Source organism: Fictibacillus phosphorivorans (assembly GCF_007673525.1).
Taxonomy (GTDB): Bacteria; Bacillota; Bacilli; order Bacillales; family Fictibacillaceae; genus Fictibacillus; species Fictibacillus phosphorivorans_C.
On record NZ_VDZU01000001.1, the window covers coordinates 1,324,880 to 1,374,079 of the forward strand.

At 40.5% G+C, this 49,200-nt stretch carries 48 protein-coding genes, 1 other RNA gene, 1 pseudogene and 2 other annotated features (1 of these 52 running past the window's edge); of the genes and pseudogenes, 44 read left to right on the top strand and 6 right to left on the bottom strand.

What is annotated here, in order from left to right; genetic code table 11:
* From FS458_RS06305 to FS458_RS06380, 16 genes are all read left to right on the top strand, one after another.
* Positions 1 to 524: the 3' portion of a Maf family protein gene (locus FS458_RS06305; protein ID WP_144698798.1), read on the top strand. 67 nt of this gene lie to the left of the window's left edge; the window shows 524 of its 591 coding nt (coding positions 68-591); its start codon lies off the left edge, out of view; it ends in the stop codon at positions 522 to 524.
* Positions 525 to 556: 32 nt separating this feature from the next.
* Entirely contained in the window at positions 557 to 1,228 is a 672-nt protein-coding gene (radC, locus tag FS458_RS06310) for a RadC family protein (protein WP_144703339.1), read from the top strand.
* A gap of 72 nt (positions 1,229 to 1,300) precedes the next feature.
* The gene (locus FS458_RS06315; protein WP_137788747.1) at positions 1,301 to 2,338 is read left to right on the top strand and encodes a rod shape-determining protein; all 1,038 of its coding nucleotides are present in this window, start codon (positions 1,301 to 1,303) and stop codon (positions 2,336 to 2,338) included.
* 14 nt (positions 2,339 to 2,352) lie between these two features.
* A complete protein-coding gene (mreC, locus tag FS458_RS06320) occupies positions 2,353 to 3,225 on the top strand; it encodes a rod shape-determining protein MreC (protein ID WP_066396538.1) in 873 nt (290 codons plus the stop codon).
* The gene (gene mreD / locus FS458_RS06325) at positions 3,222 to 3,743 is read left to right on the top strand and encodes a rod shape-determining protein MreD (RefSeq protein WP_144698800.1); all 522 of its coding nucleotides are present in this window, start codon (positions 3,222 to 3,224) and stop codon (positions 3,741 to 3,743) included. The genes mreC and mreD overlap by 4 nt, the downstream gene beginning before the upstream one ends.
* Before the next feature lie 63 nt (positions 3,744 to 3,806).
* Positions 3,807 to 4,484, top strand: a complete 678-nt coding sequence (gene minC, locus FS458_RS06330; RefSeq protein ID WP_144698802.1) for a septum site-determining protein MinC — start codon at positions 3,807 to 3,809, stop codon at positions 4,482 to 4,484.
* Positions 4,485 to 4,499: 15 nt separating this feature from the next.
* Positions 4,500 to 5,294, top strand: a complete 795-nt coding sequence (gene minD / locus FS458_RS06335; protein WP_066396533.1) for a septum site-determining protein MinD — start codon at positions 4,500 to 4,502, stop codon at positions 5,292 to 5,294.
* Positions 5,295 to 5,978: 684 nt separating this feature from the next.
* Complete coding sequence (locus FS458_RS06340; RefSeq protein ID WP_186320468.1) at positions 5,979 to 6,710, top strand: M23 family metallopeptidase; 732 nt, start codon at positions 5,979 to 5,981, stop codon at positions 6,708 to 6,710.
* Positions 6,703 to 7,554, top strand: coding sequence for a site-2 protease family protein (locus FS458_RS06345; protein ID WP_144698806.1), 852 nt, complete (start codon positions 6,703 to 6,705; stop codon positions 7,552 to 7,554). Before FS458_RS06340 ends, FS458_RS06345 begins: the two co-directional genes overlap by 8 nt.
* Before the next feature lie 42 nt (positions 7,555 to 7,596).
* Positions 7,597 to 9,072 carry an Rne/Rng family ribonuclease gene (locus FS458_RS06350; RefSeq protein WP_144698808.1) on the top strand — a complete coding sequence of 492 codons (1,476 nt, stop codon included), beginning with the start codon at positions 7,597 to 7,599 and terminating at the stop codon, positions 9,070 to 9,072.
* A gap of 46 nt (positions 9,073 to 9,118) precedes the next feature.
* Positions 9,119 to 9,191, top strand: a sequence feature (ribosomal protein L21 leader region).
* A gap of 14 nt (positions 9,192 to 9,205) precedes the next feature.
* Positions 9,206 to 9,514 carry a 50S ribosomal protein L21 gene (gene rplU / locus FS458_RS06355; protein ID WP_066396525.1) on the top strand — a complete coding sequence of 103 codons (309 nt, stop codon included), beginning with the start codon at positions 9,206 to 9,208 and terminating at the stop codon, positions 9,512 to 9,514.
* A 5-nt stretch (positions 9,515 to 9,519) separates the two neighbouring features.
* A complete protein-coding gene (locus FS458_RS06360) occupies positions 9,520 to 9,873 on the top strand; it encodes a ribosomal-processing cysteine protease Prp (RefSeq protein ID WP_144698810.1) in 354 nt (117 codons plus the stop codon).
* Positions 9,866 to 10,156 carry a 50S ribosomal protein L27 gene (rpmA, locus tag FS458_RS06365; protein WP_066239506.1) on the top strand — a complete coding sequence of 97 codons (291 nt, stop codon included), beginning with the start codon at positions 9,866 to 9,868 and terminating at the stop codon, positions 10,154 to 10,156. Before FS458_RS06360 ends, rpmA begins: the two co-directional genes overlap by 8 nt.
* A gap of 128 nt (positions 10,157 to 10,284) precedes the next feature.
* On the top strand, positions 10,285 to 10,821 hold the full coding sequence (locus FS458_RS06370) for a Spo0B domain-containing protein (RefSeq protein WP_171005400.1): 537 nt from the start codon (positions 10,285 to 10,287) through the stop codon (positions 10,819 to 10,821).
* Between the two features lie 18 nt (positions 10,822 to 10,839).
* Positions 10,840 to 12,126, top strand: a complete 1,287-nt coding sequence (gene obgE, locus FS458_RS06375) for a GTPase ObgE (protein WP_144698812.1) — start codon at positions 10,840 to 10,842, stop codon at positions 12,124 to 12,126.
* Between the two features lie 116 nt (positions 12,127 to 12,242).
* Entirely contained in the window at positions 12,243 to 12,689 is a 447-nt protein-coding gene (locus FS458_RS06380) for an ACT domain-containing protein (RefSeq protein ID WP_144698814.1), read from the top strand.
* Between the two features lie 40 nt (positions 12,690 to 12,729).
* Here the strand turns inward: FS458_RS06380 and FS458_RS06385 are convergent, their stop codons facing one another.
* Both FS458_RS06385 and FS458_RS06390 read right to left on the bottom strand, forming a co-directional pair.
* Positions 12,730 to 13,257: a transcription repressor NadR gene (locus FS458_RS06385; protein ID WP_144698816.1), complete on the bottom strand. Its 528-nt coding sequence runs from the start codon at positions 13,255 to 13,257 to the stop codon at positions 12,730 to 12,732.
* The gene (locus tag FS458_RS06390) at positions 13,254 to 14,405 is read right to left on the bottom strand and encodes an IscS subfamily cysteine desulfurase (protein WP_186320469.1); all 1,152 of its coding nucleotides are present in this window, start codon (positions 14,403 to 14,405) and stop codon (positions 13,254 to 13,256) included. The genes FS458_RS06385 and FS458_RS06390 overlap by 4 nt, the downstream gene beginning before the upstream one ends.
* 97 nt (positions 14,406 to 14,502) lie before the next feature.
* Here FS458_RS06390 and nadB point away from each other — a divergent pair, with 97 nt between their 5' ends.
* From nadB to yajC, 12 genes are all read left to right on the top strand, one after another.
* A complete protein-coding gene (nadB, locus tag FS458_RS06395; RefSeq protein WP_144698820.1) occupies positions 14,503 to 16,083 on the top strand; it encodes an L-aspartate oxidase in 1,581 nt (526 codons plus the stop codon).
* Entirely contained in the window at positions 16,037 to 16,897 is an 861-nt protein-coding gene (gene nadC / locus FS458_RS06400) for a carboxylating nicotinate-nucleotide diphosphorylase (protein WP_144703342.1), read from the top strand. The genes nadB and nadC overlap by 47 nt, the downstream gene beginning before the upstream one ends.
* Positions 16,872 to 17,969: a quinolinate synthase NadA gene (gene nadA, locus FS458_RS06405; protein WP_144698822.1), complete on the top strand. Its 1,098-nt coding sequence runs from the start codon at positions 16,872 to 16,874 to the stop codon at positions 17,967 to 17,969. The genes nadC and nadA overlap by 26 nt, the downstream gene beginning before the upstream one ends.
* Before the next feature lie 136 nt (positions 17,970 to 18,105).
* Positions 18,106 to 19,683, top strand: a complete 1,578-nt coding sequence (locus tag FS458_RS20605) for a LysM peptidoglycan-binding domain-containing protein (RefSeq protein ID WP_186320470.1) — start codon at positions 18,106 to 18,108, stop codon at positions 19,681 to 19,683.
* On the top strand, positions 19,676 to 20,656 hold the full coding sequence (locus FS458_RS06415; RefSeq protein ID WP_186320471.1) for a phosphotransferase: 981 nt from the start codon (positions 19,676 to 19,678) through the stop codon (positions 20,654 to 20,656). Before FS458_RS20605 ends, FS458_RS06415 begins: the two co-directional genes overlap by 8 nt.
* A 72-nt stretch (positions 20,657 to 20,728) precedes the next feature.
* Complete coding sequence (locus FS458_RS06420; protein ID WP_144698826.1) at positions 20,729 to 21,316, top strand: YhcN/YlaJ family sporulation lipoprotein; 588 nt, start codon at positions 20,729 to 20,731, stop codon at positions 21,314 to 21,316.
* A gap of 253 nt (positions 21,317 to 21,569) precedes the next feature.
* Positions 21,570 to 22,163 (top strand): Holliday junction branch migration protein RuvA, encoded by a 594-nt coding sequence (gene ruvA, locus FS458_RS06425; RefSeq protein ID WP_144698828.1) that lies wholly within the window; start codon positions 21,570 to 21,572, stop codon positions 22,161 to 22,163.
* Positions 22,164 to 22,177: 14 nt separating this feature from the next.
* The gene (gene ruvB / locus FS458_RS06430; RefSeq protein ID WP_144698830.1) at positions 22,178 to 23,179 is read left to right on the top strand and encodes a Holliday junction branch migration DNA helicase RuvB; all 1,002 of its coding nucleotides are present in this window, start codon (positions 22,178 to 22,180) and stop codon (positions 23,177 to 23,179) included.
* Entirely contained in the window at positions 23,176 to 23,367 is a 192-nt protein-coding gene (locus FS458_RS06435) for a DUF2905 domain-containing protein (RefSeq protein ID WP_144698832.1), read from the top strand. The genes ruvB and FS458_RS06435 overlap by 4 nt, the downstream gene beginning before the upstream one ends.
* A gap of 345 nt (positions 23,368 to 23,712) precedes the next feature.
* Entirely contained in the window at positions 23,713 to 24,741 is a 1,029-nt protein-coding gene (gene queA / locus FS458_RS06440) for a tRNA preQ1(34) S-adenosylmethionine ribosyltransferase-isomerase QueA (RefSeq protein ID WP_144698834.1), read from the top strand.
* A 17-nt stretch (positions 24,742 to 24,758) separates the two neighbouring features.
* On the top strand, positions 24,759 to 25,901 hold the full coding sequence (gene tgt / locus FS458_RS06445; RefSeq protein ID WP_144698836.1) for a tRNA guanosine(34) transglycosylase Tgt: 1,143 nt from the start codon (positions 24,759 to 24,761) through the stop codon (positions 25,899 to 25,901).
* Positions 25,902 to 25,942: 41 nt separating this feature from the next.
* On the top strand, positions 25,943 to 26,212 hold the full coding sequence (gene yajC, locus FS458_RS06450; RefSeq protein WP_144698838.1) for a preprotein translocase subunit YajC: 270 nt from the start codon (positions 25,943 to 25,945) through the stop codon (positions 26,210 to 26,212).
* A gap of 24 nt (positions 26,213 to 26,236) precedes the next feature.
* Here the strand turns inward: yajC and FS458_RS06455 are convergent, their stop codons facing one another.
* Positions 26,237 to 26,626, bottom strand: a complete 390-nt coding sequence (locus FS458_RS06455; protein ID WP_225218661.1) for a TIGR04086 family membrane protein — start codon at positions 26,624 to 26,626, stop codon at positions 26,237 to 26,239.
* 196 nt (positions 26,627 to 26,822) lie between these two features.
* Here FS458_RS06455 and FS458_RS06460 point away from each other — a divergent pair, with 196 nt between their 5' ends.
* Positions 26,823 to 27,482: a DUF421 domain-containing protein gene (locus FS458_RS06460; RefSeq protein WP_144698840.1), complete on the top strand. Its 660-nt coding sequence runs from the start codon at positions 26,823 to 26,825 to the stop codon at positions 27,480 to 27,482.
* 19 nt (positions 27,483 to 27,501) lie between these two features.
* On the opposite strand, the gene spoVB is transcribed toward FS458_RS06460, so the two are convergent.
* Positions 27,502 to 29,052, bottom strand: coding sequence for a stage V sporulation protein B (spoVB, locus tag FS458_RS06465; RefSeq protein WP_186320472.1), 1,551 nt, complete (start codon positions 29,050 to 29,052; stop codon positions 27,502 to 27,504).
* A gap of 99 nt (positions 29,053 to 29,151) precedes the next feature.
* On the opposite strand from spoVB, the gene FS458_RS06470 reads away from it, so the two are divergent.
* The 11 genes and pseudogenes from FS458_RS06470 (at position 29,152) to FS458_RS06515 (ending at position 42,845) form a co-directional block, all read left to right on the top strand.
* Positions 29,152 to 29,412, top strand: a complete 261-nt coding sequence (locus FS458_RS06470) for a post-transcriptional regulator (protein WP_144698842.1) — start codon at positions 29,152 to 29,154, stop codon at positions 29,410 to 29,412.
* A gap of 176 nt (positions 29,413 to 29,588) precedes the next feature.
* Positions 29,589 to 31,803: pseudogene (gene secDF, locus FS458_RS06475) on the top strand (protein translocase subunit SecDF).
* Between the two features lie 71 nt (positions 31,804 to 31,874).
* Positions 31,875 to 34,226 (top strand): single-stranded-DNA-specific exonuclease RecJ, encoded by a 2,352-nt coding sequence (gene recJ / locus FS458_RS06480; protein WP_144698844.1) that lies wholly within the window; start codon positions 31,875 to 31,877, stop codon positions 34,224 to 34,226.
* 20 nt (positions 34,227 to 34,246) lie between these two features.
* Positions 34,247 to 34,759 (top strand): adenine phosphoribosyltransferase, encoded by a 513-nt coding sequence (locus tag FS458_RS06485; protein WP_144698846.1) that lies wholly within the window; start codon positions 34,247 to 34,249, stop codon positions 34,757 to 34,759.
* 404 nt (positions 34,760 to 35,163) lie between these two features.
* Positions 35,164 to 37,347, top strand: coding sequence for a RelA/SpoT family protein (locus tag FS458_RS06490; protein ID WP_144698849.1), 2,184 nt, complete (start codon positions 35,164 to 35,166; stop codon positions 37,345 to 37,347).
* Between the two features lie 22 nt (positions 37,348 to 37,369).
* Positions 37,370 to 37,813, top strand: a complete 444-nt coding sequence (gene dtd / locus FS458_RS06495; RefSeq protein WP_144698851.1) for a D-aminoacyl-tRNA deacylase — start codon at positions 37,370 to 37,372, stop codon at positions 37,811 to 37,813.
* Between the two features lie 63 nt (positions 37,814 to 37,876).
* Complete coding sequence (locus FS458_RS20610; protein WP_186320473.1) at positions 37,877 to 38,050, top strand: hypothetical protein; 174 nt, start codon at positions 37,877 to 37,879, stop codon at positions 38,048 to 38,050.
* A gap of 43 nt (positions 38,051 to 38,093) precedes the next feature.
* Positions 38,094 to 38,326 (top strand) — a binding site (T-box leader).
* 302 nt (positions 38,327 to 38,628) lie between these two features.
* A complete protein-coding gene (gene hisS / locus FS458_RS06500; RefSeq protein ID WP_144698853.1) occupies positions 38,629 to 39,897 on the top strand; it encodes a histidine--tRNA ligase in 1,269 nt (422 codons plus the stop codon).
* A 14-nt stretch (positions 39,898 to 39,911) separates the two neighbouring features.
* A complete protein-coding gene (gene aspS, locus FS458_RS06505; protein WP_144698855.1) occupies positions 39,912 to 41,690 on the top strand; it encodes an aspartate--tRNA ligase in 1,779 nt (592 codons plus the stop codon).
* 91 nt (positions 41,691 to 41,781) lie between these two features.
* Positions 41,782 to 41,961: non-coding RNA, 6S RNA (ssrS, locus tag FS458_RS06510), on the top strand.
* A gap of 116 nt (positions 41,962 to 42,077) precedes the next feature.
* A complete protein-coding gene (locus FS458_RS06515) occupies positions 42,078 to 42,845 on the top strand; it encodes a tRNA threonylcarbamoyladenosine dehydratase (protein WP_144698857.1) in 768 nt (255 codons plus the stop codon).
* Positions 42,846 to 43,151: 306 nt separating this feature from the next.
* On the opposite strand, the gene FS458_RS06520 is transcribed toward FS458_RS06515, so the two are convergent.
* Both FS458_RS06520 and FS458_RS06525 read right to left on the bottom strand, forming a co-directional pair.
* A complete protein-coding gene (locus tag FS458_RS06520) occupies positions 43,152 to 44,006 on the bottom strand; it encodes an RsfA family transcriptional regulator (RefSeq protein WP_144698859.1) in 855 nt (284 codons plus the stop codon).
* Between the two features lie 124 nt (positions 44,007 to 44,130).
* Entirely contained in the window at positions 44,131 to 45,468 is a 1,338-nt protein-coding gene (locus FS458_RS06525) for an AAA family ATPase (protein WP_144698861.1), read from the bottom strand.
* A gap of 154 nt (positions 45,469 to 45,622) precedes the next feature.
* On the opposite strand from FS458_RS06525, the gene FS458_RS06530 reads away from it, so the two are divergent.
* Genes FS458_RS06530 through mnmA form a run of 4 tightly spaced genes read left to right on the top strand, consistent with a single transcriptional unit; the run spans position 45,623 to position 49,007 of the window.
* Entirely contained in the window at positions 45,623 to 46,333 is a 711-nt protein-coding gene (locus tag FS458_RS06530; RefSeq protein WP_137788778.1) for a YczE/YyaS/YitT family protein, read from the top strand.
* Positions 46,266 to 46,685 (top strand): cysteine metabolism transcriptional regulator CymR, encoded by a 420-nt coding sequence (gene cymR, locus FS458_RS06535; RefSeq protein WP_144698865.1) that lies wholly within the window; start codon positions 46,266 to 46,268, stop codon positions 46,683 to 46,685. Before FS458_RS06530 ends, cymR begins: the two co-directional genes overlap by 68 nt.
* 14 nt (positions 46,686 to 46,699) lie before the next feature.
* Complete coding sequence (locus FS458_RS06540) at positions 46,700 to 47,839, top strand: cysteine desulfurase family protein (RefSeq protein ID WP_144698867.1); 1,140 nt, start codon at positions 46,700 to 46,702, stop codon at positions 47,837 to 47,839.
* A gap of 40 nt (positions 47,840 to 47,879) precedes the next feature.
* Positions 47,880 to 49,007 carry a tRNA 2-thiouridine(34) synthase MnmA gene (gene mnmA, locus FS458_RS06545; RefSeq protein WP_144698869.1) on the top strand — a complete coding sequence of 376 codons (1,128 nt, stop codon included), beginning with the start codon at positions 47,880 to 47,882 and terminating at the stop codon, positions 49,005 to 49,007.
* Positions 49,008 to 49,200: the final 193 nt, after the last annotated feature.

The following is a 49,200-nucleotide window of genomic DNA, read 5'->3' on the forward strand; positions in this document are numbered from 1 at the left end:
CATTTGAAACGTATCCAAGTACACTTGAAGAAAAAATGGATCTTTCCCTTACTCCAAGTCGATTGGTTGAATCACTGGCTGAACAGAAAGCTGCTGACATTTTTACTCAAAAACCAGATTGTGTGGTCTTAGGTGCAGATACAATTGTATCTTATCAGAATAATCGTCTTGGCAAACCGAAGGATCGGATTGAAGCTGCCGAAATGTTAAGGATGCTCTCAGGTCAAACACATGATGTTTACACGGGAGTCTGTTTAATAGATCAAACAAAAAAATTGATTTTCTCTGTTAAGACAAGTGTTACTTTCTACACTTTAGATGAAAATACGATTGATTGGTATTTAAACACCGGTGAACCATTTGATAAAGCTGGCAGTTATGGAATCCAAGGGTCTGGATCGCTATTAGTTGAAAAAATCGATGGTGATTACTTCAATGTTGTAGGTTTACCGATTTCTAAGGTGGTTCGATCACTAAAAGATTTCGGATTTTCATTCACCGAGTCAGTCACGAAGACTGAATAATAGGGGGGACGTAAGTGGTCACAAAGCCGCTTATGATAAAAGATTACCCATTACAGGAGAGGCCGCGAGAAAGACTTTTAAATGATGGTCCTGAAGCGCTCTCCAACTATGAATTGTTAGCTATTCTTTTAAGAACGGGTACGAAGCAAATGTCGGCTATCCAGCTTGCCCATCATATCATTCAGCAATTTGAAGGATTAAGGCAGCTAAAAGAAGCAACAATTGGTGAATTGAAAGAGATCAACGGTATAGGATCTGCAAAAGCAGTGGAACTGATGGCTGCTATCGAGCTTGGAAAACGTATCAGCCGTCTTCAGTTTGAAGAAAGGTACACGATACGTTCACCTGAAGATGGAGCTCGATATCTAATGGATGAACTGCGTTTTTTACAGCAAGAACACTTCGTTTGTTTGTATTTAAACACTAAAAATCAAGTGCTTTATAAAAAAACAGTATTTATAGGAAGTCTGAATACCTCTATTGTACATCCACGAGAAGTATTTAAAGAAGGCTTTAAACGCTCTAGTGCTTCAATCATCTGCTTTCATAATCATCCGAGCGGTGATCCTGCTCCTAGCAGGGAAGATATTGAAGTAACAAAAAGATTAGTAGAGTGCGGAAAGATGTTGGGAATTGAAGTGTTAGATCACATCATAATCGGTGATCAAAGATACGTAAGTTTAAAAGAAAAAGGATATGTTTAACATTGTCTTTTGTTTCTTTTTTAGCGTATAATCAAACTTATGAGTTTTGCTTGATGAAAGGAGTCTACATAAATGTTTGGTGGATTTTCAAGAGATTTAGGAATTGATTTAGGAACTGCAAACACACTTGTTTACGTGAAGGGCAAGGGTGTTGTTGTGCGTGAACCTTCCGTTGTTGCTTTGCGTACTGACACAGGTTCAATTGAAGCAGTAGGTAATGCTGCTAAGAATATGATTGGACGTACTCCTGGTAATATCGTTGCCGTACGACCAATGAAAGATGGAGTTATTGCTGATTTTGAAACAACAGCTACAATGATGAAATATTTTATTCAGCAAGCCCAAAAAAACCGCTCTGTTTTCGCACGTAAACCTTATGTGATGGTCTGCGTACCATCAGGAATTACTGCAGTTGAAAAACGAGCTGTAGAAGATGCGACTAAACAAGCCGGGGCTCGTGAAGCTTATACGATTGAAGAACCTTTTGCTGCAGCAATTGGTGCAGATCTTCCTGTATGGGAGCCAACAGGAAGCATGGTCGTTGATATCGGTGGAGGTACGACTGAAGTTGCAATTATTTCACTAGGTGGAATTGTTACAAGCCAGTCAATCCGAATTGCTGGTGATGAAATGGATGACGCAATCATCGCATATATTAAGAAGACTTATAATCTTATGATTGGTGAAAGAACAGCTGAAACACTTAAACTAGAAGTCGGTTCAGCTGGTGCGCCTGATGGTATCGAGGATATGGACATCCGCGGTAGAGATTTGTTGACAGGTCTTCCAAAAACGATTACGATTACGGCGGAAGAAGTTTCCAGTGCGTTGCGTGATACTGTTAATAGCATCATGGATGCTGTTAAAGTAACTCTTGAGAAAACACCACCTGAACTTGCTGCTGACATTATGGATCGTGGTATTGTTCTAACTGGTGGAGGTGCTTTATTAAGAAACTTGGATAAAGTAATCAGTGAAGAGACGAAGATGCCTGTTATCGTGGCTGAGAACGCGTTGGATTGTGTAGCAGTTGGGACTGGCCGTGCGCTTGAAAACCTGCACCTTTTTAAATCCAAGGCTGGTATAACTTCTAGATCTAAATCCAAGTAAGTAGGTGTATTTTCATGCCACATTTTTTTTCGAATAAACGCCTTATCATTCTATTAGTCAGTATTATTATTCTAGTAGCTCTGATTGGTTTTTCGATGAAAAAAAGGGAAAGCCTAACCTTACCTGAACAGTTTTTAAAAGATTCTGCAGGACTAACACAAACGATTTTCTATAAACCCGCTAATACACTAGCGGGTTTCTTTGAGAATTTAGCTGAAATGAAGCAGCTCTACAAAGAGAATCAAATGTTAAAAGCTAGGTTAGATGAGTACGCAAAACTTTATGTACAGTATGAGGAAGCTAAAAAAACAAACGAAACACTTAAAGCACAATTAGACAAAGAAGAAGATCTCACCGATTTTAAAGTGAGAGAAGCGACTGTGATCGGCCGTTCCCCTGACCAATGGAATCAATTTATTTACATTAATAAAGGGGAAAAAGATGGTATTAAACCAAAGATGGCAGTCATTTCACCGCAAGGATTTATTGGAAAAGTTACAAATGTGTCCTTGTTCCAATCAACGGTTCAGTTGATCAGTGATAATGATCGTACGAATCGTTTCTCTGCCATCGTTCAAGGTGAGAAGAATATCTTTGGAACGATCGAAGGTTATGATGCAAAAAAACAGGCGTTAGTGTTTAAAAAGATACCTGTAGATGCAAAGATCAAGAAAGGCCAAAAGGTCATTACTTCTGGTCTTGGGGATGTCTTTCCGCCCAACCTGCTCATCGGAGAAGTTATTGATATTGAACCAGATGAAGTTGGCCTAACGCAAACGGCTTATTTAAAGCCTTCAGCAGATCTTTATGATATTGATCATGTGATGGTGCTTGAACGTGAAATGCCTGCAGTGGATGAAAGTTTAAGAGAAAAGGAGGAAGAATGATGAAAAAAGTCTTTCTTCCTTTTCTTATCTATTTAGCTTTTATAAGTGAAAGCTCTTTAGTACAAGCTTTCTTGCCTCAGGATAATAGTATGGATTGGCAGCTGGTTCCTCGTTTTTCAATGGTATTAATCTTGTTTGTTGCCATATATGTAAACACGACATACGGACTTTTGTATGGTCTTGCTTTCGGTCTGCTAACTGACCTTTTGTATACAGACATCATTGGTGTGTATTTGTTTTCAATGGCTGCTACAGCATACATTACATCAATTTTTTCAAGATATTTATTTGGGAACTTGATCGTGACTTTGCTTCTGTCCGTAGTAGGGGTTTCCATTTTAGAGTTTTTTGTATACGGTTTGAACAGTCTTATAGGGATCAGTACTCAGATGTTAGATGTATTCCTGTATAAAAGATTGTTGCCTACCCTCATCTTAAACGGTTTCTTTGCGATACTCATTTATTATCCGTTTGTAAAGCAGTTGAACCAAATAAAGGATACTCTAAAAGAAAACTAACTTCTGCAAAGAGGAATTTAGACCTAGCTGTCGAATGTTAGTACGTTGAGGTGAACAATGGCAATGGTACAAAAACTCCAGCACAACGTTACAATTAAAGGAACAAAAGACGGCCTCGTTTTATTGTTGGATGATAAGTGTTCCTTCGATCTATTAGTCGAGGAGCTTAATGATAAATTAACCGCCGGAAGCAGCCAGATGTTAAACGGCCCTGTCATATCCGTTAAAGTAAAAGCAGGGAATCGTTATTTGACAGCTGAACAAAAAGAGAAATTAATAGAAGTTCTTAAACAAAAAGAAAATCTTAACTTAGATCATATTGAATCAGAGGTTATCACGAAAGCTGAAGCCGAAGAGATGAGAAAAGATGCTCAAGTTGTAACTGTTTCAAAAGTCGTCAGATCAGGTCAGGTGCTTGATATTCAAGGAGACCTGCTTCTGATTGGCGACGTTAATCCGGGAGCAACAGTTATGGCAACAGGAAACATTTATATTCTTGGTTCGCTAAAAGGGATCGCTCACTGCGGCACGAAAGGCAACGAAGAAGCGATCATTGCAGCATCCGTAATGAAACCTTCTCAACTCAGGATTGCTCACCATATTAATAGAGCGCCAGACTCTTATCCCGAACTAGGAAATGAGATGGAGTTTGCTTACATATCCAATGAAGAAAAACAGATTCGTATTGATCGAATCAGTGCTGTTCATCGACTAAGACCGAAACTGAACAGTTTGCTATAGAAAGGGGAATGAAGCATGGGAGAAGCGATAGTCATAACGTCTGGGAAAGGTGGAGTCGGTAAAACGACGACTTCTGCCAATTTAGGTACTGCTCTAGCTCTTTCTGGAAAAAAAGTTTGTCTTGTAGATACAGATATCGGGTTGAGAAACTTGGATGTATTGATGGGACTTGAGAATCGCATCATCTATGATCTTGTTGATGTTGCAGAAGAACGCTGCAAGCTTAAACAAGCATTAATAAAAGATAAGCGCTTTGAGTGTTTGTACCTGCTCCCAGCAGCTCAAACAAAAGATAAATCTTCCATTACCCCTGAACAAGTTAAAAAGATCGTTCAGGAATTAAAGCAAGATTATGATTATGTGATTATTGACTGTCCTGCAGGTATTGAACAAGGTTTCAAGAATGCCATTGCAGGTGCAGATAAATCAATTGTTGTAACGAACCCTGAAACTGCTTCTATGCGTGATGCTGACCGCATTATCGGGCTATTAGAGCAGGAGGATATGGAACCGCCTAAACTTATTGTGAATCGTCTTCGTAATCATCTTGCCAAGAACGGTGATATGTTAGATGTTGATGAGATCGTCTCGGTACTTTCCATCGAACTCCTTGGAGTCGTGATTGACGATGAGAACGTGATCAAAGCTGCGAACAAAGGTGAACCCGTTGCGTTACAGCCTGACTCGAAGGCTTCAATTGCGTACCGCAATATCGCTAGAAGAATTTTAGGTGAGTCTGTTCCACTTCTATCTTTAGAAGAAGACAAAGGTTTCTTTGGAAAGATCAAAACATTATTAGGTATGAAATAAGCATCGGCTTCGCGCTGATGCTTTTTTTCTTGGCTTTATTGCTCTGTAGATTTTGAAAGCTGTTGATTTCCATTTCAGGATGCTCGCTTTCCGCGGGGTGATCGGTGAGCCACTTGCCGCTTTGCGCCTCTAAGTGTCTCACCTGACCGCTCGTCCCGCAGGAGTCTCGCACCTTACACTCCAATCACCTTGTCAAAGATGTTTTTTTAAAAACTTTTTAACACATGCTTTGTTGTTTCTAAATGCTGATTTACTTTTCATGATGCTTGTTTTTAAACCTTGAGCCATCTCGGATTTAGGTGTGGAAAAGCATCTGTGCTCCCAAACCCACAAGAGAGAGCTTTCTTTTCGCATACCCTATGAGAAGCTAGAAAAGTGGTGTTGCACTATATATCGTCCATTCAAGTTGACTCAAGAAGTTTTGTTTTTTTTGCTACATTTGCAAGTTGATTGGAGCGGAAGGTTGCCGACTCCTATGGGACGAGCGCTCAGGTGGAGACTCCTAACGGCGCGAAGCGGCAGGAGGCTCACCGGTCGCCCCATGGAAAGCGCGCAACCTGGAGCGGAAATCAACTTACTCTCAATAACGATTTATCTGAAGCAGTAATCTTCTAGACCATTTACTCATATCTCCAACGGACAAGTCATAGGATGTACATATATGAGAAAAATGGAGGAACGGTTATGAAAAATAGAGCAGATGAAATCCGGAAGAAGTACGGTAATATTTCTAAGAACGGCAGTTCAAAAGAAAGTAGTAGCTCGGTTATCCCATCCAGGGACGTACCGGAAAAATCTCATCCTCTATTCAACCGTCATGCTATGTTAATGCAGATCATGTTTTCTATTATCTTATTCTTAATTGTAGGAATCGCTTTTAAGAATAATAATGATCATACCGTACAAGCACAAAAGTTTATCAAGCACGTCTATCAAGATGAGTTTCAGTTTGCGGCAGCAAAAGATTGGTATGAAGATAAGTTCGGAAAACCATTAGCTTTATTTCCAAAAGATAAGCTACAGAAAGAGAAGAAAACGGAAGAAGTCAGTGAAGTATTTGCTGTTCCCGCAGATGGAAAGGTGTATGAGACGTTCAGTACGAACGGCAAAGGAATCGTGATAGAAACGGGCAAAGAAGAAGCTGTTGAAACATCGAAAAGTGGTTACATTGTTTATGCTGGAAAAAAAGAAGACTTGGGTTATACCGTAATCATTCAACACTCGGATGAACAAGAATCGTGGTATGGAGAACTTAAAGAGATTGATAAATCCATAAAGCTATACAATTATGTAGAAAGCGGTACACGATTGGGTAAAGTATCCGGAAGTAAAGATGGGAAGTCGGGTAAATTTTACTTTGCGATTAAAAAAGACAAGAGTTTTATAGATCCTAGCAAGGTGATTGATATTGATTAAAATAATAATGGAATTCATACGAAAAATAAAGATTAATCCTGCCTTTTGGGTTGTCATTTTCGGTGCAGTCTATACGGGGCATTTTAGGGAGATTATCGTATGGTTTTTCGTCGTTCTTATTCATGAGATGGGTCATTTTGCTGGTGCCCGTCTTTTTAATTGGAGAGTTTCAAGAATAGATCTACTTCCTTTCGGCGGCGCTGCCGTAGTTGAAGAACATGGAACACGCCCGATTCACGAAGAAGTTTGGGTAGCGGTTCTTGGCCCGTTACAGCATATTTGGCTTACGGGAGTCGCCTATATCTTAAGTCAAGCTAACCTTATCTCTCCTGATGATTTTTATTGGTTTTTTCTTTTAAACCTAACCCTATTTTTATTTAACCTTCTTCCAATTTGGCCACTCGATGGTGGAAAGATAATATTTGCACTTGTATCGAAATGGCTTCCATACAAAGATGCACAACAGAAATTTTTAATAGGTTCTGGTGCTTTGTTGGTAATCGGCAGCGCATGGCAGCTTTCTTTACAACCTTCACATTTGAACCTTTGGGTAATCTGTCTTTTCTTAGGCTTAGCTCATATTTTGGAATGGCGCAGCAGACATTATGTATTTATGCGGTTCTTGTTGAACAGAATGCAGCAATCAAACATAAAAGGTACCCGTACGATTATCGTACCTCCAACATGGTCGCTTTCAAAAGTTACTCATCACTTGGTAAAAGGAGTTACGCATTCTATCGTCATTAAAAATTTTAATCTTACAACGATCAATGAAAAGCAACTTTTAGAAGCTTATTTTCATAATCATTCTCCTGAGTGTGCAATCGGAAAAGTTTTTCGTTAGAATAGAATACAGAGCGAAAAACAGGGAGACGTGAATGGAACAATGCAGCGTGTATTAATCAATGCAGTAGGAATGGAGAAACGTACAGCGTTAATAGAGAATGAAAAACTTATAGAATGTGCAGTGCATAGACCGACTAAAAGTCCATTAACAGGAAACATCTATAAAGGAAAAGTTCAAAAGGTATTGCCTGGCATGCAAGCAGTGTTTGTAGATATAGGAACTAGCAAGAACGGCTTTCTTCATAAAGACGATTTGCCAATTTATCAACAGCTTTCTGGCGAGGAACAAAAGAAAGTATCCATCTCAAGCCTTATAAAAGAAGGGGAATCGATACTTGTTCAAGTCGTTAAAGAAGAGACTGGAGATAAAGGTGCCAAATTAACAGCTCTTATCTCGTTTACAGGCCATCTGCTCGTCTATTTTCCATTCACTCCTAACGTTGGAATTTCAAAAAAGATAAAAGAATCTCAGCGCGCGAAGCTGCAAGACTGGGGAAATTCTGTTACAAGTGATCAAGAAGGCTTAATCATTCGCACAGGTTGCGAAGATTTTCCTGAGCGAGAAATGAATCAAGAGCTTAAACGTCTTAGAAGACAATTGAATGAAGTACAAAAATACTCAGATGGTAAAAAAGCACCTGCTCTAATCGTACAACCTCATTTTTTTTATCCGCTTTTAGAGAGGTGGCTTAATCATCACGTAGAAGAAATTATAGTAGATGATTATGAAACGTATCAGCATGTCAAAGAATATGCAGCTTCCTATCAAAAACCATATTCTGTTAAGCTGTATAATGAAAAAGAGCCACTTTTCCGTAAATTTGGAATCGACACAGACATTGAAAAAACACTTTCGCCGCTAGTATGGTTAAAGAATGGGTCTTCACTTTATTTTAATGTGACGGAAGCACTGACGGCGATTGATGTGAATACCGGTAAGTTCACCGGAAAAAAAGATCGGTCTAAGACTGTTGTTGAGGCAAATAAGATAGCTGCAAAAGAAATAATGAAACAGCTTCGATTACGTAATATTGCAGGCATGATCGTAATTGATTTTATTACGATGCAATCAAATGAAGACAAAGAACAAATCAACAAGGTTATGCGAGACGCATTAAAGAATGATTCTACTACCATGATTTTGCATGGTTTTACGAAAATGGGCTTGTTTGAGATGACTAGAAAAAAAGAAAGACCTTCATTACTTGAGACTCTTGCTACTAGGTTCGATCGCCATATGATGGATGGGTATATCCTGCGCCCAGAAACGTTTTATTATGAGATGGATCGTATAATGAAAGAATACACATACGAAGATGATGAGGCTTTATGGATGGAAGTGCCTCAACACTTTTCTGAATGGTTGAAGAAGAATCCTGACAAGCTGAAACAATTAGAGAAACAGCATGACATTAAAGTGATCGTAACTATCGGTTCATCAAACCGAGAAATGGCAGTCAGACAATCAGGAAAAATAGATGAAATAAGAAGCAGGATGTTGAAAGATTCACATTGACATGAGGGTGCCAAACATGGTATCCTTTTTTCGTTAGTGTTTGGAGCACCCGCTCCAACCGCACAGACCAGGTTTTAAGTATTTTATATACACCTGGGATGGCGAGTCTGAGTATAAGAGGAGGTGCACGTTGATGTACGCAATTATTCAAACTGGTGGTAAGCAAGTTCGAGTTGAAGAAGGTCAAGCGATCTATGTTGAAAAACTAGATGTTGAAGCTGGAGCGTCAGTAACATTCGAGGATGTATTGATGGTAGGTGGAGATAGCTTGAAAGTAGGAGCTCCTTTAGTTGAAGGTGCTACAGTTACGGCAACAGTTGAAAAACATGGCCGTGGCGAAAAAGTGGTTGTCTACAAGTTTAAGGCGAAGAAGAACTACCGTCGTAAGCAAGGACACCGTCAACCATACACAAAAGTTGTGATTGAAAAAATTAACGGGTAATTCTCATGATTCTAGTTTCTATATACAGGAACAAAGATCAAGACATACTTTCGTTTACGATGGAAGGACATGCTGACTATGCTCCACATGGCCAAGACTTGGTTTGTGCAGCAGCTACAGCGGTGTCGTTCGGTACGATCAATGCGATAGAAAAGCTTTGCGGCTATGAGCCAGAAGTGACTACTCATGAAGATGGTGGTTTTCTAACGTTAACCGTACCGGGTAATCTCAATGATTCTATACATCAGAAAACACAGTGGCTTTTGGAAGGCATGGTTGTATCCCTTGCTTCAATTGAAGAAGGATACAGCGACTATATAAAATTGACTGAACATGAAGGAGGTGCAACGAATGCTTAAATTAAACCTTCAATACTTTGCCTCTAAAAAAGGGGTAGGTAGCACAAAGAATGGTCGTGACTCACAGTCTAAGCGTCTAGGCGCTAAGCGTGCTGATGGACAATTCGTTTCTGGTGGTTCAATTCTTTACCGTCAACGTGGTACTAAGATCTATCCTGGTACAAACGTAGGTAAAGGCGGAGATGACACACTATTTGCTAAGGTAGACGGAGTTGTACGTTTCGAACGTTATGGCCGTGACCGCAAAAAGGTAAGTGTTTACCCAATCGCGCAAGAAGCGTAAGAGGGAGATGAAAACTCTAACCAGATTGGTTAGAGTTTTTTCTTTGCTTTGTGAGAGTATTAAGTACTGCGCTAAATTTGTTGGTGTAAGGTATAGCCCTATTAAAAGGAAAGGCTAGGAGTGCGATGATGTCAAACAAATGGACAACTGTCGATCTTTTGCGCCACGCCAGGCATGACTGGCTAAACCAGCTACAGCTTATTAAAGCAAACCTATCACTTGGCCGCACTGAGCGGGCAAAAGAGATTATGAATGAAGTAATTGAACTATCACGGGAAGAATCAAGAATCTCTAACCTGAAAACCCCGAATTTATCGGAGTACTTATTAACATATAATTGGTTGAAGCATCCGGTGAAATTGTATGGAAAAGTAAATGGTGAAAGCGGGGATTTCAGCTTATTTGAAGAGGAATTGTTACATACGACGAAAGAAGTATGTGATGTGTTGAATAATTCCATTTCGGGTTATGATGAATACTCACTTACTGTTACATTTGATCCTGCAGCTCTTCGAGTTTGTTATACCTTTCAAGGGATGCTAACAGATGAGAAGGATACGTATGAAGTATTGAGAAATATTTTTTCAACACATAAAAGCATGTTACTCATCGAAAGCTATAATCAGGAAAATAAGTGTTATTTTGATATTCAGTTAACTTCCTAATGGAAGGAGGAGAATGAAATGTTTGTCGATCAGGTCAAGATTTATTTAAAAGCAGGCGACGGCGGAAACGGAATGGTTGCATTTCGCCGTGAAAAATACGTTCCAGACGGTGGTCCTGCTGGTGGTGATGGAGGAAAAGGAGCAAACGTAATCTTTGAAGTTGAAGAAGGCTTACGAACGCTTATGGACTTTCGTTACAACCGTCATTTTAAAGCCCCTCGAGGTGAACATGGTATGTCTAAGGGCATGCATGGGAAAAAAGCGAACGATATGATTGTTAAAGTTCCTCCTGGTACTGTCGTTACAGATGCTAATACAGGAGAAACGATTGCTGACCTTGTGCATCATCAGCAGCAAGCGATCATCGCTAAAGGCGGTCGAGGCGGCCGTGGAAACACTCGTTTTGCCACTCCTGCAAATCCGGCTCCGGAAATTGCTGAGAACGGTGAACCAGGTGAAGAACGAGAAGTAACGTTAGAATTGAAAGTCTTAGCTGACGTAGGATTAGTCGGATTTCCGAGTGTAGGGAAATCAACCTTCTTATCGATTGTTTCAGCAGCTAAGCCGAAAATTGCTGAGTACCATTTTACAACGATCACTCCTAACTTAGGTGTTGTTGCGGTTGAAGATGGAAGAAGCTTTGTAATGGCTGATCTTCCAGGTTTGATCGAAGGTGCTCACGAAGGTATCGGACTCGGTCATCAATTCTTAAGACATATCGAAAGAACACGTGTTATTCTACATGTTATCGACATGTCTGGAATGGAAGGACGAGATCCTTATGATGATTTCGTGAAAATTAACGATGAACTTAATCAGTACAACATGCGATTAATGGAACGTCCTCAAATTGTACTTGCTAACAAAATGGACATTCCAGGTGCTGAAGAAAACCTTGAAATTTTCAAAGAAAAAGTGGGAGAAGACGTAAAAGTATTCCCGATTTCTGCGATTTCTCGTCAAGGTATCAGAGAAGTGCTTTTCACTACAGCAGATACTCTTGAAGTAACACCTGAGTTCCCGCTTATTCATGATGATGGTGGAGAACAGCAAAGGGTTCTATATAAGCACGAAAAAGAAGATGCTGGCTTCTACATTACTCGTGACCCTGCAGGTATTTTTGTTATCAATGGTCCGAAGATTGAAAAGCTGTTCAAGATGACAGACTTTTCTCGAGAAGAAGCAACAAAGCGTTTTGCAAGACAAATGCGTACTCTTGGTGTAGACCAAGCTTTACGTGATCGTGGAGCAGAGCATGGCGATGTTGTTCGAATCCTAAAATATGAGTTCGAATTTATCGATTAAAAGAAGGCAGCCTATTCTGTAGGCTGTCTTTGTTTTATACAAATGTCCGTGTGAGATAGACATAGGAAGCCAATCCTATTATAATAAAGGTAAGAAAGTCACCGGAGGAAAGCCAAATGAAAAATGACCAGCAGTATTATATGGTAAGAGAAGATGTATTGTCCGAATCTATGCAAAAAGCATTGGAAGCAAAGTCTCTCTTAGATCGAGGAAAAGTTAAAACAGTCGCAGAGGCCGCAGAAAAAGTTGGCTTGAGCCGAAGTGCATTTTATAAATACCGTGATGGAATCTTTCCGTTTCATACGATGGTAAAAGAAAAAATTATTACACTTTCCATTCACTTAGAAGACAGATCTGGTGCCCTGTCGAGCCTGTTAACAGTCGTTGCTTCCCAAGGATGCAACGTATTAACGATCAATCAGACGATTCCATTGCAGGGACGTGCACATATTACATTGACGATCGAAACAAACATGCTTCAAGGAGATATGAAGGACTTGTTAAGCACATTAAACCGTATGGAAACGGTTGAACGAGTTGAAATAGTAGGAACGGGCGCATAGAAAAATCCCTGGCTGATACAGCTAGGGATTTCTTTTTAGCTTATAATAAAAAACCTTTTTCCTTTAAGGCACCACAAACTTTATCGAGTTTCTCTTCAGAGTCTGATGAGAGAGTGTGCATGTGAATGCCTTCTGTTAATTCACTTAAAAGACTGGCATTCGTTTCTCTTAGGCGTTTGATCAAATCTTCAACATCCTTTCGTGTTGAGAGTTTGAGTGAAGCTTTTATATCTCCATAAACAGGGTGTTCAACGGTCACATCTTCGACTGTAACTCCGTAATCCACGATTGTTATGAGTTCGTTTGTTGTTTCTTCTGGTGGATGATTGGCAGCAATCACGCGCGAGTATTTCTTGTTTGAGTCGTTCTTCAGGTAAATATAGCCTTGAGCTGTTGCCATGATCGGCTCACCGCTTGCTTTTAAAAGTGACATGTCTTGTACGATAACTTGTCTGCTCACATTCGTTCTAGTGGCGAGAATAGAACCACTAAGCGGCTTGTCAGCTTTCATCAGCCATTCTATGAGCTGCGAACGTCTATCATCACCTTTTAATTTCTCGTTACTCATCTTGTTATTACCTCACTAACCGATCTGAATGTATTTGTTATTTCAATAAGTACTTTGCCAAGTAAAGTAATTTCTTCAGAAGTTGTTTGATGACTAGTCGATATTCGGACTAATTCATGAGCTTCACTCTCAGTTCTTCCAAGTGCAAGTAAGGTTTTAGAAGGTGCCTGCTGTCCGTTCTTACATGCTGATCCTGTTGAAACAGCGATTTTTAATCGGTTAAGTTCTTGCATCATGATCTGACCTTCCATCCCTTTTACCCGGATTGGAATGATGAAAGGAGAGCTGTCATCAAAGCCTTCAAAGGCTATGTTCTTATTTGTAAGTATAGACGATATGAGTTGTTTTCGCATGTCAACAGCATGCTGATAGTGTTCATGCTGTAGTTGAAATGCCTCTTCTGCTGCTGTTACAAAAGCTGTTACTGATGGGAGATCAACGGTACCTGCTCGGAATCCCCGTTCATGCGTGACTTCAGCTAGAAGAGGAGCTATGTGAACAGATGGTGAAATGTATACTGCACCGGTTCCTTTTGGTCCGTTTATCTTGTGTGCAGACATTGTAAAAGCATCAATACTCATAGATTGAAAATAACTTTTATTCCATTTTCCGAATGATTGAACACAATCACTATGAAACAGAACACCACGATCCTTTAAAAGTGCACCGATCTCTCTAATATTCTGAACGATTCCCGTTTCACTGTTCACATGCTGAATGGTGACTAGAACGGTATCTGGTCGAATAGAAGACAGCAACGTATTGATTGAGATCTTTCCATTCTTTTGTACGGGAATTCTAGTTATCTCATACCCGCTTTTCTCTAAGAATTTTAGAACATAATCAACAGAAGGGTGTTCGATACTTGATGAGATAATGTGTTTTCCTTTATAGTTTGCTCCATGTGCTAAAGAAGTAATAGCCAGAAAATTACCATCAGATCCTCCGCCAGTAAAATAGATTCCCTCACTTTCTTTACCTAACAAGTCAGCTAAAGAACACCGAGCATGTTCCAATAAATCGCGAGCTGCTAGCCCACCCTCGTGAAGACTCTCTGTATTTTGGAAATAAGTTTGAGAAGTTTGTACGAAAGCGTTAAGCGCTGAATCAGACAATGGTGTAGTTGCTGCATAATCAAGATATATCAAGGTTTCCACCTCAGTTTTAATAAAATAGTTGTATCTAGTTTAAATCTATGTAAATATAGGTGTCAAGACACGTGTAAAGTTGAGGTGTTTTGTGTTTATGAAACATATGGAAGCAGATGTTTTAATTATCGGCGGAGGAATCGCTGGATTGATGGCTGCTGAATATTTAAGTTCGCATAAGAATGTGATAGTTATCACAAAGTTTTCTGCAGAGAAATCAAATTCTTTTTTAGCTCAAGGGGGAATTTCTGCAGCTATAGATAAAGAGGACTCTTGGGCGGAGCATTTTTTAGATACTCTCAAGGCAGGGCACCATCATAATGATCAAGAGGCGGTCAAACAACTTGTGAAAGAAGGAGAAAGTGTCGTTCGTACACTTACTGAATGGGGAGTAAGCTTTGACAGACATGAAAACGGTTCTTTTATGTTGGGTAAAGAAGGCGGACACCATCGAAGCCGTATTGTTCATGCTGGAGGAGATCAAACAGGTAAAAAAGTGATTGAAGCTTTAATTCGACGAGTAAGAAAAAAGGTTAAGATGGTCAGCCATCAATATGCAGTTGATTTGATCATACAAGATCAAAAGTGTGTCGGTGTATATTGTAAGGATGACGAAAATCAAACCACGATTTTTCAAGCTAAAAATACAATATTGGCTGGTGGAGGCTATGCGGGAATCTATGGAACGACCTCAAATGCATATGGATCGGATGGGAGCGTTCTATGCATGGCTTATCGAGCCGGCGTAGAACTTTCGGACTTGGAGTTTGTCCAATTCCATCCAACCCTTTTATCAGGAAGAGTACCTGCAGGATTGATCACCGAAGCTGTTCGTGGTCAGGGTGGAATATTGGTCAATTCGAGTGGTGTTCCTTTTATGAAGGATGTTCATCCGTTAAAAGACCTTGCACCGCGAGATATCGTATCTAAGAGACTTTTTCAAGAGATTCATGTTCACGGTGAGAAAGTTTTCCTGGATATTTCTTTGATTAAGGAATTTAAAAGTAAATTCCCTGGAGTGACGATGCTTTGCGAGAATGCTGGTATCGATTTGAATAAAGGGCTGATACCTGTATCACCTGGTGCGCATTTTACAATGGGTGGAATCGTTACAGATCAAACCGGAAAGACCTCATTGCGAGGGCTGTATGCGATAGGAGAGTGCGCGAATACGGGTGTACATGGTGCAAATCGGTTAGCGAGTAATTCTCTGCTTGAAGGAGCAGTTTTTGCAAAAGAAGCAGCAAAAAGTATTCTTTCATCAGAGGTATCGGATACGCGTCCTGCAATTATAAAAAGAAAGATTTTGAACGACGAGAAATCCATTAAGCGCCGAAATCTTCTGCAAGAAGAAGAGATTCAACGTCTTATGGATAAATATGCGGGCATCGTGAGAAGTGAAAAAGAATTGATAAATGCTGCAGAAATCCTAGACCTCGGATCGTGGAGAACAGAACTGCTCAAAGAACCCCTTTCTGTGATCAAGAGGTTCAATATGCAGACCATCGCATGGTTGACAGTAACAAGTTGCCTGAAGAGAGAAGAAAGCAGAGGAAGTCATTATCGCAATGATTTTCCATCTCAGAACAATGAATGGAACTCAAAAAAAATAATAAGGAGTTTGTGGCATGATGAATCCATTATTGCTGAAAAAACAGCTGCAGGAATTTTTAATTGAAGATATTGGATCAGGAGACTTGTCAGCGTCTCTTTTTGAAGATCACACAGAAGTCACCGCAACGATTATGGCGAAAGAAAATGGAGTAATGGCTGGTGGACAAATTTTATCTATTGGATATGAATTGATTGATAGCAGCATACAAACGAGTATCTTTATCAACGAAGGAGAGAAGTTTGCTGCAGGTACAGTATTAGCTGAGATCACGGGGAGAAGACAGAGTGTTCTATCTGGTGAAAGAGTCATACTCAACCTTCTGCAACGTCTGTCAGGTATAGCGTCGATCACAGCTGAAGCAGTCTCTTGGTGTGAAGGTGATACTCGTATTTGTGATACCAGAAAGACGACACCAGGATTAAGAATGTTTGAAAAGTATGCGGTCCGATGTGGAGGAGGATACAACCACCGGTTTGGACTCTACGATACCGTGATGCTAAAGGATAATCACTTAGCGGGATTTCCTTCTATTCGAGAAGCCGTAGAAACAGCGCGTAAAAAGTGTGGACACACCGTAAAGATAGAAGTAGAAACAGAGACGGAAGAACAAGTGATTGAAGCTGTCTTAGCTGGAGCGGATATTATCATGTTTGATAATTGCAGCCCCCAAGAGATTAAACAAAGACTTACTCATGTACCTTCAAGTATTATAACGGAAGCCTCTGGCGGGATTACACTGGATGAGATTAAGAAGTATAGTGAAACCGGTGTTGATTACATTTCTCTCGGTTACTTAACTCACTCTTATAAAGCACTAGACATTAGCATGAATGTTAAAGGAGTTGTAAAACATGACTTTATTAAAAACGTTTTCTAAAACAAATGTATTACCAGATCGATATAGCACTATGTCAGTTGAAGAAATGGAAGCTAGGGTTCACGAGATTAAAGGCAGTTTAGGAAATCGTTTGTTCCTTCCGGCTCATCATTATCAAAAAGATGAAATCGTTCAATTTGCAGATGTTACAGGGGACTCTCTTCAGCTTGCTAAAATTTCTGCAGAGAATAAAGATGCTGACTTTATCGTATTCTGTGGTGTCCATTTTATGGCTGAAACAGCTGACATGTTGAGCACTGATAATCAAACGGTCATTCTGCCAGATCTGAAAGCAGGCTGCTCGATGGCGGATATGGCGAATATTCATCAGACCGAGAGAGCATGGATTGAACTTCAAAAGCTTTTCGGTGATACGATACTGCCACTTACTTATGTGAACTCAACAGCGGAGATAAAAGCGTTTTGCGGGAAGAATGGAGGGGCTACAGTAACTTCTTCCAACGCTAAAGAGATGGTAAGCTGGGCTTTCGGTCAAAAAGAAAGATTGCTGTTTCTTCCGGATCAGCATTTGGGAAGAAATACTGCATTTGATCTAGGTATAGCACTAGAAGATATGGCGATCTGGGATCCGATCTCAAACCGATTGATCTATGACGGTACGGATATCGAACAAATTAAAGTGATCCTATGGAAAGGACATTGTTCTGTCCATGAAAAGTTTACGGTGGGTCAGATTGCCGACTTTAGAGAAAATCATTCGGAGTTCCAGATTATTGTTCATCCAGAATGTACACATGAGGTTGTAAGAGCTAGTGATCTGAACGGATCTACTCATTTTATTATTGAGACGATCAAACATGCAGAACCAGGAACAAGCTGGGCTGTAGGAACAGAGATGAATCTAGTGAACAGACTGGCTCAACAATTCAATGACAAGAAAATTGTTTCATTAAACCCGAATCTATGCCCATGCCTTACGATGAACCGAATTGATCTGCCACACCTTTTATGGGCGCTTGAAAATATAGTAGACGGAAATGTAGAAAACGTTATTAAAGTAGATGAAGAAACAAAAAAATATGCGATAACAGCATTGAATCGAATGATGTAGTGTTTCTCCCCCTGTCATAACCTTCTTTTATGAGGCATAAATTGATAAAGGAATAATGTCACTTCTAATACGATGTAGCAATATGCCCAAATGTTCATATACTGTAAGGAAATTTGGCAGGAGGGAGTTTTGCAGCGTGAGAATACACATTGTGCAAAAAGGGGACACACTCGACAAGATTGCTGAAAAATATGATGTACCAGTTAATGAATTAAGAAAAGCAAATCCAGGGTTCTCCAAAACAGATGTAATTGAACGGGGGGAAAAGATTAAAATCCCGATCAAGATGCCAGGTATGAAGAAAGAACAGCCTATTGTACCGGTTAAAGAAAAACCGGTTGCACCTGTACAAGAGGCTCCGAAGCCAGCACCAGTTAAGCCAGCACCAAAGAAACCAGCTCCGGTAAAACAAGAAATGAAACCAGCACCAATGAAGCCGGCGCCTTTAAAACCAGTACCAACAAAGATGGAAAAGAAAGATGCTCCGATGAAAAAGGATGCTCCGTCGAAAAAAGATGTTCCTATGAAAAAAGACTCACCAATGAAAAAAGATGTTCCAATGTTAAAAGATCAACCGATGAAAGCACCGATGAAGCAGCCTATGGCACCTATTCATGATAAAGATTTTGCTGGAATGGTGGAGTCCTCAAATCTAGGGCATTATGTTCCGATGGGATACCCAAATCAGCAACCAAACATAGCGAACATGCCGAATGTGGCAAATCAACCAAACATAGCGAACATGCCAAATATGGCAAACCAGCCAAACATGGCAAACCAACCTAATATGCCAAACCAACCAAATGTGGCGAGCAAGCACGGGATATATGCAGGAAAAGATGGCTACGCGCCAAATAAACATCCATTTTTAATGGAAGAATCATCTGGAATGATGCAGAACATGTATGGTTCTATGCCGCCGATGTTTCCTAAACCACAAACCTATTCTCAAATGCCACAGGGTTATGGAATGATGCCGCCACAAGGGTTCAGCGGAATGCCACAACTCTATGGTGGCGGATACCCTCAAGGTGGTCAACAAGGTGGAGGTAGTATGCAGCAGGGAGGTTCTATGCCTTTTGGAGAATACCCTGATTCAGATATGGATCAAATGCCTTCCGGAGAATATACACCTGGCGGTCAACAGATGCAAGATATGCAGATGGGAATGCAACAGCCAGGGTCAATGGGCATGATGCCTATGGGTATGCCACAAGGATTTAGTGGAATGCCACAGATGGGTCAAATGGGAATGGGTATGATGCCTCAAGGAGGCGGAATGCCAGGAATGCCGCAGATGGGTATGATGCCACAAGGCGGGGGAATGCCAGGAATGCCACAGATGGGCATGATGCCGCAAGGCGGGGGAATGCCAGGAATGCCACAGATGGGTATGATGCCACAAGGCGGGGGAATGCCAGGAATGGGTCAGATGGGCATGATGCCGCAAGGTGGTGGAATGCCAGGAATGGGTCAGATGGGTATGATGCCGCAAGGTGCGGGAATGCCAGGAATGCCGCAGATGGGTATGATGCCGCAAGGCGCGGGAATGCCAGGAATGGGCCAGATGGGTATGATGCCTCAGGGCGGTGGAATGCCAGGAATGCCTGGGATGCCTCAACAGATGCAACAAGGTATGCCTAACCCTTATTCACAAGCTCAATCTCGTGAAATAGATGAGAATTTTACGGAAGAAACGGAAGAAGATGAATAGGGACGTAAGGGACGATTTCCAAGGGGATCGTCTTTTTTTAAAAAAGATGAATGAAATGGGTCTTGAAGTGCTTGACTTTGGTTTTTTTCGAGAGAACGTTATCTGGATAAAAACCAAACAAGGAAAATTTGTTTTAAAAGGGTTCAACCGATCCGAAACTTGCAGCAAACAATTAAAGCTCTCTAAACTTTATCATGGGCAAAAGCCGAGGATTATGGGCACTTATACGGCATTTCCGAATCAGAAAAAAACCGTTCAATTCGGAAAATACATTTGGGCAATCATGCCGTTTTATAAAGGAGAAGGTCTTCATTTTGGCAAAAAGGACGATGTAAAAGCTGGAGTTGAGGCAATCAGCCGTTTTCATTCTTTCTCAAAACATATACCGGTACCACTCTATGAACAATTGTCTTCATATTCTTTGTTTAAAAAATGGAGTGACAGATTGGACGCCTTTAAATTTCATGCACGATCTGCAAATTGGAATCATCAGATGCAACCTTTAATTTCTGAAATCATAATGTGGGGAGATTGGAGCTTAAGTCATTTCGATCATGAAGCTGTAAAAACGCTGGAGAAAAAAGCATATAAGAAAAAAGAGATTACACATGGCGATGTTGCTCCACATAATTTTGTGAAGTATAAAAATAGAGACACGTATCTGATTGACTTTGACCTTTTTGCAGCAGTTCCTCAAGCCTTTGATTGGCTGCAGTATGCAAATCGAATCTTACCGTTTTGGCATTGGTCTTACGCTAAAATGGAAGAGGTTGGAAATGAAGATTTCTTAAAATGTTTTACTAAAAAATGGTTTGTTATTTGCTTAGTATTTCCTACAGACCTCTATCGAGAATGGAATAGGGCCCTTAAAACGGGTGACAATGAAATGATTGAAGCTGTAACAAGGTTTACGTTGCGAGATTTTTCTCACAGAAAAAAATTTGTTGAAAAGATAATGAAGAGGATGAGTTAACAGTCATCCTACATTTAACAGATTAATTAGAGCCTTCTTCTGCCAAGCTAATGGTGAAAGGAGGTTTTTCCATTGAACTTATTAGGGAAATCACTTACCGTAACAATCCTAGCAGTAGGTCTTGTAGGCTGTAATGGTGTAAATGAATCACAGGATAAGAATGACAACGATGTTCGACCGATTGGGTACTACTCCAATGAGGGAGATAATCGTGGTGATCTTGACCGCGGTAATGGATTCATAACTGATATGGCTGATCGAGATGTAAATGATCATACTGCAACTTACCATGAAGACTATGATGGTAAACTTGCTGATCGTATTGCGAAAAATGTCAATGACATCCGGGGTGTAGACGATGCTCACGTTATTCTTGAGGATAACAACGTCATTGTAGGAATAGACACGGATAATAAGAAGAGGACGGAACTAACTAACAAAGTTAGAGAGATCACTTCTAAATTGGCACCAAATCGTGATGTGAAAATTGTAGCTGATCGAGATATGGTTAACCGCATTGAGAACGTTGATAACGATCTGCGAGATGGCCGTGCATACACGGAAGTTGAATCAGATGTTCGCGGAATCAGCAACGATATCGTAAATGCCGGCAGTGATCTTGGAAATGCGATAAAACGTCCTTTCGAAAACAACCGCTAGAATAAAAAAGAACTGTCAGAAGTTAAATCAACTTTTGATCAGTTCTTTTTTGTTGTTTATGGAACCTCCTTCTTTTTTAAAAGTATGTTAAAGAGTTTCTTATTTAAATTTCATCTGAAAGTGTACAAAATACGTCCTCAACGGACGTTCACAAAGTAATCAAATTCACTTTTTATAAGGATTTAAGGGAGAGCCTATGATACAATAAGCAATAGAAACATACGCTCGTGTTTAGCGTTAGGGAGAGAAGAATTTGATTGAAAGTATTTCTGGAAATGTAGATTACATAACGGCAGAATATATTGTTATTAACAATAATGGAATCGGATATAAAATTTTATGTCCAAATCCGTTTATTTATAAATTAAACGATCAAAAAACGGTATATACGTATCAATATGTTCGTGAGGATATACTGGCACTTTATGGTTTTAAGAATAGAAAGGAACGCGACTTGTTCTTAAAACTATTGAACGTGTCTGGAATCGGTCCAAAGGGAGCATTAGCGATCGTTGCCTTCGGTCAGCCTGAGCAGGTGGTCAATGCGATCGAACAGGAAGATGAAAAGTTCCTAACGAAATTTCCTGGTGTAGGAAAGAAGACGGCACGTCAGATGATCTTAGATCTGAAAGGTAAGATCTCAATCTTCGCTGATATAGAATTCACGGATGGACTTTTTGCAGATGTTGAACCAGATAGTGATGAACTTGACGAAGCACTTGAAGCTCTTGCTGTCTTAGGTTATGGCAGAAAAGAAATCCAAAAAATTCTTCCGGATCTGAAAAAAGAAAAGATGTCAGCAAACGAATATGTTAAAGCGGCATTAAAGAAGTTAATGAATTCATAAGGACGTGAGGATGTATGGAAGAGAGAATTGTTTCTTCAGAGGAACGTCGAGATGAAGCAAATATCGAGTTAAGCCTGCGCCCTGAACTACTAGACGAGTATATTGGACAAACCTCCGTAAAGGATAATTTGCGGATTTTTATTAAAGCTGCAAAACTTCGTAACGAACCTCTTGATCATGTCCTGTTGTACGGGCCACCTGGTTTAGGTAAGACCACGCTGGCATCGATCATTGCAAACGAGATGGAAGTTAACTTGAGAACAACTAGTGGGCCAGCTATTGAACGGCCTGGTGACCTGGCAGCTATCCTAACATCGTTAGAACCGGGTGATGTGCTGTTCATCGATGAAATTCACCGATTATCTCGTGCCATAGAAGAGATTTTATATTCAGCAATGGAAGACTTTTGTTTAGATATCGTGATCGGAAAAGGAGAGGTTGCAAGATCTGTGAGATTAGACTTGCCTCCTTTCACATTGATCGGCGCGACCACAAGAGCGGGTTCTTTATCAGCTCCTCTCCGAGATCGTTTCGGGGTACTTGCAAGGCTGGAATACTATAAGCCGGATGAGCTAGGTGAGATCGTAAGGCGTACAGGTGATGTCTTTGGTGTAAGAGTAGATGACCTATCTGCTGAAGAAATCGCGAGAAGATCAAGAGGTACACCGAGGATCGCAAACCGTTTGTTACGTCGTGTCAGAGATTTTGTGCAGGTTGAAGGCAAAGATACGATTTCTTTGCCAATCTGTCAGAAAGCTTTAGAGCTTCTGCAAGTAGACCGTTTAGGTTTAGACCATATTGACCATAAATTATTACTAGGGATCATTCACACGTATAAAGGCGGTCCTGTAGGTCTAGAGACTATTTCGGCTACCATAGGTGAAGAATCGATGACGATTGAAGATGTTTATGAGCCGTATCTTCTTCAGATTGGCTTTTTACAGCGTACTCCACGTGGACGGATGGTCACAGAACAGGCCTATCAATACTTTGGACTGGAGGCTTCCGCAGATTGAACAAACTGTTAATCGTTGCAGGAATCGTCCTAATTATTATAGGATTAGTAGGGACGTATATAGGTAAACTTCCTGGGGATATGGTTTGGAAAAAAGGAAACACGACCGTTTATTTTCCAATCATGACATCCATTATCATCAGTGTTGTACTTTCCTTGATCTTCATGATCATAGGTCGATTTAAATAGAAAGTTATGCAACTTTGTTCTTGAAGTGGTTGATTTCACTCCGGGTTGCTCGCTTTCCTCGGGGTGTGCGGTGAGCCTCCTAGCGCTATGCGCTTCTAGGAGTCTCACCTGTCTAGCTACAGTGGCTAGCTCCTCGAGGTCAAAAGTCAATCGGTCATGAAGGCAAACAAACGCCTTCTTAGACCGTTCGCCTTTCACTTGTCGGAGCTGAACGAGCCACTATCGCTTTTTGAACTGTCACACTGATCCCGCAGGAGTCTCGCACCCTGCGTTCCAATCAACTTGTCATGGAGACGAGCAAAGTTTACTTAGAAAAGTGCTATATAGAAAGCAGGAATACATTACATGAACGTAAATGATTTTGATTTCCATCTACCTGAGGAATTAATTGCGCAAACACCGCTTGAGAACCGCACTTCTTCAAGATTGATGGTGTTAGATAGATCACAAGAAACAATTGAACATAAACATTTTTATGATTTGAAAAATTTTTTAAAAGCAGGAGACTGTCTTGTCTTAAATGACACACGTGTTCTTCCGGCAAGACTTTTTGGGCAAAAATCAGATACAGGTGGAAAAGTAGAGGTGCTTCTTTTAAAAGAAGAAGGTAACGACACTTGGGAAACACTTGTTAAGCCAGCAAAAAGAATAAAACCGGGAACGGAAATCTCTTTTGGAGACGGCCGTTTAAAAGCAGTTTGTACAGGTGAGAGTGACCACGGAGGCAGACAGCTTAAGTTTATCTACGATGGAATCTTCTACGAACTGCTCGATGACCTTGGTCAGATGCCACTTCCACCGTACATTAAGGAACAGTTAGAAGAAAAAGACCGTTATCAGACTGTTTATGCTGTACATCAAGGTTCTGCAGCTGCTCCAACCGCGGGGCTGCATTTTACGACAGAATTGATCGAAGAGATTAAATCTATTGGTGTACATGTAACGTTCATTACTCTTCACGTCGGTTTAGGCACGTTTCGACCTGTTAGTGTAGAGAATGTTCTCGAGCATGACATGCATGCAGAATTTTATCAAGTCACAAAAGGAACAGCGGAACTGTTAAATGGGGTTAAAGAAGCTGGAGGAAGAATTATTACCGTTGGAACGACGAGTACACGAACACTTGAAACGGTAGCGAATAAATTTGACGGCAAGTTTGAAGAAGATTCTGGTTGGACAGATATCTTTATCTATCCTGGTTATACGTTCAAAGCGATCGATGGATTGATTACGAATTTCCATCTTCCAAAATCAACATTAATCATGTTGGTGAGTGCATTAGCATCAAAAGATTTCGTTTTAAGAGCATATCATGAAGCCGTCGAAGAAAAGTATCGCTTTTTCAGTTTCGGTGACGCGATGCTTATACTTTAAGGGGGATATATTCTAAGATGAAACCAGCAGTAACATATGAATTAATAAAAACGTGCAAACAATCAGGTGCAAGATTAGGGAAAGTTCATACTCCGCACGGAACATTTGAAACACCTATCTTCATGCCGGTGGGAACATTAGCAACAGTAAAAACGATGAGTCCTGAAGAACTCAAAGAGCTTGGAGCAGAGATCATACTGAGCAATACGTATCACCTATGGTTACGCCCAGGACATGATATCGTAAAAGAAGCTGGTGGTCTTCATAAATTTATGAACTGGGATCGTCCGATTCTTACGGATTCAGGAGGCTTTCAAGTCTTCTCATTAAGTGATCTGAGAGAGATCAAAGAAGAGGGTGTACACTTCAGAAATCATCTGAGTGGTGAAAAGCTTTTCTTAAGCCCTGAAGGTGCAATGGAGATTCAGAACGCGCTAGGTTCTGATATTATGATGGCGTTTGATGAGTGTCCGCCTTATCCTGCAGAATATGATTATATGAAAGCTTCTGTTGAACGAACAAGCCGTTGGGCCGAACGCTGCTTAAAAGGACATGCTAGACCTGAAGATCAAGCCCTTTTTGGTATCGTGCAGGGTGGAGAATACGAGGAGCTTCGAAAACAGAGTGCTCGAGATCTTGTATCGCTTGATTTCCCGGGTTATGCAGTCGGAGGTCTCTCAGTAGGTGAGCCGAAAGATGTGATGAATCGTGTCTTAGATTTTACAACGCCTCACCTTCCAGAGAACAAACCGCGTTATCTGATGGGCGTAGGCTCTCCTGACTCACTTATTGATGGAGCGATCCGTGGAATCGACATGTTTGATTGTGTACTGCCAACGCGTATCGCTAGAAACGGAACGTGTATGACAAGTGAAGGAAGGCTAGTGGTCCGTAACGCGAAGTATGCAAGAGATTTCCGTCCGATCGATGAAAAGTGTGACTGTCATGTTTGCCGAACTTACTCTAGAGCTTATATTCGTCACCTTGTAAAAGCGAACGAAACATTCGGTTTCCGATTAACAAGTTACCATAACCTATATTTTTTGGTAAACTTAATGAAGCAAGTAAGACAAGCGATCATGGAAGATAGACTTCTTGATTTTAGAAATGAATTCTTTGAAATGTATGGGTTCAATAAACCGAACGCGCGTAATTTCTAAAAAATGATAAATATTTGACTTATAGAAAGGGGTGAAATAGTATGGGAAACCTTGGAGGAATATTGCCGATTATCTTGATGTTTGCAATTTTTTATTTTCTGTTGATCCGACCGCAGCAAAAGAGACAAAAAGCGGTTCGTGAGATGCAGTCTAACCTTAAAAAGGGCGACAAAGTTGTAACGATCGGTGGACTACACGGAACACTAGACAGCATCGATGATAACATCGCTGTTATTCGTTCGAACGATGGCGCAAAGTTAACATTCGATCGTAATGCGATCCGTGAAGTTAAAGAAGAAGCAGTACTATAACAAAAAGACCCGTTCATACGGGTCTTATTTATATGTTTGCTTATGACTGCTTAAGTTGACACCCATGATGCCACCGATGATCGCTAATAAAAGAAAAAGAGCATGATACATGTACTGAGAGGAGTTGAACGTACTTTGATAGCCTAAGTATTGCACGAGAAAAACAAAAAAAGAAAACAAGAGACTTGTACCCCCACCTAACAGCCAACCTTTACTCTGACCTTTCTTACCTGAAATCAACCCACCGATAAATAATGATAAAAAAGAAAGACCTACTGTCACCCATTTTAACGACCCTTCAGTTAGCCCTGTAAACCGCAGCAATAGTGAGAGCACTAAACTGCAAAGCATGATCATTAGCAGAACAGCAATCAGACCCCGTCCCATAGAAGAAGCCATGTGTTTAATCCCCATCTTTGATCCTCCTTATCCCTAGAAGCTTTCTATATACTTTATTCAGACAACGAAAAAATTAGAAGTACAAGCAAGTATTTTCCCTTTCGTTTCCATTGGTTTTTATTTGGCAAAACCTGCGTATCATGTTTTTTCATATCTGTGCCACACTAAGAAATGGAATGAACATGTAACGTACTATGGAAGGAGGGGAATCATGGAACTGTATACGATTATTTTCAGGACGCTTTTTATCTATTTTTTAATCATGGTTATCTTTCGAATGATGGGAAAACGCGAGATGGGAAAGTTATCAATTATTGACTTTGTTGTTTCGATCATGATCGCAGAATTAGCTGTAATCTCAATTGAAGATCCTTCGATTCCCATGTTGAATTCCCTCGTGTCCATCTTTGTCTTGTTGAGCATCCAGCTTATATTGGCTCTTGTTTCATTAAAGAGCAGAAGGATGAGAGAGATCGTTGACGGTAAACCTTCATTAATCATTAAAGAAGGACAAGTGGATGAACATGAGATGAAAAAGCAGCGGTACAACTTTGATGATCTTTTAACTCAATTACGTGAGAACAATATTAGAAGTTTGAACGAAGTTGAATTTGGAATATTAGAAACAACGGGCAAACTATCAATAATTAAAAAAGATGAGAAATCTGAAAATACACCGATCCAAATGATCATGCCTCTAATTTTGGACGGAAAGATCTTAGAAGATAATCTTGAAAAGATGGATAAGACGTCTTTTTGGTTAAGACAAGAGTTAAAGAAGGTTGGATTTAAAGAGATAAAGAACATTTCGTTCTGTACACTGAATGAAGATGGGACATTATATGTTGACGAACTGAACAGCAAAAAATAAAACAGCCAAACTGGCTGTTTTAGATCCATCTTTTAATGAAAGGTATGTGTTTAAGATCTTCTTTACCTAAAAGTTTAAAGAAGACGAGAACAAACAAATAGATACCGCATGTTGCCGTTACGCATATTGTTAGACCTTGTACCGGGGAAAATTGCGGCATCATGTACTGATACAGATAAACCGCTGCTCCTCCTGTTATAAAAATCGAAAGCAGGCATAAGACAAAATCTTTTACCACGATCGTATAACTGATCGCTTTGATGACTGTAGCAAAATGAAGCAGAGTAACGACGACGATACTGATCACGATTCCAAGTGCTGCTCCCATAATCCCAAACTCGGGTCGGGTAGCTAGAGCAAAAATCGCTGTTAACTTTACAAGAGCACCAATGAGACTGTTGATCATGGCAGAACGAGCCAGATTCAAAGCCTGAAGTACGGCTTGTAACGGACCTTGAAAATAAAGGAAAAAGAAAAAAGGTGTCATGATTTTTACATAGGACGCGGAAGCCGGTGAATCATACATCAAGTCCATGATCGGTACCGCGTATACATACATAATCACAGCCGCAATACCGCCAGATAACATGGAGAGCCTGAGTGCTTGATTCAGACGATGTTCAATTAAGTGGTATTTTTTTTGTGCGTTCGCTTCACTGATAGCAGGTACTAAAGAGATCGAAAGAGAATACGTAATGAACGTTGGCAGAAACAATAGTGGGATAACATAACCTGCAAGTTCTCCGTATTGCGCAGTAGCTACAGCCGTAGTGATTCCAGCGATCGCTAAACTATTAGCCACTACAATTGGTTCAAAAAAGTAGGAAACAGAACCGATCAATTGACTCCCCGTTGTTGGGAGAGCGATATTAAGGAGGTCTTTCATCGTTTCATGACCTTGCTTCAACTGCTTAAAAAATCCTTTTCGGATGCGCATCTTCTTTTTCACTTTAAACATGGAAAACATATAAAGAAGTGATGCGAGCTCACCGATAATAACAGAGATCATCGCGCCAGCTGCCGCATATTCTACGCCGTATGGAAGAAATAGACCTGTTAATAATGCCACGAGAGCAATTCGGACCACCTGTTCGATGACCTGTGAATAAGCAGAAGGTCTCATGTTCTGCAGACCTTGAAAATACCCTCTTAAAACCGAGGAAACAGCAATGACAGGTACTACAGGTGCGATAGCGAGCAATGGCCATATCGTACGATGATCGGTAAAGAAGTATTCCGCTAATAACGGAGCAGCGATAAACAATGCGATCGTGATCACAATGCTCAAAATTCCTGTGATGGCCAAAGATACGATCAAAATTTTTCTTACTTTCGAACGATCTCCTGTCGCATCAGCTTCTGCTACTAGTTTTGATATGGCGATCGGCAGACCTAGCCTTGTTAACGTTACGGCTAATAAGAACGTAGGCACTGCCATCATATAGAGGCCGACACCTTCGTGACCCATGACACGAGCCATGACGATTCGATTAACGAAGCCGAGAATTTTGGTTACTAGACCTGCTAATATAAGCAGAATTGTTCCTTGCACGAGTGTTTGTTTTGTCATCTTAACCTGTCCCTTCTTGGACAATCTTATATATCACTATATGCAAGTAGAGTGAACCGTCATGACAGCTTGTTTTATCTCAAAAGGAGAGAATGTAGAATGGAGAATACACATTTTTCGGAATGGAAGAACGAAGTCAAACCAGCGGTACAAAGTAAAAAAGAAGAATTTCATTATTTGGGGTATGAAAGTGTAACTGAAGAGGAGATATGGGAATGTGTTCAATCTAAATTAAAGAAAAAGAAAGTTGAGCCTCGTCTCTACGCGTTGGTTGACACAATTTTAGCTCTTTCATTAAATGATTTTATGACGTGGCTAACGATACGCTCATATAAAGATGAGGGGCTGACTCAAGAGTAGAACTTACTTTTGGGCAGCCTTGTTCTTTTGTTAAGCTATATTTATTATGTTTTATTTATGAACATTCACAGGACAAATTGACAGAAAAAAACAACAATCGCTATAATGGGAAGGGTTAGTATTCGTACTTATACATAGTGTTGTTTTTTGATACAGCATGAAGGAGGTTTCTTGAAGTGGTAAAAAGGAGTAAGATCGTCATCTTTTTTGTTGTGCTCATCATGTTCGCAGCACTAATCGGGCTTACAACAGAAAAGATCGTAAAAGGTACAAAGCTTGGGCTAGATCTCCAAGGTGGTTTTGAAGTACTTTACGATGTTGAACCTGTGAAAAAAGATCAAAAAATTACACAGGAAACATTAAAGAGTACGGTTGAAGCATTGAACAGCCGTATCAACGTGTTAGGTGTCTCAGAGCCTGAGATTCAGATCGAGGGAGACAACAGAATTCGAGTTCAGCTTGCTGGTGTAACCGATCAGAACAAAGCACGTGAACTATTATCTACACAAGCAGAGTTAACATTCCGAGATGTGGATGATAAGGTGCTTTTAGATGGATCGGATTTAGTAGGTAATGGCGCAAAACAAACGTTTGAATCTCAAAATAATAAGCCAATCGTTTCCCTTAAGCTAAAAGATGCTAATAAGTTTGCTAAAATTACAGAAGAAGTTCTCAAGCGTCAGCCACAAGGAGAGAATTTATTAGTTATCTGGCTGGATTATGAAAAAGGTGATTCCTTTAAGGAAGAACAGAAGAAGGAACTCGCTGGTAAACAGCCAAAATATATTTCTGCTCCTTATGTAAGAGAAGTACTTACAGATGACGTAGTAACCATCACAGGGCAATTTTCTGTTGAAGAAGCACAGAGTTTAGCAAAAATCTTAAACGCCGGTGCTCTTCCAGTTAAACTTGATGAAGTATATTCGACATCAGTTGGAGCAAAGTTCGGAGAGAAAGCATTAAATGAAACGGTATTTGCTGGCTTTATCGGAATTGCAGTAATCTTTTTATTCATGCTCATCTTCTATCGTGTGCCTGGAATCATTGCTGTTATCACGCTATCCATCTATATATGGTTGATCTTAGCTATTTTCTATCTGATGAACGGAGTTCTAACGCTTCCGGGTATCGCAGCTCTTATTCTTGGCGTGGGTATGGCGGTTGACGCTAACATCATCACGTATGAACGGATCAAAGAGGAACTTAGAAGCGGGAAATCTGTGTTAAGTGCGTTTAAAGCAGGAAATCGTCGTTCATTCACTACGATTTTTGATGCAAACATTACGACGATCCTTGCAGCAGCTGTATTGTTCGCATATGGAACAAGCTCAGTAAAAGGGTTCGCGTTAGTTTTAATAATTTCAGTTCTGGCAAGTTTCATCACAGCCGTTTTTGGAACAAGACTTTTCCTAGGTTTATGGGTACAGTCACGTGTTATGGATAAGAAGCCAGGCTTGTTTGGTGTAAAGGAGAGTGACATCCGTGAGCTTTAATTACGACTTTGTAAAAAACAGAAACCTTTACTTCATCATCTCGACTCTCCTTACAGTTATTGGAATCGTATTCTTGCTTACAGCTGGATTGAAGCTTGGTATTGATTTTGATGCAGGGTCACGAGTGAATATTCAAGCGAACGAGACACTTACCAATGAAAGTGTAGAAGAGGAGTTCAAGTCACTTGGGCTTGAACCTGAAGCGGTCGTTCTTGCTGGAAAAAATGATCAAGCAAATGTTTCCTTTAAAGGGGCTTTGTCAAAAGACGAAGTAGCGAAGGTAAACACTCATTTTGAAGAGAAATACGGTGAAACGCCGAGTATCAGTACGGTTACGCCAACGGTTGGCCGTGAGCTTGCACAAAATGCTTTTTATGCCGTACTTATTGCATCTGTAGGTATCATCATCTATGTAGCGTTCCGTTTTGAATGGAGCATGGCTGTTGCCTCAGTTGTAGCTTTATTGCATGATGCTTTTATGATCATTGCCGTATTCAGCATTTTAAGGATAGAAGTAGACCTTCCATTCATTGCAGCGGTTCTAACGATTGTAGGTTATTCCATCAATGACACGATTGTTACGTTCGACAGAATCCGGGAGAACATGAAACTTGAAAAAGTAAGAACACAAGAAAAACTGGCTGAAATCGTAAACAGAAGTATTCATGAAACGTTGGGTCGCTCGATCAATACCGTTCTAACGGTTATTATCGCAGCAGTTGCACTATTGATCTTTGGAGCTGACTCAATCAGAAACTTCTCGATCGCCTTGTTGATCGGTCTAACATTTGGTGCGTATTCTTCCATCTTTATCGCTTCTCAGTTGTGGTACGTTATGAAATCACGACAGATGAAATCGAAAAAAACACGTCCAGTTGAAGCAGAGCCAGAAATTTAAAGTAAATGTCATTCATAAATTGTCACCTCTTATCCTGTTTTGTATAATGAATAGGTTAAGAGGTGATTTTTATGTTGGAGCCTAGAACACGGTGGGAGATTCAAGAACCATCTGAAGAAAAGGCAAAATGGTTGTCACAAGAATTAGATATCCCTCTATTGATCGCGAATCTATTGGTTGTCAGAGGAATTGAAACGATTGAGAAAGCAGAAGCATTTTTAAATATAGATACAGATCAATTTCACGATCCATTCTTGATGGATGGGATGACAGAGAGCGTTGAGCGGATACATAGAGCTGTAGAATCGAATGAGAAGATTTTAATTTTTGGCGATTATGACGCAGATGGTGTAAGCAGTACAACGGTAATGTACTATGCACTTAAAGAACTCGGCGCACAGTTTGACTATTATATTCCGAACCGCTTTACAGAAGGCTATGGTCCGAATGAGCCTGCACTAAGAAAAGCCAAAGATGATGGTTACTCACTCGTGGTAACCGTTGATACAGGAATCTCAGCTGTACATGAAGCTAATATCGCAAAAGAGATCGGGCTAGACTTCATTATCACGGACCACCATGAGGCACCTCCTGTATTGCCAGATGCTTATAGCATTATCAATCCTAAAAAACCTGGCTGTACATATCCTTTCTCTGGACTCGCAGGTGTAGGTGTAGCATTTAAAGTAGCACATGCCCTTCATGGAAAGGCACCTCTACATTTGCTTGATTATGCATGCATCGGGACAATAGCGGACCTAGTACCGCTTGTTGATGAAAATAGAGTGATTGCGAAACTCGGTATAGAAGCACTCTCGAAAACGGATAAGATCGGATTGCAAGAACTGCTAAAAGTAGCGGGACTTTATGAAAAAGAGCTGACTGCTGAAGATGTAGGATTCGCGATCGGACCGCGAGTGAATGCAGCAGGAAGACTTGGTTCAGCGATGCCAGTGGTGGATCTGTTTACTTCAACTGACCGAGACGAATCAGCCATGTTGTCACAAGAGATCGATTCTGTAAACAAAGAACGTCAAGGAATCGTAAACGAGATCACAAAAGAAGCGATCGCGATGGTCGAAGAAAGTTTTCCTCCTGATGAGAATGAAGTGTTAGTCCTCGCCAAAGAGGGCTGGAATCCAGGGGTTATCGGTATCGTTGCTTCACGACTGGTTGAGAAATTTTATCGCCCTACGATCGTTCTATGTTTGGATCCTGAAAAGGAAACGGCAAAAGGGTCCGCGCGAAGCATCAAAGGATTTGACATGTTTGAGAACCTTTCAGGATCTAGGGACATTCTTCCTCATTTCGGTGGACATCCGATGGCAGCAGGAATGACACTTTCCATGCATGATGTTGATGAATTAAGAAGTAGGCTTATCCGGCAAGCTAAGGAATGTTTAAAACCAGAAGATTATCTGCCGGTTACAACGATCGATCTTACAGCTAGATTAAATGAGATATCACTAGAAACGGTTGAGCTGTTAAGTACGTTATCTCCTTTTGGTGTTGGCAACCCATCGCCTCGTGTAATGGTTGAAGAAGTTCCGATCCGCGAGATGAAAAAGATAGGAAGTCAGTCCAATCACCTCAAGTTACAGGTAGGAAATGGTGAGCTATCAGTTCTCGATTGCATTGGTTTTCAAAAAGGTAGTTTGTTAGAAGAGATGACTCCTTATTCGTTAGTTTCGATCGTTGGACAGATCCAACTGAACGAATGGAACGGCTATAGAAAGCCTCAGCTTCTTCTTGAAGATCTTTCTGTCAATCATTTTCAACTGTTTGATTATAGAGGTCTTAAAGATGCTGCAAAAAGATTAATTGGTCTGCCGCACTCTAAAACATGTTTTATCGCGTTTGAAGAAGAAACAGTAACGCATAAAGATTTTGTTGCGCTATCTGATCAAGTGATCGGTGAAGATGAGTTATTGACTCTACCCGAGGATTATTTTAAAGAAAAGAATTTAGTCTTCTTAGATGTTCCTCCTTCTCTCACGCGCTTTTCAGAATGGCTGGAAACCATCGGTGAACCTTCAAGGATCTATGCGGTGTTTCATCAGAGTACAGAACACTTTTTCACGACGTTACCAACGAGAGAGCATTTCAAATGGTTCTATGGATTTCTTGCAAAAAGAAAAACCTTTAACGTGAAGAGGGATGGTGCAGAACTGGCGAAATGGAAAGGCTGGTCGAAAGAAACAATAGATTTCATGTCAAAGGTGTTTTTTGAGCTGGATTTTGTTACAATAGACGATGGTGTTATTTTCATTAATAAAGAACCTAGCAAACGAGAATTAGAAAGCTCTGAAACCTATCAGAAAAAGTTTGAACAAGCAGACATTGAAAATCAGCTCGTTTACTCTTCTTATCATTCTTTAAAAAGCTGGTTTACAGAACAAACACGGCCAAAAGCCAGTTTGTAATTTTCAGGAGGCAAAGATTCATGGATTATAAGCCGTTTATTTCAGTAGTAGAGAATTTCCCAATCGAAGGCATTCGTTTTAAAGATATTACTTCACTTATGTCTGATGGTGCAGTATATAAACAAGCAATGGATGACATTGCTGTATACGCAAAAGAAAAACAGGTGGATGTGATCGTTGGACCTGAAGCACGTGGATTTATCGTAGGTTGCCCTGTCGCTTACACATTAGGATTAGGATTCGTCCCAGTCCGAAAAGAAGGTAAACTTCCTCGTGAAGTGATCAAAGTTGATTACGGACTTGAGTATGGTAAAGATGTGCTAACGATGCATAAAGACGCGATCAAACCAGGACAAAGAGTCTTGATCACTGACGACTTACTAGCAACAGGCGGAACGATCGAAGCAACGATCAAGCTAGTAGAAGAGCTAGGCGGAGTAGTTGCAGGAATCGCATTCATGATCGAACTTACTTACTTAGATGGCCGTAAGAAACTTTCAGGTTATGATATCTTCACTTTAACTCAATACTAAAAAATATAAGAGTTCCTTTTAAAGGGGCTCTTTTTTTACTATTCCTTCAAATATTGTTCTTGGAGAGTCAGTTCTAAAGGATTGTTGTTTCTTATTTTTATTTTTACTATCTTCTTTGAACAGTTGGTTGCAGTGGAAGGTGTGAGACTCCTGCGGGACAGGCGGGCAGGTGAGACACTTAAGAGTGAAACGTACGAATGTGGCTCACCGCCTGCCCCGCGGAAAGCGAAGCACCTGAAACGGAAATCAACTACTTTCAAAACACCAAGTGAAAATACAGACATTTTTTACAATCCTGTCACAAAATCTGCCCAATCATTCGACAAATTTCGTTTTTTGCTTTACATGAAGGACCAATTTAACGATAATAGAAGCAATATACAATGACAACGTAAGGTGATTCCATGACGATTGAGGAAGTATTGCAAAAAGCGGAGAGCTATCTTTCTAAAGACGATTTAAGCTTCATCACGAAGGCTTATGAATACGCAAAGAATGCACACGAGGGACAATTTCGTAAATCGGGAGAGCCCTATATTCATCATCCTGTTGAAGTAGCAGCCATTCTGGTGAATCTCCAGATGGATCCTGTGACTGTAGCAGCAGGGTTTCTTCATGATGTAGTTGAAGATACACCGATCACACTCAAAGATATTTCCACTCAATTTAATGAAGAAGTGGCAATGCTTGTTGATGGTGTAACGAAGCTGAAGAAGATCAAGTTCAAGTCTAAGGAAGAACAGCAAGCTGAGAACCACCGGAAGATGTTCGTCGCTATGGCCCAAGATATTCGTTGTATTTTGATAAAGCTGGCTGACCGACTTCACAATATGCGCACATTAAAGCATATGCCGAAAGAAAAACAGATCCAAAAAGCGAATGAGACACTTGAAATCTTCGCTCCGCTTGCCCATCGCCTTGGGATTTCAACGATAAAGTGGGAGCTTGAAGATGTTTCTTTAAGATACCTTAATCCACAGCAATACTACAGAATCGTTAACTTGATGCAGCAAAAGCGTGCCGAACGGGAAGAGTATGTTCATCAAGTGATGGATGAGATGAAGAGTAAACTTAAAGAAGTTAACATTCAAGTTGATATCTCTGGAAGACCGAAACATATCTATAGCATCTATCGAAAAATGGCTAAACAAGGAAAGCAGTTCAATGAGATCTATGACCTTTTAGCTGTTCGTATTATCGTTCAGAATATTAAAGATTGTTATGCTGCCCTCGGTATCATCCATACGGCTTATAAGCCGATGCCAGGCCGTTTTAAAGATTATATCGCTATGCCTAAAGCAAATATGTATCAGTCTCTTCATACGACGGTAATCGGACCAAAAGGTGATCCACTTGAAGTCCAGATCAGAACGTCTGATATGCATCGCGTAGCTGAATACGGGATTGCAGCACACTGGGCATATAAAGAAGGTGCAACGAAAGCTCCTGTCAGCTCATTTGAAAATAAATTAACATGGTTCCGTGAAATTCTTGAATGGCAAAACGATGTTGTAGATGCTGAAGAATTTATGGAATCTCTTAAGGTCGACCTTTTCTCTGATATGGTGTTCGTGTTCACTCCAAAGGGAGATGTTTACGAGCTTCCGTCAGGATCGGTGCCAATTGATTTTGCATACCGCATCCATACCGAAATTGGTAACAGATGTATCGGCGCAAAAGTAAACGGTAAGATGGTTACGTTAGATTACCGTTTGAAAACGGGAGATATTATTGAGATCTTAACGAGCAAACATTCTTACGGACCGAGTCAGGATTGGCTGAAGATCACACAGAGTTCTCATGCGAAAAACAAGATTCGTCAATGGTTTAAGCGTGAGAGAAGAGAAGAAAACGTCGCAAAAGGTAAAGAACTCGTTGAAAAAGAAATAAAGAATCGCGGTTATGATCTGAAAGACATCTTTACGAATGACAACATTCAATATGTGGCTCAAAAGTATAACTTTGCAGGCGAAGAAGATATGTACGCTGCTGTAGGTTACAACGGTATAACGGCTGCACAGATCGCCACTCGATTAACGGATAAAGTCCGCCGTAAAAAAGAGCAGGACCCGGATAATTCTGAGTTGCTTGATGCGATAAGAGACTCTGCTGAAAAGCCTGAACCAAAACGTAGAACAGATTCTGGTATTGTGGTTAAAGGCATTGATAACATGCTGATTCGATTATCTAAATGTTGTAATCCCGTTCCTGGAGATGACATTGTTGGTTATATCACAAAAGGCAGGGGTGTTTCTGTTCACCGTGAGGATTGTGTTAACGTCCACAACGAAGATGCACAAGTACGTCTCTTACCTGTTGAATGGGAAGGGAATCTAGAGCAACCGAAAAATTATAACGTTGATATTGAGATCAATGGTTTTGACCGCCGGGGTCTTCTAAATGAGGTTCTGCATGCAGTTGCGGAAACCAAAACGAATATTACAGCCGTAAGCGGCAAGTCAGATCGCAACAAGATGGCAACCATCAGTATGTCGATCTCGATTCACAACGTCAGCCACCTTCAAAAAGTGGTCGAACGAATTAAAAGAATTCCTGACATTTATGCGGTTAGAAGATTGATGCAATAGGAGTTAAGGAAGTGGTTCTGCAATGAAAATAGTATTACAGCGTTCTAAAGAGGCGAAGGTCATAGTGGATTCTGAAGTAAAAGGCAGAATTGATAAAGGCCTTGTACTCTTAGTTGGTGTTACACATGAAGATACAGAAAAAGATGCGGATTATCTAGCAGAAAAGATCGTAAATCTTCGCATATTTGAAGATGAAAATGAAAAGATGAATCATTCTTTAAAAGATACAGAAGGAAGCATCCTATCTATTTCTCAGTTCACGTTATTCGGTGACACGAAAAAAGGAAGACGTCCAAACTTTATGGATGCTGCTAAACCAGACCATGCGATCACGATGTATGACTATTTTAATAGCAAGCTTAAGAGCTTAGGTGTACATGTGGAAACAGGAGTTTTTGGGGCGATGATGGATGTCTCGTTTACGAATGATGGACCGGTGACCTTGATCATGGACTCTAAAAGTTAATAATCATGAATGAAACCTTCACCTTGATGGAAAGACTAAATCAAAAAGGTGGAGGTTTTTTGTATGAGGCAGAACCGGAAAGGCATAGAAGGAATCCCTCAATGGAAGCAGCTGAGCTTTCATGATTTTCTTTCTCTTGAAAAATCAGCAAACACGATGGAGCTTGCTGAAGAATTTGGAATGAATCTATATCAAGTGAATCAGTTAAAGAAAAAAATAAAACGCGAAAACTATTGACATCACACCCCTTCTAAAAGTATGATAATCTACAATTCCAAAATGAAAACTGATGACGAAGAAAAGTAGCTTTACCCCACAGGGTTAGAGATGAGATACCATGGCTGAAAGTATCTCTCCCTGATGATAAAGTGAAAGACACTTCATAGGTTTTAATTCGAACGGTTAAGTTTTGACCTCAGTAGAGTTACACGTGGGCAATCGTTACTTGCATAAATGAGGAAGCTATTTTTAGCTTCGAAGCAGGGTGGCACCGCGGGAAATCCCGTCCCTTATGAAATGACAGATTTCATAAGGGACGGGATTTTTTTTATGGTTGTTTTCTAAAATTTTGTACCTTAATGACATTGGTTTCGACTTACTTCTTTGACAAGTTGATTGGAGCGCAAGATGCGAGACTCCTGCGGGATGAGTGGGACAGGTGAGACTCCTAACAGCGCATAGCGCTAGGGGGCTCACCGCACACCCCGCGGAAAGCGAGCATCTGGAGCGGAAATCAACCACTTTCAAAGAACAACAGAATACGCGAGAACAGCCTTTGATTTTAATGAACATGTAAAACGGGAGGATGAATGAAAATGAGTATTAACATTCCAAGGGGAACGAAAGATATACTCCCAGGAGAAGTAGAAAAATGGCAGCTGATCGAACAAAAAGCAAAAGAAGTATCAGCGCGATTCAATTATAAAGAGATTCGAACACCGATCTTTGAACACACAGATCTTTTCCAACGCGGTGTAGGAGATTCAACAGATATCGTTCAAAAAGAGATGTATACGTTCAATGATCGAGGCGACCGCAGCTTAACTCTTCGACCAGAGGGGACAGCACCTGTAACTCGCTCTTATGTTGAAAATAAAATGTTTGGATTACCAGGACAGCCTGTAAAACTCTACTACATCCAACCTATGTTTCGATACGAAAGACCACAAGCTGGTCGATATCGTCAGTTTGTACAATTCGGTATTGAAGCGATGGGTTCAGCTGATCCTGCCATTGATGCAGAAGTAATTTCACTTGCGATGACGGTTTACCAAGAGCTAGGTCTAAAAAAACTCCGTCTCGTATTGAATACGTTAGGTGATGCTGAGAGCCGTAAATCTCATAAAGAAGCTTTGATCGCACACTTTGAACCTAGAATCGATGAATTTTGTTCAGATTGTCAAAATCGATTATTGAAGAATCCTTTAAGAATTCTAGATTGCAAAAAAGATCGAGAGCATGAACTCATGAAGAGCGCTCCTTCGATTCTTGAGCACTTAAACGCAGAATCGAAAACGTACTTTGAAGAAGTGAAGACTAGCTTGGATGCGATGAACATCGATTATGTGATCGACCCAACACTCGTACGTGGACTTGATTATTACAACCACACTGCTTTTGAGATCATGAGTGAGGCTGAAGGGTTCGGTGCTATCACAACACTTAGTGGAGGCGGCAGGTACAATGGTCTTGTTGAAGATCTTGGCGGCCCGGCTACGCCAAGTATCGGTTTTGCGATGAGCTTAGAACGTTTGTTGTTAGCACTTGAAGCAGAAGGTATCACACTTGAAACAGAAGAAGAAATAGATTGTTATGTTGTAGCATTAGGTGATGAAGCCAAGCGGAAATCAGTAGAGATCTTAAGTCAACTTCGCCAAGCAGGCATTAAGAGTGACAAAGATTATTTAGATAAAAAGATGAAAGCTCAATTTAAAGCAGCTGACCGATTAAAAGCGAAGTTTGTAGCGATTCTAGGTGAAGAAGAACTATCAAAAGGGATCATCAACGTGAAGAACATGGATTCCGGAGAACAGTCGGAAGTTGCAATCGAAGAGCTCAGCACATTCTTGAAGCAAGGTAAATAAGGAGGACACATCTCATGGAATATCGCACACATCAATGCGGAAAGATTACAGAACAATTTATCGGTGAAAAAGTAACAATAACAGGTTGGGTACAAAAAAGACGTGACTTAGGTGGACTGATCTTCATCGACCTGCGTGACCGTTCTGGAGTTGTTCAGATCGTCTTTTCTCCAGAAGTATCACCTGAAGCGTTAGAAACGGCTGAAAAAGTAAGAAGTGAATATGTTCTTACGATCACAGGAAAAGTGCTTGAGCGTGACCCAAGCACGGTTAACCCAGCTATGAATACGGGTAAGATTGAAATCTCTGGTGAAGAAGTTAAGATTTTAAACAGTGCGAAAACACCACCTTTCTCCATCAGCGAAGATATGGATATTACAGAAGATATCCGTCTGAAGTATCGCTATCTGGACCTTCGACGTCCGATCATGCAGGAAACATTGAAGATGAGACATGAAGTAACTCGTTATATCCGTAACTTCCTGGAGAACGATGAATTTATGGAGATGGAAACACCGATGCTTACGAAGAGTACACCTGAGGGAGCGCGTGACTATCTAGTACCGAGCCGTGTGCACCCGGGAGAGTTCTATGCATTGCCGCAATCTCCACAATTATTTAAGCAATTGTTAATGATTTCAGGTTTCGAAAAATACTACCAGATCGTTCGTTGTTTTAGAGACGAAGATCTGCGTGCAGACCGTCAGCCAGAATTTACTCAAGTCGATATCGAAACTTCTTTCATGGGCCAAGAACCACTTTTAGCTATGATGGAAGAGATGATGACTGGACTTGTGAAAAAGGTAAAAGGTGTAGAGATTCCGAAGCCTTTCCCAAGAATGACTTATAAAGAAGCGATGGACCGTTATGGTTCAGATAAGCCGGATACGCGTTTCGGTCTTGAACTGATAAACGTCTCAGAAATCGTTAAGGGTTCTGGATTTAAAGTATTTGCAGCAGCAGTGGAGAACGGTGGTCAAGTTAAAGCGATCAACGTTAAAGGAAAAGCAGCAAATTATTCTAGAAAAGATATTGATGGTCTCACTGAATTCACTGCTCGATACGGAGCAAAAGGCCTTGCTTGGATGAAAGTAGAAGCAGAAGGATTAAAAGGACCTATTTCAAAGTTCTTTAACGAAGAAGATGCAGCTAATTTAACGAACGCACTACAAGCAGAAGAAGGCGATCTGTTGTTGTTTGTAGCAGATAAGTCGTCAGTTGTAGCAGACAGCCTAGGTGCGTTAAGACAAAAGCTAGCAAAAGATTTAGATCTGATCGACCAATCGAAATACAATTTCTTGTGGGTCGTTGATTTCCCACTTGTTGAATACGATGAGGATGCAGACCGTTTTGTGGCGCTTCACCATCCATTCACGATGCCTAAGACAGAAGATCTTCACTTAATGGATTCCAATCCTGCTGAAGTAAGAGCACAAGCATACGACTTAGTTCTTAACGGGTATGAGCTTGGCGGAGGATCTCAGCGTATCTACCAACGTGACATTCAAGAAAAAATGTTCAAAACATTAGGATTCACTGAGGAAGCAGCACGTGAGGAGTTCGGATTCCTTTTAGAGGCTTTTGAATATGGAACGCCTCCACATGGTGGAATTGCATTAGGACTTGATCGTATGGTGATGTTACTAGCCGGAAGAAGTAATTTAAGAGACACGATTGCTTTCCCGAAAACAGCTTCTGCATCGTGTTTACTGACGAATGCACCATCTGCTGTAAACGAAAAGCAGCTTGATGAACTTCACTTATCTGTAAAAGTGAAGCAAGAAACCAAGTAAGTGAATATTTAGAAAAATACGAATCGTTTTATAAAGAGACACATTTTGTCTTGTATTTGATTTATTCGTGTGATAGTATGAAATTAAGCGATGGGTCCTATGGTGACCGTTAACAACCCGAAGTTTTGAGCCAACATTAAGTATTAGGGAGTTTGTGTTTTCTCACAGCGTCCATGCCCTGAAAGCTAGGGGACGGACAAAATGCGAAACAGGGCACCCACCTGCGAGAGCAGGTTCAAAACTAAGGGGATACGGCATTTTTGGGGCTCATTTTTTTGTGCGAAAAAAACCAAGTAAGCATATTGATTTTGTTTTCAAAAGTGGATATGCTGATAAAGATGCATTTTCTTTATTTTACGTGCACGTTTGAAAGGAGATTTCACTAATATGCTTTATCAGTTCTCAAGAAATGAACTTGCCATTGGAAAAGATGGAATAGACGTCTTAAAAAACTCAACTGTTGCTGTGCTTGGAATCGGAGGAGTGGGCTCCTTTTCAGCTGAAGCACTAGCTCGATCAGGAGTTGGCAGACTGATTCTTATCGATAAAGATGATGTCGATATCACGAACGTGAATCGTCAAATACATGCACTTGTGAATACCGTTGGGCAGCCAAAGGTAGATCTTATGAAAGAAAGAATCGCGCTTATTAATCCAGAGTGTGAAGTTATCGCTCTTAAGATGTTTTATACAGAAGAGACATATGAACATATTTTTGAATATGGGCTTGATTTTGTAGTAGATGCATCCGATACGATCTCCTATAAGATCCACCTCATGAAAGAATGTTTAAACCGCAAAATACCAATTATCTCGAGCATGGGTGTGGCAAATAAACTGGATCCAACACGTCTTCAAATCGTTGATATCTCTAAGACGAGCTATGATCCGATCGCTAAGGTCATTCGCCAGCGACTAAGAAAAGAAGGAATCACAAAAGGAATCCCTGTCGTATTCTCAGATGAAAAGCCAATCCAAATTCGTGAAGAGATTCGAAAAGAGATCGTACCTGAGAACGCTCCTGGCATTCGAAAAGCGAAGATGCCGCCATCTTCAAACGCATTTGTACCATCTGTTTCAGGACTTTACATGGCAGGTTACGTGATTAACAAAATCATTGAAAATAATAATATAAAGATCGAAAGAATACGATAATTTGATGAAAAAGGGTTCTGACTGTTCTAAAGTCAGGACTTTTTTTCGTTTATTCATATATTTATTACTACTTATAAATGTTGGTGAAAGGAATTGTGCTTTCCAGTAGGACGTGGTGAAGAAAATGTTTATCTCAAATGAACACTTCTAATTATTACGAGGTAATCTCAAATAATTCCGGGGTAATTTGAAATATATCCAGGTATAAGCAAAATAATTCCGCAGATAAAATAATTTATCCGTTTTTTTGCGTAAAACCGCACAAAAAAGATGACTCGTAGGCTTAACCCTATGAGTCATCTATTATTATTTTGCTAGTTTTTCTAGATTTCCGTTCTTGTCCATGCGGAAGGTAACGTTAGGATTGGTATCTTCGTCTTGGAACAATACCATTTTTCTTGCACGGTCCATGATTTGGATCAGTGCTTGATAATCTTCCTGAACCGTCTGGTGCTCTTTCTCAAGAACAGAAAGCTGATCTTTCATCACTTTGTTCTGCTGCATCAACTCGTTCATCTGAAGACGAAGTTCCATGTTTTCTTGAACGAGCTTGCCGCTCGACATTCCGTTTCGCTTCAAACCACTCAGAAAATCTATGACTTCATCAAGTGTAAGACTATGTTCGTTGCTAGCTTGAGAAGCTTGACGATAGGTATTCAGTGATGAAGGCTGTTGCGACCCTTGTAAGCTCGTAACTTCTGGTGCTTCCGCTTCAGTTTGCTGAACATAACTCGGTGGTTGTTCTGGAACTGCGGGTGACGAAGCAACTGGAGCTGGTGTTGCTGAGTTTCTTTCATACGTAAAAGGTGTTTTGAAGAACTCTTCAGGATGATAGGTTTCATCATCGTGCATCTGTGGAGCATTATTCAATTGTACTGGCTTAGCTGCAGGTTTCGACTGTTGTTGTTGCTGTTGTGACCTTGCTAGCGCACGCTGCCGTTCTTTTCTTTGCTTTTTAGCAATCTTTAATGCTTGTTCGTATTTTTTTCTCACGATTGCATTCCATCTAAATCCAACTGCTGCACTCGTACGCTCTAATTTATCTCCTACCTCTTCAAAAGCATGTAACTGTGTACTTCCTTCACGCACATGGCGTAAGACCGTTTCGGCAAGCAATAGATCGTCTTCTTCTGACCAGGCGTCCTGTCTGATTTTTGACACGGTAATCCTCTCCTTAGCTACAAAAATATTCATTTGATATTTTCATGTTTACCAATCAGAGAGAATCCTATACACACTTCTGAAGAACTTTTGCTAGTTTGCTAAGTTTTCAAGTCTCATAGATTTACTTTCCTTTTTTCTTACGATCATTAAAATAGTCGAGGCGCTTCTTAAGATTCTTTTCAAAGCCACGTTCAGTAGGTTCGTAAAACGTTTTACCCCCCTGCAGATGTTTCGGTAAATATTCTTGTGGTACATACCCATCTTCAAAATTATGTGGATATTTATAGTCCTCACCATGTTGAAGTTGTTTTGCTCCTTTATAATGAGCATCACGTAGATGGATTGGGACGAGACCTGTTTTTTCTTTTTTGACTGCATCAAGTGCTTTATCAATTCCTGTTATCACTTTGTTGCTTTTAGGAGCAGTGGCTAAGTAAAGCGTAGCTTCTGCAAGTGGAATTCGAGCTTCAGGCATACCAATAAAATCAGCAGCATAACTAGCAGCATGTGCGACAAGTAACGCATTCGGATCTGCGAGACCGACGTCTTCTGCTGCATGAACGAGCAATCGGCGAGCAATAAAACGAGGATCCTCGCCCGCATAAATCATTTTAGCAAGCCAGTATAGAGCGGCATCTGGGTCTGATCCACGTATGCTTTTAATAAAGGCGGAGACTGTATCATAATGGTTGTCTCCTTTTTTATCATATTGAAGGACTCTTTGTTGAATGGATTCTTCAGCGATTTCTAATGTGATCGTAATGTTTCCATCTTTATCTGGTTTCGTCGTTAACACAGCAAGCTCCACCGCATTAAGTGCTGTCCTTGCGTCTCCGTTCGCAATAGACACTAAATGATCGATTGCTTCTTTTTTCATAGATATAGGATGTTTGCCATATCCTCTTTCTTTATCAGAAAGAGCCTGCTGGATCACTTTTGAAATATGTTCATCTGTTAGTGGTTCAAAGCGAAACAACCGAGATCTTGATAAGAGAGCGGGGTTGATCTCGAACATAGGGCTCTCTGTTGTTGCACCGATTAAGATAACCGATCCATCTTCTACATATGGAAGGAGAGCGTCTTGCTGACTTTTGTTAAAACGATGGATCTCGTCGATAAAGAGCACTGTCTTTTTTTCTTCTAATAACAGGCGTTCTCTAGCAGCTCCCATAATGACCTTTAGATCAGCGACTCCTGACGTCACCGCATTAAGTTGTTCAAACCATGCAGATGTGGAATTCGCAATTATTTTAGCTAATGTTGTTTTACCTGTGCCAGGAGGTCCAAAGAAAATCATCGGTGTGAGTTGATCAGCTTCGATCGCACGTCTTAACAGCTTACCTTCACCAGCTATATGCTCTTGCCCGATAAATTCCGTTATCTTTCTTGGACGCATTCGGTTGGCGAGGGGTCTTTTTAATGAATGGGAGCTTTCGTCTTTGTAAGAAAACAAGTCCATTACAATCATCCTTCCGTACACTTGTTCTAATCGTCATATGACAATACTATACAATAGTCCATCATGCAAGTTGAAATGATTTCATGCTATAATAAGCTTTAGATCTATGGAATTAACCGAATTGAGACAACTTAATAGGGAAGGATTTTGCACAGTGAAAGACCAAAAGCATTCAAGATGGAACAAATTTTTGTTTCAGTGGTCTGTATTTTTTATTGGATTATTTATTATGGCTTTCGGAATCGCGCTTATGATTAAGGCAGACCTCGGAAGTGCTCCATGGGACGTTCTTCATATCGGACTGTTTGCACAGTTTGGACTTTCCATAGGCACATGGTCGATCATAATGGGATTCTTCGTCATCTTAGCTACATCCTTACTAACAAAAAAGAAACCTCAATCAGGTGCCTTTTTAAATATGGTGTCTGTTGGTTTGTTTATTGACTTTTATTTATGGCTTCCTTTTTTTCATGATCCTGTAACAGGTTTTGGGAAATGGATGTTTTTAATCATCGGAATCTTAATCTTAGGTTTTGGAATCGGGCTATATATATCATCAGACTGCGGTGCAGGACCAAGAGATAGTCTGATGCTCGCTCTTACAGAAAAATCAGGGATGAAAGTTTCAAATATTCGACTATTAATGGAATTTGTTGTTCTGTTTTTTGGTTGGATGTTAAAAGGACCCGTTTCGTTCGGAACGATCCTTTTTTGTGTAACGATAGGAGCAATCGTGGGCAGGACCCTTCCGTATTGCCAAAAATTAGTGAAGTTTGTTTTAGAACGGAGTGAACAATATGAAGATATCAACAAAAGGTCGGTACGGATTAACCATCATGATGGCATTAGCGAAGAGGTCAGGTGAAGGTCCGATCGCATTGAAATTAATCGCAAAAGAATATAGTCTATCTGAACATTATTTAGAGCAGCTTATCGCTCCGCTCAGAAATGCAGGACTTGTAAAAAGTATCCGGGGTGCGTATGGTGGGTACATGCTGGCAAAAGAAGCATCCACGATTACTGCTGGAGATATCATCCGAGTGCTTGAAGGACCGATCTCTCCAGTTGAAGTATTGGATGATGAAGAGCCTGCGAAAAGAAATCTTTGGATAAAAATTAGAGATGCTGTAAAAGATGTGTTAGATTCTACAACACTCGAAGATTTGGCGAACTATGAAGATGAGGGCGCACAGGACGCTTACATGTTTTATATATAGGAAGGAAATGAGCAATGAAAAACGTTTATTTAGATCACGCTGCAACCTCTCCTGTTCATCCTGAAGTCATAGAAGAAATGATTCCTTTTCTAACTGAACATTTTGGGAATCCTTCTAGCATTCATCAATTCGGAAGACAGACTCGTAAAGCTCTTGATGATGCCAGATCCATGATTGCAACTTCTATAGGTGCTTCACGTAATGAGATCATTTTCACAAGTGGTGGTACAGAAAGTGATAACCTTGCTATTCTTGGCACAGTCTCTGCTCTTGAGAATAAAGGAAAGCATGTTATCACAACAGAAGTAGAACATCATGCTGTACTTCATACCTTTCATGAGCTTGAAAAGAGAGGGTACGATGTAACTTACTTGTCCGTTGATAAGGAAGGCAGAATTTCATTAGACGAACTGAAAAGATCTCTAAGAGAAGACACGATTCTCGTTTCGATCATGTATTGCAACAATGAAACAGGGACAACACAAGACATAAAAGAGATCGGAAGTATTTTAAAAGAAAAAGAGATCTTGTTTCATACCGATGCGGTGCAAGCTTATGGCTTGATCTCAATCGATGTAAATGAACTGAACATTGATCTGTTAAGTGCTTCTGGTCATAAGATCAATAGCCCAAAAGGAACGGGATTTCTATTTGTGAAAGAAGGAACTCCTTTTCTTCCTCAAGGCTTTGGCGGTGAACAAGAGCGTAAGCGCCGTGCTGGAACAGAAAATGTCGCAGGAATCGCTGCTTTACGAAAAGCGGCATCCATCGCAGAAAAAGAAAGAGAAGAACGCTTTAGTCAATACAGAACATTTAGAGATACGATGAAGAAAATATGGCAAGAAGAAGAGGTATCTTTCATCGAAAATGGAAGTTCTGATCATTTTCTTCCGCATATTCTAAATGTTAGCTTTCACGGTGTAAAAACAGAAGTGCTCTTAGTCAATCTAGATCTTGCTGGTATCGCAGCTTCTAGCGGATCTGCTTGTACGGCTGGCTCACATGAACCTTCACACGTTTTGAAAGCGATGTTTGGTAATGATGTTCGTACGAAAACTTCTGTTCGTTTTAGCTTTGGTCTAGGCAATAAATTGGAAGATATTGAATATGCTGCCCATGAGACAGCAAAAATCGTGAAACGTTTAGCAAAATAAGTTACAATGTTTGTCATATGAATGAAATGAGGTGGACACGATGCAAACAGAATCAAACAAAAAGGCACCTCAAGATACACGAGTAGTTATTGGAATGAGCGGCGGTGTGGATTCTTCCGTTGCCGCACTTTTACTGAAAGAGCAAGGCTATGATGTGATCGGAATCTTTATGAAAAACTGGGATGATACCGATGAGAATGGCGTATGCACAGCAACAGAAGATTACAACGATGTGATAGCGGTCTGCAACCAGATCGGCATTCCATATTACGCGGTGAATTTTGAAAAAGAATACTGGGATAAAGTATTCACGTACTTTTTGGAAGAATATAAAGCAGGACGAACACCTAATCCAGATGTGATGTGCAACAAGGAGATCAAGTTTAAGGCCTTCTTGGAGCATGCCATGAACTTAGGTGCAGATTATGTAGCTACTGGCCATTATGCACGTGTGGCTGAAATAGATGGAGAAGTTAAGATGCTTCGAGGCGTTGATGAGAATAAGGACCAAACTTATTTTCTTAACCAGCTTTCTCAAGAACAGCTTCAAAAAGTATTGTTCCCGATCGGAGAGCTTAAAAAGCCTGAGATCCGCAAGATTGCTGAAGCCGCTGGACTTGCGACAGCTAAGAAGAAAGATTCAACAGGAATCTGCTTTATTGGAGAAAGAGACTTTAAAGAATTCTTAAGTCAGTATCTGCCTGCAAAGCCTGGTGAGATGCAAACGTTTGAAGGCGAAGTTAAGGGCAAGCATGATGGATTGATGTACCATACGATCGGGCAGCGTCACGGTCTTGGAATCGGTGGAAGCGGAGATCCTTGGTTTGTCGTCGGTAAGAATTTAAAAGACAACATATTGTATGTTGAACAAGGATTTCACAACGAAAAGCTTTATTCTGACAGCCTAAAAGCGGTAAAGGCAGGATTTGTTTCTGATAGACCGCTGCCTGCTACTTTTAAGTGTACGGCGAAGTTCAGATATCGTCAGCCTGACATGGGTGTAACTGTCCATGTAATGGAGGATGAAACGCTGCATGTGGTCTTTGATGAAGCACAACGTGCGATCACACCTGGACAAGCAGTCGTGTTTTACGATGGAGATGTTTGTCTAGGCGGAGCAACGATCGATACGGTATACAAAAACGACGAAGCGATCACCTATCTATAAAAGAATGTGGAAAAACTGGCTTACTAGGACAAGAAATGAACTAGTAAGCCAGTTTTTTTGCGTTAATGAAATAAGGTGCTCATGCAGCGGCATATCTATGCACGCTGCATGAGCGATTCCAGAGATTTATGAGCGATTCCAGAGATTTATGAGCGATTCCAGAGATTTATGAGCGATTCCAGAGATTTATGAG

What these genes read in the sequence shown, in the direction of transcription:
- FS458_RS06360 (WP_144698810.1), top strand. Translation starts at nt 9,520, where the DNA reads ATGATTCTAGTTTCTATATACAGGAACAAAGATCAAGACATACTTTCG.
- ruvB (WP_144698830.1), top strand. Translation starts at nt 22,178, where the DNA reads ATGGAAGAGAGAATTGTTTCTTCAGAGGAACGTCGAGATGAAGCAAAT.
- spoVB (WP_186320472.1), bottom strand. Translation starts at nt 29,052, where the DNA reads ATGACAAAACAAACACTCGTGCAAGGAACAATTCTGCTTATATTAGCA.
- radC (WP_144703339.1), top strand. Translation starts at nt 557, where the DNA reads ATGATAAAAGATTACCCATTACAGGAGAGGCCGCGAGAAAGACTTTTA.
- FS458_RS06515 (WP_144698857.1), top strand. Translation starts at nt 42,078, where the DNA reads ATGCTTTATCAGTTCTCAAGAAATGAACTTGCCATTGGAAAAGATGGA.
- FS458_RS06415 (WP_186320471.1), top strand. Translation starts at nt 19,676, where the DNA reads ATGAATAGGGACGTAAGGGACGATTTCCAAGGGGATCGTCTTTTTTTA.
- FS458_RS06380 (WP_144698814.1), top strand. Translation starts at nt 12,243, where the DNA reads ATGAAAAATGACCAGCAGTATTATATGGTAAGAGAAGATGTATTGTCC.
- tgt (WP_144698836.1), top strand. Translation starts at nt 24,759, where the DNA reads ATGAAACCAGCAGTAACATATGAATTAATAAAAACGTGCAAACAATCA.
- mreC (WP_066396538.1), top strand. Translation starts at nt 2,353, where the DNA reads ATGCCACATTTTTTTTCGAATAAACGCCTTATCATTCTATTAGTCAGT.
- cymR (WP_144698865.1), top strand. Translation starts at nt 46,266, where the DNA reads ATGAAGATATCAACAAAAGGTCGGTACGGATTAACCATCATGATGGCA.
- nadC (WP_144703342.1), top strand. Translation starts at nt 16,037, where the DNA reads ATGAATCCATTATTGCTGAAAAAACAGCTGCAGGAATTTTTAATTGAA.
- FS458_RS06385 (WP_144698816.1), bottom strand. Translation starts at nt 13,257, where the DNA reads ATGAGTAACGAGAAATTAAAAGGTGATGATAGACGTTCGCAGCTCATA.
- minC (WP_144698802.1), top strand. Translation starts at nt 3,807, where the DNA reads ATGGTACAAAAACTCCAGCACAACGTTACAATTAAAGGAACAAAAGAC.
- nadB (WP_144698820.1), top strand. Translation starts at nt 14,503, where the DNA reads ATGAAACATATGGAAGCAGATGTTTTAATTATCGGCGGAGGAATCGCT.
- FS458_RS06340 (WP_186320468.1), top strand. Translation starts at nt 5,979, where the DNA reads ATGAAAAATAGAGCAGATGAAATCCGGAAGAAGTACGGTAATATTTCT.
- yajC (WP_144698838.1), top strand. Translation starts at nt 25,943, where the DNA reads ATGGGAAACCTTGGAGGAATATTGCCGATTATCTTGATGTTTGCAATT.
- FS458_RS06490 (WP_144698849.1), top strand. Translation starts at nt 35,164, where the DNA reads ATGACGATTGAGGAAGTATTGCAAAAAGCGGAGAGCTATCTTTCTAAA.
- dtd (WP_144698851.1), top strand. Translation starts at nt 37,370, where the DNA reads ATGAAAATAGTATTACAGCGTTCTAAAGAGGCGAAGGTCATAGTGGAT.
- FS458_RS06350 (WP_144698808.1), top strand. Translation starts at nt 7,597, where the DNA reads ATGCAGCGTGTATTAATCAATGCAGTAGGAATGGAGAAACGTACAGCG.
- queA (WP_144698834.1), top strand. Translation starts at nt 23,713, where the DNA reads ATGAACGTAAATGATTTTGATTTCCATCTACCTGAGGAATTAATTGCG.
- FS458_RS20610 (WP_186320473.1), top strand. Translation starts at nt 37,877, where the DNA reads ATGAGGCAGAACCGGAAAGGCATAGAAGGAATCCCTCAATGGAAGCAG.
- hisS (WP_144698853.1), top strand. Translation starts at nt 38,629, where the DNA reads ATGAGTATTAACATTCCAAGGGGAACGAAAGATATACTCCCAGGAGAA.
- FS458_RS06470 (WP_144698842.1), top strand. Translation starts at nt 29,152, where the DNA reads ATGGAGAATACACATTTTTCGGAATGGAAGAACGAAGTCAAACCAGCG.
- FS458_RS06485 (WP_144698846.1), top strand. Translation starts at nt 34,247, where the DNA reads ATGGATTATAAGCCGTTTATTTCAGTAGTAGAGAATTTCCCAATCGAA.
- FS458_RS06315 (WP_137788747.1), top strand. Translation starts at nt 1,301, where the DNA reads ATGTTTGGTGGATTTTCAAGAGATTTAGGAATTGATTTAGGAACTGCA.
- FS458_RS06455 (WP_225218661.1), bottom strand. Translation starts at nt 26,626, where the DNA reads ATGGGGATTAAACACATGGCTTCTTCTATGGGACGGGGTCTGATTGCT.
- FS458_RS06540 (WP_144698867.1), top strand. Translation starts at nt 46,700, where the DNA reads ATGAAAAACGTTTATTTAGATCACGCTGCAACCTCTCCTGTTCATCCT.
- FS458_RS06460 (WP_144698840.1), top strand. Translation starts at nt 26,823, where the DNA reads ATGGAACTGTATACGATTATTTTCAGGACGCTTTTTATCTATTTTTTA.
- obgE (WP_144698812.1), top strand. Translation starts at nt 10,840, where the DNA reads ATGTTTGTCGATCAGGTCAAGATTTATTTAAAAGCAGGCGACGGCGGA.
- recJ (WP_144698844.1), top strand. Translation starts at nt 31,875, where the DNA reads ATGTTGGAGCCTAGAACACGGTGGGAGATTCAAGAACCATCTGAAGAA.
- rpmA (WP_066239506.1), top strand. Translation starts at nt 9,866, where the DNA reads ATGCTTAAATTAAACCTTCAATACTTTGCCTCTAAAAAAGGGGTAGGT.
- mnmA (WP_144698869.1), top strand. Translation starts at nt 47,880, where the DNA reads ATGCAAACAGAATCAAACAAAAAGGCACCTCAAGATACACGAGTAGTT.
- minD (WP_066396533.1), top strand. Translation starts at nt 4,500, where the DNA reads ATGGGAGAAGCGATAGTCATAACGTCTGGGAAAGGTGGAGTCGGTAAA.
- aspS (WP_144698855.1), top strand. Translation starts at nt 39,912, where the DNA reads ATGGAATATCGCACACATCAATGCGGAAAGATTACAGAACAATTTATC.
- mreD (WP_144698800.1), top strand. Translation starts at nt 3,222, where the DNA reads ATGATGAAAAAAGTCTTTCTTCCTTTTCTTATCTATTTAGCTTTTATA.
- FS458_RS06525 (WP_144698861.1), bottom strand. Translation starts at nt 45,468, where the DNA reads ATGGACTTGTTTTCTTACAAAGACGAAAGCTCCCATTCATTAAAAAGA.
- nadA (WP_144698822.1), top strand. Translation starts at nt 16,872, where the DNA reads ATGACTTTATTAAAAACGTTTTCTAAAACAAATGTATTACCAGATCGA.
- rplU (WP_066396525.1), top strand. Translation starts at nt 9,206, where the DNA reads ATGTACGCAATTATTCAAACTGGTGGTAAGCAAGTTCGAGTTGAAGAA.
- FS458_RS06370 (WP_171005400.1), top strand. Translation starts at nt 10,285, where the DNA reads ATGTCAAACAAATGGACAACTGTCGATCTTTTGCGCCACGCCAGGCAT.